The following is a 56,417-nucleotide window of genomic DNA, read 5'->3' as shown; positions in this document are numbered from 1 at the left end:
GGTGGTCGGGAGCGTCGGCGCCCGGGGCGCTGAGCTTCACGGAGTCGCGGAGCGCGCCGAGCGAGATGAACTCGCCCGAGGCGAGGTCGATGGGGGCCTCGGCGCCGGCGGTCGCCGCGCTCCAGGCCGCCTGGAGGAACTCGCGGTTCGTCTCGGCGAGGCTGATCGCCCGCGTCGCCACGCGCTCGGGGGCGAGGACCGCGACGGCCGCCCCCTCGGGGAGGTAGTGCGAGATCGGGACCAGCCGCTCCAGGAGCGCGGGGGCGAGCGACTCCATCCCCTCGACCGGGATGCCCTCGGCGATCTTGGCGAGCATCGCCGACAGGCTCGGGAACTCGTGCAGCATCTCGCGCGCCCGCTGCCGCACCGCGGGCACCAGCAGCAGCTCGCGGCTCGGCGGGAGGACCACCGAGTCGGCCTCGCCCGGGAGCGAGCGCTGATCGGCCACGGAGAAGCCGCGGATGGAGTCGACCTCGTCGCCGAAGAAGTCCACCCGGCTCGGGTGCTCGGCCACCGCGGGGAAGACGTCGAGGATGCCGCCGCGCACGGCGAACTCGCCGCGGCGCGTGACCATGTCGACCCGGGCGTACGCCAGATCGACCAGCTCGGCCGAGATGCGGCCGAGGTCGTAGCCGCGGGCGCCCTTCACGAGTCGGATCGGCTCGATGTCGGCGAGGTTGTCGGCGACCGGCTGCAGTGCCGCACGCACGGAGGCGACCACCACGAGGGGCCGCTCGCCCGACCACTGCTTCATCCGCCGCAGCGCGTCCAGGCGCCGCCCCACGATCTCGGCGCTCGGGCTGAGGCGCTCGTGCGGCAGCGTCTCCCACGCGGGGAACTCGACGACGTCCGCGTCCGGCAGCATGCAGCCGAGAGAGGCGCGCACGTTCTCGGAGTCGCGGCCCGTGGCCGTGACCACCAGCGCCGCCTGCGGACGCCCCGCCTCCGCGCGCCTCTCGATCAGGCCCGCGAGCAGGGGGACCCGGAGGCCGTCGGCCACCGAGAAGTCGGCGTCCCGCACCGCGTACGCGAGAGCATCGTCGAACGTGGAGGCGCGCGACAGCGCCGAGATGATCTCGTTGAGGGGCACCGGTCCAGTTTACGGCCGCCCCGCGCACCGACCGCCGAGGGAACCCTGAACCGTCGAGGGAACCTGGAACTGCGGGCTCCCTCGACGGTTCAGGGTTCCCTCAGTGGAGGGGTCAGGCGCTGGTGTGGAACTTCAGCTGGGCGGCGGAGAGGCCGGAGTCGGCGATGAGCTCGACGGCGTCGGCGGCGTCCGAGACCAGGATCGGGAGCGCCTCGCGCTCCGGGCCGGCGAAGTCCTTCAGCACGAAGTCGGCGGCCTGCTGGCGGCCCGGCGGGCGGCCGATGCCGACCCGCACGCGCAGGAACTCGGCTCCTCCGGTCGCCGCGAGGATGTCGCGGATGCCGTTGTGCCCTCCGTGACCGCCGCCCTGCTTGAGGCGCAGGGTGTCGAACGGGATGTCGAGCTCGTCGTGCACGACGATCAGGTGCGCCGGCTCGATCGAGTAGAAGTCGAGCAGCTGCGCGGTCGGCCCGCCGGAGAGGTTCATGAAGCTGTTGGGCCTGCCCAGCACGAGCTTCGGCCCGCCCGGGCGGAGGAACCCCTCGGCGACCACGGCGTTGGCGCGGTTGTGCCGGCGGAACGAGCCGCCGATGCGCGTCGCGAGCTCGTCGAGCACCATCTGGCCGACGTTGTGCCGGTTGCGCGCGTACTGCGCGCCCGGGTTGCCCAGTCCGACGACCAGCCAGGTGTCACCCATGTCGTTCCTCTTCCTCGGGGGCGGCGGAGGGACTCCCCCGCCGGACGCGGAACGGGCCCGCCGCGGCTGCGAGCGGGCCCGTTCCCGGGGTGGCGCGGACTACTCCGCGGTCTCGGCGACGACGTCGCCCGAGGCCGGGGTCTCGTCGTCCTCGCCCAGGTCCTGCTCGACCTCGGCGGTGACGTTGACGATGAGCACCTCGGCATCGGTGACCAGCGTGGCGCCCTCGGGGAGCGTGACGTCGGCGGCGGTGATCTGCGTGCCGGCCTCGAGGCCCTCGACGGAGACGACGATGTTCTGCGGGATGCGGGTGGCGTCGACCTCGAGCGAGAGGGTGTTCGACTCGATCGAGACGAGGGTGCCGGGAGCGGCGTCGCCCTCGACGTGCACGGGGATGTCCACCTCGACCTTCTCGCCCTTGTTGATGACGACGAGGTCGATGTGCTCGATGATCTGGCGCACCGGGTCGCGCTGGATGTCCTTCACCAGCGTCGTCTGCGCGGCGCCCTCGATGTCGAGCTCGAGGATCGCGTTCGCCTTGCGGGTGAGCAGGAGCACCTGGTGGCCCGGGAGGGTGAGGTGCTGGGGCTCGGTGCCGTGGCCGTAGAGGACCGCGGGGATCTTGTCCTGCGCGCGGATCTTGCGGGCGGCGCCCTTGCCGAACGAGGTGCGGACCTCGACGACGACCTTGTTGGTCAGTTCAGCCATGATGTTCTCCTTGGGCGGCGCGCACGCCACCGGATCGGGTCGTGGCCTGCGGCCACGGACGGTTTGTCGACTCGAACGCATGTCAGCGTGAGGAGAAGTCCGTGGCGCCCCGTGGGGGCCTCGCCTGCTTCCACCGCGTCGATCACGGATGCACGTGCATCCCTCGCCGAAGTTCAGCTGCCGATCCTACCCGGCATCGCGGCCGCCCGCCAGCAGGCGCTCCCGCCGCCGGACGTCCAGGCGGACCGCCTACCGTGCGGGTATGACGAGCGACGACTTCGGCTCCTACGTCGAGAAGAACGGCTTCCACCGCGACACGAACTACATCCCGACGCGGATCACCGCCGACGGCCGCGACGGGTACCCGGTGGAGGCGGGGCGCTACCGCCTCGTGGTGTCCCGCGCCTGCCCGTGGGCGAACCGCGCCGTGATCGTGCGCCGCCTGCTCGGACTCGAGGACGCCCTCTCGATGGGCATCTGCGGGCCGACCCACGACAAGCGCAGCTGGACCTTCGACCTCGACCCGGGCGGCGTCGACCCGGTGCTGGGCATCCCCCGCCTCCAGGACGCGTTCTTCGCCCGGTTCCCCGACTACCCGCGCGGGATCACCGTCCCGGCCCTCGTGGACATCCCGAGCGGCCAGGTCGTCACCAACGACTACCCGGTGATGACGCTCGACTTCTCCACCGAGTGGACCGCGTTCCACCGCGACGGCGCTCCCGACCTCTATCCCGAGGAGCACCGCGAGGAGATCGACGAGATCGCCGAGCTGGTCTTCCACGACGTGAACAACGGCGTCTACAAGTGCGGCTTCGCCGGGTCGCAGCGCTCCTACGACCGGGCCTACGACCGCCTCTGGGCGCGGCTGGACTGGCTGGAGGAGCGGCTGAGCACCCGCCGCTACCTGGTCGGCGACACCATCACCGAGGCGGACGTGCGGCTCTTCACGACGCTCGCCCGCTTCGACGCCGTCTACTACAGCCACTTCAAGGCCAACCGGAACCTGCTGTCGGCGATGCCCGCGCTCTGGGGCTACGCGCGCGACCTGTTCGCCACTCCGGGGTTCGGCGACACGATCGACTTCGCCCACATCAAGTCGCACTACTACGAGGTGCAGCGGGACATCAATCCGACCGGCGTCGTCCCCAAGGGCCCGGACCTCTCCGGCTGGCTCGTCCCCTCGCGCCGCGAGGAGCTCGGCGGCCGCCCGTTCGGCGACGGCACTCCCCCGCCGCCGCCGATCCCCTCGGAGCGCGTCCCCCTCGGGCACGGCGCCTGACCGGCTCCCCGGACGCGCCGTGGCAGCGCGCAAGAGCGTGCGCGCGCCGGGCGACCGATGTGCAGCCGGGAGACGGCTCCGACCCGGGCTCCCGGCGGCGCCCCGGCGATAGCCTGGGCTCGCCCCTGAACGCGAACGTCGAGGAGAACCGTGTCTGACAAGCCCACCGCCACAGCCAACATCGGAGTCGTCGGTCTGGCGGTGATGGGCTCGAACCTCGCCCGCAACCTCGCCAGCCGCGAGGGCAACACGGTCGCGGTGTTCAACCGCTCCTACGGCCGCACCGAGACCCTCATCACGGAGCACCCGGAGGCGGGCTTCGTCGCCTCCGAGACCATCGAGGACTTCGCCGCCTCGCTCGCCACCCCGCGCACCGCGATCATCATGGTCCAGGCCGGCCGCGGCACCGACGCCGTGATCGAGCAGCTGACGAAGGTCTTCGAGCCCGGCGACATCATCGTCGACGGCGGCAACGCGCTCTTCACCGACACCATCCGCCGCGAGAAGGCCGTCCGCGAGACCGGCATCCACTTCGTCGGCACCGGCATCTCCGGCGGCGAGGAGGGCGCGCTCAAGGGCCCGTCGATCATGCCCGGGGGCTCGGTCGAGTCCTACAAGACCCTCGGCCCGATCCTCTCGTCGATCGCCGCGGTCGCCGAGGGCGAGCCCTGCGTCACCCATATCGGCACCGACGGCGCCGGCCACTTCGTCAAGATGATCCACAACGGCATCGAGTACGCCGACATGCAGCTCATCGCCGAGGCGTACGACCTGCTCCGCACCGTCGGCGGACACGAGCCCGCCGCGATCGCCGAGGTCTTCGACGCCTGGAACAAGGGGGACCTCGAGTCGTACCTCATCGAGATCACCGCCGAGGTGCTCCGCCAGGTCGACGCCGACACCGGGAACCCCTTCATCGACGTCGTCCTCGACCAGGCCGGCTCGAAGGGCACCGGCGTCTGGACCGTGCAGAACGCGCTCGACCTCGGCGTCCCCGTCGGCGGCATCGCCGAGGCCGTCTTCGCCCGTGCCGTGTCCTCCCACCCCGAGCAGCGCGAGGCCGTGCAGGCCCGCGTCACCTCGCGCCCGACCCCGGTCGAGAAGTACGAGGGCTTCGAGGACGACGTGCGCGCCGCGCTCTACGCCTCCAAGGTCGTCGCCTATTCGCAGGGCTTCGACGCGATCATCGCCGGAGCCGAGAAGTACGGCTGGGAGATCGACAAGGGAGCGGTCGCCAAGATCTGGCGCGCGGGCTGCATCATCCGCGCCCAGTTCCTCAACCGCATCGTCGACGCCTACGACGAGAACGCCGGCATCACGACCCTCCTCGAGGACCCGTACTTCGCCGAGGCCGTCGCGAACGGCGAGGCCGCCTGGCGCCGCATCGTCTCGACCGCCGCGCTCTCGGGCGTGCCGATCCCCGGCTTCGGCGCCGCGCTGTCGTACTACGACTCGCTCGCCTCGAAGCGCCTCCCGGCCGCTCTCGTGCAGGGCCAGCGCGACTTCTTCGGAGCGCACACCTACAAGCGCGTCGACAAGGAGGGCACCTTCCACACGCTGTGGTCCGGCGACCGCACCGAGGTCGAGCAGGACCCCTCCACGCACTGACCCGCGTCGCACGAGGAAGGCGCCCCCGCCCGCAGGATCCACGGATCCTCGGGCGGGGGCGCCTTCCTCGTTCCAGGCCCCCTGTCGTCAGCGGAGCCAGGCGGTGGCGTCCGGCGGGAGCAGGCGGCCCGCCATCGGGACGCTCGCGAGCAGCAGCTCGCCCTCGGGCAGCTCGACCGGCTCCGCCCCGAGATTGGTCACGGAGCGCCAGCCGTTCGGGCGGCTGAAGTCGACGACGTCGGCCCCGTCCCCCCGCCATTCCAGGTGCTCCTCCGTCTGCAGCTCCTGCCGGAGCGCCAGCGCCCGGCGGTAGAGCGCGAGCGTCGAGCCCTCGGACAGCTCCTCCGCCTCCACGGAGGAGTCGGCGAACCATGCGGGCTGGGGCAGGTGCGCGCCGCCCGGGCCGAAGCCCAGCGAGGTCCCGGTGGACTCCCACGGCAGCGGGACGCGGCAGCCGTCGCGGCCGACGTCGACGCCGCCGCTGCGGAAGAAGGTCGGGTCCTGCCGGTCGGCGTCGGGGACCCGCATCGCGGCGGCCCTCGTCAACCTGCTCGACGTCTCGCTCCTCGTCGTCGGCGGAGCGCTCGCCTCCTCCGCCGGCCCCCTGCTCGCGGAGGTGTCCGACCGCCTCGCGTCCCACGTGCACGCCCCGGTGCCGCGACTGCTGCCCTCGACCCTGGGCGACCGGGCCGTCGCCCTCGGCGCGGTCCGCGCCGGGCTCGACCGGGTGCGCGCCGATCCGCTGGCCCTCCGGCTCCCCGAGCGCGCGCTCGACGCCCGGGCCGGCTGACCCCTCAGCTCCGGAACGCCCGCGCGATCAGGAGTGCCGCCAGGAGCACCGCCGCTGCGGCCGCCGTGGCCGCCGGGAGGGCGAGCAGGAGCAGCAGCGAGACCGCGGCCGAGGCGAGGGCCGGGCCGCTCGCCCCGGCCGCTCCGTGGTCGAGGCGCCGCACGATGGTCGCCACCAGCAGGGCGGCCACGGCGAAGGCGAGCAGCGCGTCCGCGTCGAGGATCACGACCGCGAGCACGGCGACCAGGCAGAGGACGAGCTGAGCCGCCGCGGGCACGCCGGTCCTGCGGTTCCTTGTGGCGAGCACCGCCGGGATCTCCCCTGCGTCGGCGAGACGGACGAGGGCGCGCGCGTCCCTCCTCCCGAGGTCGAGGAGCGCGAGCAGGACCGCGATCACGGCGGCGGCCCCGACGAGCCCTGACGCGGGCGTGCCGCGGGTGACGGCGCTGAGAGGGGTCTCCGAGGCCGCGAGGACCTCGGGACCGGCCGCCAGGAGCAGACCGGTGCCGAGCGCGGCGGCGGCCGCCGTGGCGATCCCGATGCGCAGCAGGGCGGGTCGCAGACCCGTCACCGCGCCGGAGCGGGAGGTCGGCAGGAGGATCAGGAGCAGCGCCGCGGCGGTGCCGGCTCCCAGCAACCCTCCGTCGCGCAGCGGGTCGAACGGCGCGGGGTCCGGAGGGGACACCAGCACGATCACGGCGGCGGCGGCCAGCAGGACCACGACAGCGCCGACGAGGAGCAGGACCGGGCGAGCGGGGAGGCGCCCGCCGCGCAGACCGAAGAGCGCGACGGCCACGAGCAGCAGGACGGCCAGGGGCCGGGCCGCTCCCCCGAGGACCGACTGGGCCGCGGTCAGGGCCAGCGCGGCCGAGGCGAACGCGCGGCCGACGATCCCGAGCCACTCCGAGGAGGGGCCGTCGTGGACGGTGCGCCCGGCGTCGGCGACGGCGCCCAGAGCCGCGGAGGCCGCGGCGACGGCGAGCCCGAGGAGCAGCCACCAGCCCGCCGCGGCGGCGGCCGGCGACCAGACCAGGAAGACCGCCGCCAGGGCGAGGGTCGCATCCGAACGCTGGGGCACGGCCTCACCCTAGGCGGTGGAGCCGGAGCGGGACCCGGGTGCGCCGTGCACGGCGCACCTCGAGGCGCGGGGTCCTACGCGTCGCCGTCGAACATCGACGTCACGGAGCCGTCGTCGAAGACCTCGTGGATGGCGCGGGCCAGCAGCGGAGCGATGGGCAGGATCGTCAGGCGGTCCCACGTCTTCTCCTCCGGCAGCGGCAGAGTGTCGGTGACGACGACCGAGTCGATGAACTCGGAGCTCAGGAGCTCGACCGCCGGGTCCGAGAAGACGGCGTGGGTGGCGGCGACGACCACGCCGATCGCGCCCGCCTTCTTCAGCGCCTCGGCCGCCTTCGCGATGGTACGGCCGGTGTCGATGAGGTCGTCGACGAGGAGGCAGACGCGGCCCTTCACCTCACCGACGATCTCGTGCACGGACACCTGGTTGGCGACCTTCGGGTCGCGGCGCTTGTGGATGATCGCCAGCGGGACGCCGAGCTTGTCGCTCCAGATGTCGGCGACGCGGACGCGGCCCATGTCGGGCGAGACGATGGTGAGGGTCGAGGGGTCGAGCTTCTCGCGGAAGTGCTCGAGCAGCACGGGCATCGCGAAGAGGTGGTCGACGGGGCCGTCGAAGAAGCCCTGGATCTGCGCCGCGTGCAGGTCGACCGACATGATCCGGTCGGCTCCCGCCGCCTTGAAGAGGTCGGCGACGAGCCGGGCCGAGATCGGCTCGCGGCCGCGGCCCTTCTTGTCCTGGCGCGCGTAGGGGTAGAACGGCGCGACCACGGTGATCCGCTTGGCGGAGGCGCGCTTGAGCGCGTCGACCATGATCAGCTGCTCCATCAGCCACTCGTTGATCGGGGACGTGTGCGACTGGAGGACGAACACGTCACCTCCGCGGACCGACTCGCCGTAGCGGACGTAGAGCTCGCCGTTGGCGAAGGTGCGCCCCTCGGTCGTGACGAGCTCGGTCCCGAGCTCGGCGGCGACCGCTTCCGCCAGTGCCGGATGCGCCCTCCCCGAGACGAGGACCAGGCTCTTCTTGTTGCTGGCGGTGATGCCGGTCACTGTGCTCCGCTTCCTCCGGTGGGCGCCTGGTCGGATCCGGTGGGATCCGACGCCAGGGCCGCCTCGGCGGCGTCGGCCGCTGCGGTGCCCGGACGGTGGGTCTGCACCCACCCGGCCATGTTGCGCTGCGGAGCGACGGTGATCCCGAGGGCTCCGGCGGGGATGTCCTTGCGGATGACCGTGCCGGCGCCCGTGTACGCTCCGTCACCGATTCTAACGGGGGCGACGAAGACGTTGTGCGACCCCGCACGCACGTGGGAGCCGACGACGGACGACGCCTTGCTCACCCCGTCGTAGTTGGCGAAGATCGAGCCGGCGCCGATGTTCGACTCCTCGCCGATGACGGCGTCGCCGACGTAGGAGAGGTGCGGGACCTTCGATCCCTCGCCGATGACGGCGTTCTTGGTCTCGACGTAGGTGCCGATCTTGCCGCGGGCGCCGAGCACGGTGCCGGGGCGGAGGAACGAGAACGGGCCGACCTGGGCCTTCGCGCCGATCACGGCGAGCGTCGCGTCGGAGCGCTTCACGACCGCGTCCTCGCCGACCTCGCAGGAGTCGAGCGTGGTGTCCGGGCCGATGACCGCGCCGGTGGCGATCACGGTCGGGCCCTTGATCTGCGTGCCCGGGAGGATCTCGACGTCCGGGGCGAGGACCGCGTCCACGTCGATCCAGGTCGTCGCCGGGTCCTGGATCGTGACGCCCTCGAGCTGCCAGCGGCGCACGATGCGCGCGTTGAGCTCGAGCGCCGCGTCCGCGAGCTGGGCGCGGTCGTTGATCCCGGCCACGAGCCACCGGTCCTGCACGGGGACGGCCTCGATCGCGCGGCCGGCGGCCTTGAGCGCGGCGGCGGCGTCGGTGAGGTACTTCTCCCGCTGGGCGTTCTCGGTGCCGATCGCGCCGATGACCGAGCGGAGCGCGGCGGCGTCGAAGGCGTAGACGCCGGCGTTGATCTCGGTGAGGTCGAGCTCGTCGGGGCTCGCGTCCTTCTGCTCCACGATGGAGGCGAAGGCTCCGTCGCCGCCGCGGACGATCCGGCCGAAGCCGGTCGGGTCCTCGAGCACGCAGGAGAGCATGGTGAGCGCGTTCGCCGCGGCGAGGTGCTCGTCGACCAGGCGGCGGAGGGTCGGTGCGTCCAGCAGCGGGACGTCGGCGCTCAGCACGACGACCGTGCCGGCGAAGGACTGCGGGAGCGCCGCGAGGCCCTGCTCGACCGCGCGGCCGGTGCCGGGGGTCTCGTCCTGGTCCACCACCAGCGCGGAGGGGGTGTGCTCGAGGACGGCCTCGGCGACCCGGTCGCGCTCGTGGCGCACCACGGTGACGACGTGCGCCGCGTCGAGCGAGGCGGCGGTGTCGAGCACGTGCCCGAGCAGCGGCCTCCCGGCGAGGCGGTGCAGGACCTTCGGGGTGCGGGACTTCATGCGGGTGCCCTGGCCTGCCGCCAGGATCACGACGGCGAGCGTGCTGTCTGCCATGTTCTTCGCGTTCTCCTCCGTGAGCGCACCGTCCTGGTGCCGCTCCGCCACCAGGATTCGAACCTGGACCGGACAGCTCCAAAGGCTGCCGTGCTGCCGTTACACCATGGCGGACCGCGCTCTCGCGCGCCGTCCATCCTGCCACCCCCGCGCCCCCGGCCCCGCCTCGGGCGCGGGCGGCCGCCCGGGAGGTCCCCGTCCGCCTCCCGGCGTCCCCCGAGCCGCCCAGCCGCCACAATGGACGGGTGAGTGCGAATGACGAGGTCGACGGGATCGTCGACGCCTGGGTCCGCGAGCGGCCCGATCTCGACTTCACGCCGCTCCAGGTCTTCTCGCGGATGCGCCGGCTGGCCAAGCAGCTCGAGCGCGCGCGCGGGAGCGCCTTCGGCCGGTCGGAGCTCGAGACGTGGGAGTTCGACGTGCTCTCGGCCCTGCGGCGCGCGGGCGCGCCCTACCGGATGAGCCCCAAGCAGCTCCTCCAGGCGACCATGGTCACCAGCGGCACCATGACCAACCGCATCGACCGGCTGGTCGAGCGCGACCTGGTCGAGCGCCTCGACGACCCGAACGACGGGCGCGGCGTGCTGGTCCAGATGACCCCGTCGGGGCTCGCCCGGGTCGACGCGGCGATCACCCGCCTGGTCGACGCGGAGCAGGAGCTGCTCGGCGCGCTCACCCACGCGCAGCAGGAGCGGCTGGCGCAGCTCCTCCGCAAGCTCTCCCTCGACTTCGGCTGAGCCGGGCGCCGCGAGCCCGCCCGCCCGGCGACGACCGGGCGCCCGGGGCAGTGGCGGGAGCGGCGGAGGAGAGCCGCGTCAGCCCTCGAGCTGCTCCGAGAGCTCCAGCCAGCGCAGCTCGAGCTCGGCGGTCTCGTCCTCGTAGGCGCGGAGCGAGGCGTTCAGCGCCAGGATGCCGTCGTAGTCGTCCTGGTCGTGCGTCGCCATCTTCTCGTGGACGGTCTTCGTCAGCTGGGTGAGCTTGTGCAGGCGACGGTCGATCGCCGACACCTCCTTCTCGGCGGTGCGGCGCTCGGCCCCCGCGAGTCCGCTCGACGCAGGCGCGGCGGAGGAGGAGCCCGAGGACGCGGGCGCGGGCGCGCCCTTCTCGAGCGCGCGGCGCAGGTCGAGGTACTGCTCGACGCCGCCGGGCAGGTGGCGGAACGCGCCGTCCATCACGGCGTACTGCTGGTCGGTGACGCGCTCGAGCAGGTACCGGTCGTGCGAGACGACGAGGAGGGTTCCCGGCCAGGAGTCGAGCAGGTCCTCGATCGCGGCGAGCATGTCGGTGTCGAGGTCGTTGGTCGGCTCGTCGAGGATCAGCACGTTGGGCTCGCTGAGCAGGATGAGCAGGAGCTGGAGCCTCCGGCGCTGACCGCCCGAGAGGTCCTTCACCGGCGTCGACAGCTGCGCGCTCGAGAAGCCGAGGCGCTCGAGCAGCTGACCCGGAGTCATCTCCTTGCCGCCGATGGAGTAGCTGGTGCGCTGCTCCGCGATGATCTCGCGGACGGGCTGGTGCTGGACACCGGTCAGCTCGCGCAGCTGCTGGTCGAGGATCGCGACGCGCACGGTGGTGCCGCGCTTCACCCGGCCGCTCGTCGGCTCCACGCTGCCCGCGACCAGGCCGAGGAGGGTCGACTTGCCGGCCCCGTTCACGCCGAGGATGCCGGTGCGCTCGCCCGGCGCGATCCGCCACTCGATGCGGTTGAGGACGGTCCGCTCGCCGTAGCGGACGGTGACGTCGAGCAGGTCGACGACGTCCTTGCCCAGGCGCGAGACGGCGAGCTGCGAGAGCGAGACCGAGTCGCGCACCGGGGGCTCGTCCTCGATCAGCTGGTTCGCGGCGTCGATCCGGAACTTGGGCTTGGCCGTGCGGGCGGGGGCGCCGCGCCGGAGCCACGCCAGCTCCTTCTTCATCAGGTTCTGGCGCTTCGCCTCCATCGTCGAGGCCATCCGGTCGCGCTCCACGCGCTGCAGGATGTACGCCGCGTACCCGCCCTCGAAGGGCTCGACGAGGCGGTCGTGCACCTCCCAGGTGGCGGTGCAGATCTCGTCGAGGAACCACCGGTCGTGGGTGACGACCGCGAGCCCGCCCGACGACGCCGCCCAACGGCGCTTGAGGTGCTCGGCGAGCCAGGCGATGCCCTCGACGTCGAGGTGGTTGGTGGGCTCGTCGAGGAAGACGACGTCCCAGTCTCCGACGAGCAGCTTCGCGAGGGCGACCCGGCGGCGCTGGCCGCCCGAGAGGGAGCCGACCACGCCGTCCCAGGGGACGTCGCGCAGCAGGCCGGCGATCACGTCGCGGGTGCGCGCGTCTCCGGCCCACTCGTGCTCCTGGAGCCCGCCGACGACGGCCTGGGCGACGGTGAGGTCCTCGTCGACCGTGTCGGCCTGGTCGAGCATCCCGAGCGTGACGCCGCGGCGGTGCGTGACGCGGCCGCTGTCGGGCTCGATGCGCTGCGCGAGCAGGCGCAGGAGGGTCGACTTGCCGTCGCCGTTGCGTCCGACGATCCCGATGCGGTCGCCCTCCTCGATCCCCAGGGAGACGTCGTCGAAGATCACGCGTGTGGGGTACTCGAGTCGCAGCGCCTCGGCGCCCAGCAGATGTGCCATAGGGATCCAGCCTAGGCGGTGCCGCCTGAGCGGTCCGCCGCGGGGCTGTCACAGCACTGCCGGGTGGCGGCCCCCGGACCTCAGCCCGCGGGTGCCGGCTCCGAGACGGACACCGAGCGGCGGTGCAGACCCGTCGCGCCGTTGGGGGCGGGCGGTCGCTCGACCGTGGTCTGCACCGTGCCGTCCGCGTCGGTCGCGCGCACGGTCACGACGTGGTCGCCGACCGTCGCGTCCCACTCGAGGACCCACTGGATCCAGGTGTCCGCGGTGACCTGCTCGGCGAGGCGCGCCTCCTGCCAGGCGCCGCCGTCGATCTGCACCTCCACCTTCGCGATGCCGGTGTGCGGCGCCCAGGCGACTCCTGCCACGGCGACCGTCCCCGCCTCGACGGGCTGGCCCTGGCGCGGCACGTCGATCCGCGACTCGATCTTGATCGGCCCGCGCTCGGTCCAGCCGCGCGTCGACCAGTACGCCAGGTCCTCCGCGAAGGTCGTGACCTTCAGCTCGACGACCCACTTCGTCGCCGAGACGTAGCCGTAGAGGCCGGGGACGACCATCCGGACCGGGAAGCCGTGCTCGACCGGGAGCGGCTCGCCGTTCATCCCGACGGCGAGCAGGCTCGCGCGGTCCTCGTCCTGCAGCACGTCGAGCGGGCTGGAGGCGGTGAAGCCGTCGATGCTCCGCGAGAGCACCATGTCGGCGCCGGCGGTCGGGCGGGCCCGGGCCAGCAGCTCGCGGATCGGGTAGCCCAGCCAGAGCGCGGTGCCGATGAGGTCGCCGCCGACCTCGTTCGACACGCAGGAGAGAGTGACCCGGTGCTCCTCGAGCGGCAGCGCGAGCAGCTCGTCCCAGGTGATCTCGATCTCCTCCTCCACCATGCCGGTGATCTTCAGCGACCAGTCGGCGGGCTCGACCGAGGGCACCGAGAGCGCGGTGTCGATCCGGTAGAAGGAGGCGTTGGGGGTGACGTAGGAGCTGATGCCCTCGATGTCGTCGAGCACGGCGCCGGCCGAGACCGGCGCGGCGGCCGAGGCGGGAGCCGGCAGGGACACGGCCTCGCGCACGGCGGTGACGGCGGCGGAGGCGGAGGTGAGGAAGCGGGCGCCGATGCCGGCGGCGACCGCGGCGACACCGGCGATCCCGACCAGGCGGAGGAACGACCGGCGGTCCGGGGAGTCGCTCTCGCGCTCCTCCTGCCAGCCGCGGAGGCGGACGGAGGCCGAGCGGAGCACGGCGGCGCCGGCCACCATGCCCACGACGCTCGGCGCGGCGTCGATCCCGGAGGCGCCCTCGCGGCTGACGGCGGCGAGCGCACCGGCGCCCGCGACGACGGCCAGCAGCAGCACGCCGAACGGCGGACGGCGGTACTCGAGGACTCCTGCGCCGACGGCCAGCAGGGCGATCGCGAGGCCGATCGAGACCAGGAGCACCAGCTTGTCGCCGGTGCCGAAGAGCGCGATCACCGTGTCCTTGACGCCCGGGGGCACGATGTCGATGACGAAGCCGCCGACCGCGACCAGCGGACTTCCGCCGGCTCCGGTGAAGACCGCGACGACCTCGGCGGCCGCGAGGGCGACGACGGCGGCCACGATCCCGGAGAGGATCGCGAAGAGGGTGGCACGGCGGGACATGAGCGGCACTCTAAGCCACGAGGTCGGAACTTCTCTGCGGACCGTCTGTGGAGCGCGCCGAGCGGCCGGGCGCGAGGCTCGCTCGACCCGGTCGGGAGGCACCGCCTCCGCGACTAGGTCGAGAGCAGGCGCGCCCCGTGGACCGGGCCGGACACCCGCACGGCGCTCAGCCGCGCGGAGCTCAGCTCGCGCTGCAGATCGGCCGCCGCATCGGCGTCCGGAGCGAGGAACGCCACGGTCGGACCGGACCCCGAGACGAGGCCGCCGAGCGCCCCGCGGCCCTCGCCGAGCTCGAGGATGCGGGCGAGTCCGGGCTGGAGGTGCAGCGCCGGCGCCTGGAGGTCGTTGTGCATCGCGTCGGCGAGCATCGCGGCGTCGCCGGCGCGGAGGGCCTGCAGAACGTTCGGATCGATGGCGGGGGTCGCCGAGATCGGGCGGAAGTCGTGCAGGTGGCGCTCGCGGTGCCGGTCGAGCTCGCTGTAGACCTCGGGGGTCGACAGGCCCTCCTCCGCGAGGACCAGCACCCACTCGAAGCGGCCCTTGGCGAGCGCCGGGCTCAACTCGTCGCCGCGGCCGACTCCGATCGCGGTGCCGCCGGTGAAGGAGAAGGGGACGTCGGCGCCCAGGCTCGCGGCGATGCCGAGCAGCTGCTCCCTCGTGCAGGCCGTGCCCCAGAGTGCATCGCAGGCGAGGAGGGTCGCGGCCGCGTCGGCCGAGCCGCCGCCCATGCCGCCGGCGATGGGGACGTTCTTCTCGATCTCGAGGTGCACGCCGCCGCGGTAGCCGGTCGCCCGGGCGAGCGCCCGCGCCGCCTTGATCGCGAGGTTCGAGCCGTCGACGGCCAGGCGGGAGGTGTCGATCGAGCCCGAGAAGGAGACAGAGAAGTCGGCCGCCTCCTCCGCGAACACGTCCTCGTAGAGCGAGAGCGACTGGAACGCGGTGGCCAGCTCGTGGTACCCGTCGTCGCGCACGGCGCCGACCTTGAGGAACACGTTGATCTTGCCGGGCGCCCGCGCGTGGACCCGGTTCGACATCGCGCGGTGGGCCATGCTTCCACGCTACAGGGTGGCGGAGGCGCCCTCGTCCGCACCCGGGGCGGGCTCCCCGTCGCCGTCCGCGTCGTCCCCGTCGGTCTCCGCCGGCGACCCGTCGGGTACCGCCGCGCCGCGCACGGGCACCCGCGCCGGATCGAGCTCGCGGCCCAGGCGGACGAAGGCGGCGACGTCCAGCTCCTCGCCGCGCGCGGTCTGCGGGACGCCGGCCCGCTCGAGCGCGACGATCGCCGCGGCGCTGTCGCCGAAGAGGGTCGCGAGCGACTGGCGGAGCATCTTCCTCCGCTGGGCGAACGCCGCGTCGACGACCGCGAAGACGGCGCGGCGCAGGGTCTCGTCGCCGGGCTCCTCGCCGCGGTCGAACGCGACGAGCACGCTGTCGACGTTCGGCACCGGCCAGAAGATCTGACGCGAGACCGCCCCGCCGGTCGTCCAGGAGCCGAACCACGCCGCCTTGACGCTCGGGCCGCCGTAGACCTTGGATCCGGGGCCGGCGGCGAGCCGGTGCCCGACCTCGGACTGCACCATGACCACTCCGGACCGGATGCTGGCGAAGTGCTCGAGGAAGTGCAGGAGAACGGGCACCGAGATGTTGTACGGGAGGTTCGCGACGAGCCGGACCGGCTCCCCCGGCAGGTCGAGCACCTTCATCGCGTCGGCGTGCACGACCGCGAGATCGGAGCCCGGCGCCATCAGCTCGACGGTGCGCGGCAGCTGCTCGGCGAGGCGCCCGTCGATCTCGACCGCCACGACCTGCGCGCCCGCCTCGAGCAGACCGAGGGTCAGCGATCCGAGGCCGGGGCCGATCTCGACGACGGTCTCCCCCGGGCGCACCCGAGCGAGCTTGACGATGCGGCGGACCGTGTTGGCGTCGTGAACGAAGTTCTGGCCGAGCTTCTTGGTCGGCGTGACGTCGAGCAGGCCGGCGAGGTCGCGGATCTCGGCCGGGCCCAGCAGGCGCGGGATCGCGGCGGCCGTCGGCTCTGCGGCGTGGCGGCCGCTCATGCGAGGGGTCCGACCGGCTCCGTCGGCTCGGAGCCGACCTCGCCACCCCACTCGCCGTACACGGCCTCCGTGTTGGAGGCGATCGTCGCGGCCAGGTGGCCGACGTCGGTCTCGAGGGTCGCGGCCATCGAGCGCAGGGTGTGCGGGAGGAGGTAGGGCGCGTTCGGGCGGCCGCGGAAGGGCGACGGAGTGAGGTACGGCGCGTCGGTCTCGACCAGGATGAGGTGCCGCGGGGTCGCGACGAGCGCCTCCCGCAGCGGCTCGGCGTTCTTGAACGTCACGGTGCCGGCGAAGGAGAGGTACCAGCCCTCGTCCGTGCACATCCGCGCCATCTCGGCGTCGCCGGAGAAGCAGTGGAAGACGGTGCGCTCGGGGGCGCCGACGCGGCGCAGGGTGTCGATGACCTCGCGGTGCGCGTCGCGGTCGTGGATCTGCAGCGCGAGGTCGTGCTCCTTCGCGATGCGGATGTGCTCCTCGAAGGAGCGGAACTGCGCGGCGCGGCCGCTCTCGCCGGTGCGGAAGAAGTCGAGCCCGGTCTCGCCGATGGCGCGCACCCGCGGCTGCTCGGCCAGCTCGGCGATGACGGCGAGGGCGGCGTCGAGCTCGCCGCGCTGCTCCAGCTCGGGGGCCTCGTTGGGGTGGATCGCGACGGCGGCCAGCATGCGCGGCTCGCTCGCCGCCTGCTCGGCCGACCAGCGGCTCGTCTCGACGTCGGTGCCGACCTGGACGACGCCGCGGACGCCGACCGTGGAGGCCCGGTCGAGCTGCTCGCGGTGGTCGAGCGGTTCGAGGCCGTCGGCGATCTCGAGGTGCGTGTGGTTGTCGTAGACGGGGACGACGAGCGCCTCGGGCAGCGGCGGGTACGTCAGGTCGCGGCCGGACGAGGCCTCGCGGGAGCGGACGTGCTGGCTGTCGGTCATGGGCTCCAGGCTACCGGGAGGGCTCGCGGGGGCCGGAGTCCCGGGCGGACGAGGACCGAGAGGCGGCCGCTGAGGCGCCCTGAGCGGATCGGGTCAGCACCCGATCGGATCGGGACAGCCCGCCTCCCGCGCCGCCGGAAAGCTGGAGGCATGACAGACACCGAGCTCCTCGCCCACTCCGCACCCGGCTCCCTCGCCGGGCGCCACGCCCTCGTCACCGGATCCTCGAGCGGGATCGGCGCGGCCATCGCCCGCCGGCTCGCCGGAGCCGGCGCTCACGTCCTCGTGCACGGACGCGACCCCGAGCGGACCGGGTCCGTCGTCCGCGGCATCCGCGCCGACGGGGGCACCGCCTCCGCGCTCGTCGCCGACCTCGCGGGCACGCCGGAGGAGACCCGCGCCGTCGCCGCCCGGGCGCTGACCCTCCTCGACGGGCGGATCGACGTCCTCGTCAACAACGCCGGAGTGTTCCCGGTGGGGCCGACCGCCGACCTCAGCGACGCCGACGTCGAGTCCCTCCTCACCACGAACATCCGCGTGCCGCACCAGCTCGTCGCGGCGATCGCCCCGGCCATGGCCGAGCGCGGGAGCGGAGTCGTCGTCAACATCACCTCGTGGATGGGACGGGTGGGCACGCCCGGGACCGCGCTCTACCCCGCGACCAAGGCGGCGCTGGAGCACCTCACGCGGGCGTGGGCGGCCGAGTACGGCCCGAGCGGCGTGCGCGTGGTCGCCGTCGCGCCCGGCGCGACCCTCACGCCCGGCAACGAGCACGCCGCGGCGATCCTGGAGCAGATGACCGCGACCGCCCCCGCAGGCCGGCCCGGACGTCCGGACGAGATCGCCCTGGCTGTGCGCTGGCTCGTCTCGGACGAGGCCTCGTACGTCCACGGCACGACGCTCGACGTCGACGGAGGCATCGTCGGCGCCCGCGTCTGACGCCGCGGCACGCGCCGCTCGGAGTCCCCGCGACAGCGCCCGCCGCTCACTGGATCTGGACGAGCGGCCCGGGGTGGAGCGCAGCGTCGGACGCCGGGGTCGTCTCGTAGGCGCGGCGGTAGTCGCGCCCGAAGTGCGACGCGCTCGCGTAGCCGACCGCGGCCGCGGCCTGCGCGGCGGTGTCGCCCCGGACCAGGAGCAGCCTCCTGGCCTCCCCGAGGCGGAGCCGCCGCAGGTAGCCCAGCGGCGACATCCCGGTCAGCTCGCGGAAGCGACGGGTGAGTGTGGGCACGCTGGTGCCCGCCTCCGCGGCGAGCGCGCCGAGGGTCCATCCGCGCGAGAGCGACACGCTCATCGCTTCGACCGCGCGGGAGACGGCCTCCGAGCGGACGGTGCTGGACGCGGCCAGCAGCCGGGGCGCCTGGTCCGTCTGCAGCAGCCGCAGCACGAGCTCGCGCGTGATCGCGGGGGCCAGCACCGGGATGTCGGCGGGGGCGTCGAGCAGGCGGAAGAGTCGGCGCAGCGAGTCGGCCATCTCCTCCGTGACCGTGCCGATCCGCGGGGCGGGAGCCCGCGGGGCCGTCCGGGGGGCGAGCGCCGCGATCTCGGCCACCACGAGCGGGTCGAGATGCCAGTTGGCCGACAGGAAGTCGCCGCGGTCGCCGGTCTCCACGACGGCCGCGACCACCGGCAGGTCGACGGGGGTGATCAGGAAGCGGCCGGCGCCCCACCGCTCGTCGGAGTCGCCGACCACCGAGCGCTTGCGGCCGGCCAGCACCAGGCTGAGGGTCGGCGGGAACCGGGTGTAGACGAGCTCGGTCGGAGCGGTCACCCGGTGCAGGCGCAGGGCGAGCGCGGCGGCGCGCTCGGGGTGCCCGACGTGGCGCCGGGTGAGCTCGGCCGCCTGCTCGAGAGCGTCGAGGACCTCGCGCGTCATCAGCGCCCCGCCGTCCACGGAGCGGAGGGCCGCTCGCACCCGGCGCCTCGCGTTCGGATCGCGGTCATCGTGCACTCTCCTGCGGGTCCTCCGCCGGCGACTCCGCGCCGCTCGGCTGCTCCGTCCACCGGTCGACGCGCGGCCGTCAGGACGCGGGAGCCTCGATGCGCGGGAAGAGCGCCACGAGGGTGCCGACGGTCGTGCCGACGGGGAGGACTCCCCACCGGCCCGCCTCGCGGATCGGCTGCGCGGTCAGGTCGCCCAGCGACTCCGTCACGCCGAGCGCCTCCCAGAGGGACGCCGTCGCGCGCGGGACGACCGGCGAGAGCAGCACGGCCAGGGCCCGGAGCCCCTCCGTCGCCGTGTAGAGCACCGTGCCGAGGCGCTCCCGCTCCTCGCGCTTGGCCAGTGCCCACGGCTCCTGCTCGGTGATGTAGCCGTTGAGCTCCTCGACGATGCTCCACACGGCGGTGATCGCGTCGTGGATCGCGAGCGCGTCGATCGACCGGTCGGCCGACGCTGCCGCCTCGGCGACGGTGCGCTGCACGCGCTCCTCCGCCTCGGTGAGCTCTCCGGGCGCGGGCACGACGCCGTCGTAGTAGCGGTGCAGCATCGCGACGACCCGCGAGGCGAGGTTGCCGAAGCCGTTCGCCAGCTCGGACTGGTAGCGCGCCGACAGGTCCTCCCACGAGAACGAGCCGTCCTGGCCGAAGGTGATGGCCCGGAGGAAGTAGTAGCGGAAGGCGTCGGAGCCGAAGGTGTCCGTGATCTGCTCGGGCGCGATGCCGGTGAGCTTCGACTTCGACATCTTCTCGCCGCCGACCAGCAGCCAGCCGTGGCCGAACACCTGCTTGGGCACCTCGAGGCCCGCGGCCATGAGCATGGCGGGCCAGATCACCGCGTGGAACCGCAGGATGTCCTTGCCGACGATGTGGGTCGCGGGCCAGCGGCGCTCGAACTCCGCCTCGTCCTGGCCGTAGCCGACCGCGGTGATGTAGTTGAGCAGCGCGTCGAACCAGACGTAGACGACGTGCGAGTCGTCCCACGGGACCTTCACTCCCCAGTCGAAGCTGGAGCGGGAGATCGACAGGTCGGCCAGGCCCTGGCGGACGAAGCTCACGACCTCGTTGCGCGCCGACTCGGGCTGGACGAAGTCGGGACGCTCCTCGTAGAGCGCGAGCAGCCGCTCGGTGTACTCGCTCATCTTGAAGAAGTAGTTCTTCTCCTTCAGCAGCTCGACCGGCTTCGAGTGGATCTTGCAGACGTACTGGCCGGCGTAGTCGCCGGTGCCCTCCTCGAGGTCGGACAGCTGCTTGTACTCCTCGCAGCCCACGCAGTAGTAGCCCTCGTACTCGCCGGTGTAGATCGCGTCCTCGTCGTACAGCTTCTGCAGGAACTTCTGCACGTTGACCTCGTGCCGCGCGTCCGTGGTGCGGATGAAGTCGTCGTTGGCGATGTCGATGGTCTCGAGCAGCGGCTGCCAGGCGGTCCTCACGAGGCGGTCGGCCCACTCCTGGGGGGTGGTGCCGTTGGCGGTGGCGGTGCGGAGGATCTTCTGGCCGTGCTCGTCGGTGCCGGTCAGCAGCCAGGTGTCGTCGCCCGCCTGGCGGTGCCAGCGGGTGAGCACGTCGGCGGCGACCTCGGTGTACGCGTGCCCGATGTGCGGGACGTCGTTCACGTAGAAGATGGGGGTCGTGAGGTAGAAGGAGGCGCCGTCGGACATGGCGACCATCCTATTCACCGCGCGGCACCGCTCCCGGCGCGTGACGGGGGCTGTGGACGACGGGCAAGCCGCCGCCGCTGGGGAGGGAGCTCTCAGCCGCGGCGGGAGGCGAGCGCCGCCTCGTAGAGCGCCCGACGCGAGAGCCCGGTGATCTCGGCGACCTCGGCCGACGCCTCCTTCAGCCGCGATCCGGCCTCGACGCGGGCCAGCACGTCGGCCAGCGCGTCCTCGAGGGACGCCTCCCGCGCGGGGGCACCCTCGACGACCAGGCAGATCTCGCCGCGCAGGCCGTCGGCCGCCCACTCGGCCAGCTCGGCCGCCGTGCCGCGCCGGACCTCCTCGAACATTTTGGTGAGCTCGCGGCAGACGACCGCGCGCCGCTCCGGGCCCATCGCCTCGACCAGGTCGGCGAGCGCGTCGCCGATCCGGTGCGGGGACTCGAAGAAGACCATGGTGCGCCGCTCGTCGACGAGCGCCCGGAAGGTCGAGATCCGCTCTCCGTGCCGGCGGGGCAGGAACCCCTCGAAGCTGAAGCGGTCCGTCGGGAGCCCGGACACGGCGAGCGCCATCAGCACCGCCGAGGGACCGGGCAGCGCGGTGACCGCGACTCCCGCCGCCACCGCGGCCTCGACCAGGTGGTAGCCCGGGTCCGAGACCGTGGGCATGCCCGCGTCGCTCAGCACGAGCAGGTCCTCCTCGCGGGCCAGCTCCACCAGCTCGGCGGCGCGCTCGCGCTCGTTGTGGTCGTGCAGGGCGTAGAGGGCGGGCCGGTTCTCCACGCCCAGGGCGCGCATCAGCTGGATGGTCACGCGCGTGTCCTCGGCGGCGACGTGGCGGGCGGAGCCCAGCGCCTCCACGAGCCGGCGGGAGGCGTCGCCGAGGTTTCCGATGGGAGTGCCGGCGAGGATGATCATGCCGCCAGTCTCCCAGGCCGGGTCCGGGGCCTCCCGCCGCGGATCGCCGCCGTCCCGGGAGGAGGCGCCCCGTTAGCATGGCCGGGTGACGGACCGACCGCAGCGCGACTTCGACGACCTGCTCCTGGACGCGGCCGGATCGGCGCGCTCGGTCCCGGTGGAGCCCGCCGAGGCGTCCGCCCCGCGCGAGCGCACCCCCCTCCCGGACGTGCCGCGCGGCTCCTGGTTCGACGACCTGCACACCCGGCTCGTCGCCTCCTCCGCGCGCCGTCGGCTGTACGAGCTCGGACTGCCGCTGCTGGTGGTCGCCCTGGCCGCGGTCCTGCGGCTGTGGAATCTCGGCCACCCGCGCTCGCTGGTGTTCGACGAGACCTTCTACGTCAAGGACGCCTGGACCCTCTGGAACCTCGGCTTCGAGGGCGCCTGGCCGGAGAACCCGGACCCGGGCTTCGCGGCGGGCGACGTGGACACGTTCACGGGGGCGCCGTCCTTCGTGGTCCATCCGCCGCTGGGCAAGTGGATCATCGGGCTGGGCATGGGCGTGTTCGGCGCCGACGACAGCGTCGGCTGGCGCGTCTCGACCGCCGTCGTGGGGATCCTCGCCGTCGCGCTGGTGATCGTGATCGGCCGCCTCCTGTTCCGCTCGACCCTCCTCTCGTCCTTCGCGGGCCTGATGCTCGCGCTCGACGGCCACGCGATCGTGATGTCGCGGGTGTCGCTCCTGGACGGGATCCTGATGTTCGTCGCACTGTGCGGCGTCGCGGCGGTGCTGCTCGACCGGCGCTGGGCCGAGCTGCAGCTGGCGCGGAAGGTGGCGGCGGGGGCGCTGCCGAGCTGGGGTCCGGTCCTGTGGTGGCGGCCGTGGCTGCTGGCGGCCGGCGTGCTCTTCGGACTCGCCGCGGGCGTGAAGTGGACGGGCGTCTACTTCCTCGCGGCCTACGGCGTGTACGCGGTCGTCGTCGACGCTCTGATGCGGCGCCGCGCCGGCGTGCCGTTCTGGGGCAGCGGCGCGATCCTCAAGCAGGGACCGGTCACCTTCCTCCTGGTCGTGCCGATCGCGCTGGTCGCCTACCTCGTCACCTGGACGGGCTGGCTGCGCACCTCCGGCGGATGGGCCCGGCAGTGGGCCACCGAGGCTCCCGGCAACGCCTGGACCGGTGCTCTGGCCTGGGTGCCGGACTGGGCTCAGAGCCTCTGGCACTACCACGTGCAGATGTACGACTACTCGATCAACCTGCGGGCCTCGCACCCCTACGAGGCGAACCCGCTGACGTGGCTGCTGATGCTCCGGCCGACGAGCATGTACTTCGTCGACCAGGCGACCGGAGTCGACGGCTGCACCGCCGCGCGCTGCGACGAGGCGATCACCTCCGTCGCCAATCCGCTCATCTGGTACGCCGGGGTCCTGGCGCTGGTCTACCTCCTCTACCGGCTCGCTCGGTACCGGGAGTGGCGCGCCGGCTTCGTGCTGATGGGGATCGTCGCGGGCTACCTGCCGTGGCTGCTCTACCTGGACCGCACGGTGTTCCAGTTCTACTGCGTCGTCTTCGAGCCCTACATGATGCTGGCGCTGGCGCTGACGGCGGGGATCGTGATCGGGAGTCCGGGCGACGAGCGGAGGCGGCGCACCCGCGGCGTCCTCGTGGTGCTCGTCTTCGCGGTGGCCGCGGCGGCGCTGACGGCCTACTTCCTGCCGCTCTGGATCGGCGCGCAGACCTCCTTCAGCTTCTGGCAGGCTCACATGTGGCTGCCCTCATGGGTCTGATCCGGCGGCTGGGCCCGGGAGTCGCGGCCTGCGCGGTCGCGGCGGTGCTCGCGGCCCTCCTTCACGCGGCGGTTCCGGCGGTGCCGATGCTGACCGCGGCGGTCGCGCTCGGGATCCTCGTGGCGCAGCTGCCGACGGCGCGTACCCTGCTCAGCGGGGCGCTCGCGCCGGGCCTGAAGTTCTCGTCCCGCTCGCTGATGCGGACCGGGATCGTCCTGCTCGGGCTGAAGCTCTCGCTGATCGACATCGCGGCGCTGGGCTGGGGCTCGATCCTGGTCGTCGTCGGGATCGTCCTGGCCACCTTCGGCCTGACCTGGGCGCTGGGCCGGGCGCTCCGGCTGCCCGGACAGGAGCCGCTGCTGCTCGCGGCGGGATTCTCGATCTGCGGCGCCTCGGCGATCGGCGCGATGGCGGGAGCGACCCGGGCGAAGGAGCAGGAGCAGGCGACGCCGGTCGCACTGGTGACGCTCTGCGGCACGCTCGCGATCGCGGTGCTCCCCGCCCTGCAGCAGCCGCTCGGGCTCACCGACCTGCAGTTCGGGCACTGGGTCGGCGCCTCGGTCCACGACGTGGGCCAGGTCGTGGCGACGGCCCAGGTGGCGGGAGCGTCGGCGCTGGCCGTCGCTGTCGTGGTGAAGCTGACCCGCGTGGTGATGCTGGCGCCGATGGTGGCGGTGGCGGCCGCGGTCACCAGGCGCAGCGGCGAGCAGGGCGGGACGCGGCCCGAGATCGTGCCGCTGTTCGTGATCGGGTTCCTCGCCGCGGTGCTGCTGCGCACCCTCCTCCCCCTTCCGGAGGGTCTGCTCGCCGCCGCGGACACCGCGCAGACCTGGGTCCTCGCCGCGGCGCTCTTCGCTCTCGGGAGCGCCGTCCGGGTGCGCGCGCTCGTGACGACGGGGTGGCGTGCCCTGCTCGTCGCCCTGGTGTCCTGGGCGGCGATCGCGGCGATGGGGCTGGCCGCGGTCCACCTGGCGCTCTGAGCGGCCCCACTGTTACGCGATGCGTCGCTCCGGTGCGGCGGTGTCGGCGGCTCCCGCTAGCGTCGATCGCATGGCAGATCGTGAGTACGGCTTCAAGACGCGTGCGATCCACGCGGGCAACATCCCCGACGCGGTGACGGGCGCCCGCGCTCTGCCGATCTACCAGACCAGCGCCTTCGTCTTCGACGACACCTCCGACGCCGCCGCCCGCTTCGCGCTGCAGAAGTACGGCAACGTCTACTCGCGCCTGTCGAACCCCACGGTCGCCTCCTTCGAGGAGCGCGTCGCGAGCCTCGAGGGCGGCCTCGGCGCCGTCGCCACGGCCTCCGGGCTCTCGGCGCAGTTCATCACCTTCGCGGCGCTCGTCGGCGCGGGCGACCACGTGGTGTCCTCCGCCAACCTCTACGGCGGATCGATCACCCAGCTCGACGTCACGCTCCGCCGCTTCGGAGTGGACACCACCTTCGTCCGCTCGAGCGACCCGGCCGACTACGCCGCGGCGATCACCGAGAAGACCAGGGTGCTCTACGCCGAGACGATCGCGAACCCCTCCGGCGAGATCGCCGACATCGAGGGCCTCGCGGCTGTCGCGCACGCCGCCGGCATCCCGCTGATCATCGACTCCACCGTCGCCACGCCCTACCTCGTCCGCCCGATCGAGTGGGGGGCCGACATCGTCATCCACTCGGCCACCAAGTTTCTCGGCGGGCACGGCACCACGCTCGGCGGCGTCGTCGTCGAGTCGGGGCGCTTCCACTACTCGCGCGAGAAGTTCCCGCTGCTGCACGACCCGGTCGCCTCCTACGGGGACCTGTCGTGGGACGGCAACTTCGGCGAGTACGGCTTCCTCACGCGCCTGCGCGCGGAGCAGCTGCGCGACATCGGGCCGGTCCTCGCTCCGCACTCCGCGTTCCTGCTCGCCCAGGGCGTCGAGACGCTGCCGTACCGGATCCAGGCGCACGTCGACAACGCGCGCCGCGTGGCCGAGTGGCTCGACGCCGACCCCCGGATCGAGGCGGTCTACTGGGCCGGGCTCCCTGCGCACCCGCACCACGACCGCGCGCAGAAGTACCTGCCAGAGGGACCGGGCTCGGTCTTCAGCTTCGTGGTGAAGGGCGGCCGCGCCGTCGGCCAGACCTTCATCGAGTCGGTCGACCTCGCCAGCCACCTCGCCAACATCGGCGACGCGAAGACACTGGTGATCCACCCCGCGTCGACCACCCACGCCCAGCTCACCGAGGAGCAGCTCCTGCACGCGGGCGTCCTCCCCGGCCTCGTCCGGCTCTCCGTCGGCATCGAGGACGCGGACGACATCATCTACGACCTCGACCAGGCGCTCGCCCGCGCGGTCGAGGCGCACGGCACCCCCGATGCCCCGACCGAGCTCCCCGAGGACACGACCACCACCCTGCACACCCCGGCCGTGGAGGTCTGAGCATGAGCACCACCGACACCGACGACACGGTCGTCCAGCTGTCCAACGGGCTCAGCTGCTCCGTCCCGGCGAACTCGCCGCTGGCGAAGATGCTGCGCTCGCAGCGCACCTGGGTCGGGCCCGACGCCCGCAGGCGACTCGACATCCTCCGCCGCGCGAAGACCGTGGCGATCGTCGGCGCCTCGCCGAATCCGGCCCGCTCCTCCTACTTCGTCGCCACCTACCTGCAGCAGTCGAGCGACTACGAGCTCTACTTCGTGAACCCGAACGCCACCGAGATCCTCGGGCAGCCGGTGTACCGCAGCCTCGCCGAGCTCCCGGTCGTGCCCGACATCGTCGACGTGTTCCGCAAGGCGAGCGACATCCCCGCCGTGATCGACGACGTCCTCGCCGTCGGCGCGCCCACGGTCTGGGTGCAGCTGGGGATCTGGAACCAGGAGGCGGCCGAGTACGGCGAGTCGAAGGGCCTGACCGTCGTGATGGACCGCTGCATCAAGGTCGAGCACGCCCGCTTCCACGGCGGCCTGCACCTGCTCGGCTTCGACACCGGCCAGATCTCGGCGCGCAAGACACTGCGCTGACTCGCTCCGCTCCTCTCCTCTCCTCTCCGCGAGATGCCACTTGTGCGCGCCTCCCGCGGCGTGTCGCGTACCGAAGTGGCATCTCGCGGTGGGGGTCGGCGCGACGCTCACGCTCGGCCCGGGTGGGCCCGGCCACGGCGATGTCGTGGACGGCGGACAGTGACCCGCACGGCACCCGGAGAAGGGCGGGTATCCGGGAGGGCGCCCGCCCTGCCACCGTCCGCGGACGGGCGTACGCTCGTCGGATGAGCGCCTACGTCTCCGTCCTCGACCTGTTCAGCGTGGGGATCGGGCCGTCCAGCTCGCACACCGTCGGACCCATGCGCGCCGCCCTCGCCCTCGCCGAGCGGATCCGCGACGCCGGTCTCCTCGGCCGCGTGAGCCGGGTGGGCTGCACCCTCTACGGCTCGCTCGGCTCCACCGGGATCGGCCACGGCACCCCCGACGCGGTGGTCGCCGGTCTCGCCGGCCTGGACCCCGAGACGTGCGACCCGGCGCTGGTGCGCGGGGCCTGGCAGCGCCTCGACGCCGAGGGGACGATCCTGCTGGCCGGCGAGCAGCGACTCGCGATGACGCGCGACGACGTCGCCTTCGAGCCGCGCACGAGGCTGCCGGAGCACCCGAACGCCCTCACCTTCAGCGTCTGGGTCGGCGACGACGCGCTGCCGGTGTGGGAGGAGACGTACTACTCGATCGGCGGAGGCTTCATCCGTCGAGCGGGCGAGCGCGCCGAGCTGGCTGCGCTGGCCCCGCACCCCTATCCCTTCGTCTCGGGCCTCGACCTGCTGGCGACCTGCGATCGGACCCGCTCCGGCATCGCCGAGATCGCCGCCGCGAACGAGCGCGCTCTGCACCCCGGGGTCGACATCGACGCTCGCCTCGACGCGATCTGGGACGCCATGGCCGCCTGCGTCGAGCACGGCCTGGCGACCGACGGCGTGCTGCCGGGGGGCCTGGGCGTCCGCCGCCGCGCGTCGGTGCTGCGCGAGCGGCTCGAGGCCTTCGAGGAGGATCCGCTCGACCGCGCCCGCGCCACGTCGGTCGAGTGGCTGCACGCCTTCGCCCTCGCGGTGAACGAGGAGAACGCCGCGGGCGGGCGGGTCGTGACGGCTCCGACGAACGGAGCGGCGGGCATCATCCCCGCCGTCGCGCACTACTACCTCCGCTTCGTCCCGGGCGCCGATCGCGCGGGGCTGCGCCGCTTCCTCCTCACCGCCACTGCGATCGGCTCGCTCTGCAAGACGAACGCGTCGATCTCCGGCGCGGAGGCGGGCTGCCAGGGCGAGGTCGGCTCGGCCTGCGCGATGGCCGCCGGGGCGCTCTGCGCGGTGCTCGGCGGCACTCCGCGCCAGGTCGAGAACGCGGCGGAGATCGCGATGGAGCACCATCTCGGGCTGACCTGCGACCCGGTCGGCGGCCTCGTGCAGATCCCCTGCATCGAGCGGAACGCGATCGCCTCCTCGACCGCCGTGAGCGCGGCCCGCCTCGCGCTGCACGGCGACGGCGACCACCGCGTCTCTCTCGACGCGGTCATCGAGACGATGCGCCAGACGGGCATCGACATGTCCTCGAAGTACAAGGAGACGAGCGAGGGCGGGCTCGCGGTCAACGTCATCGAGTGCTGAGCGCACGGCGGCCCGACCGTGACCGTGCGTGACGCGCGGGTGCGCGCGTGTCGGCGGTCGCGCCTAGCGTGGGGAAGGTGAGCATCTCCTCCGCCCCGTACCTCGCCCGGCCGATCGTCTCGACCCAGTGGCTCGCCGACCAGCTCGGCCGCGAGCACCTCGTCGTCGTCGACGCCAGCGTGCTGCTCGTGCCCGGCTCCGACGGGCGGCCCGGCTACCTCAGCGGGGACGAGCAGTACCTCCTCGAGGGGCACGTTCCCGGCGCCGTGTTCGGCGACCTGCTCGAGCAGCTGTCCGATTCGGAGGCTCCCCTGCCCTTCACCCGGCTCGACCCGGAGCGCTTCGCCGCCGCGACCGCCGCGCTCGGCATCGACGACGACTCGGTGGTCGTCGTGTACGACTCCGCGGTCGGCCAGTGGGCCTCGCGCCTGTGGTGGCTGCTGCGCGCGGCCGGGCACGACGCGGTCGCGGTGCTCGACGGCGGGCTCCAGGCCTGGCGGCGGGAGGACCGCCCGATCGAGACGGGGCACGTCGAGTCCGCGGCGAGCGGAGGCATCACCGTGCGCGAGGAGCGGCCGCTCTGGATCGACAAGGCCGGCGTCGAGAGCGTCGTGCGCGGCGAGGCTCCCGGAGCGCTGGTGTGCGCGGTCCCGCCGAAGGAGTTCACCGGGGAGGAGGGGCGCCGCCCCCGCCTCGGACACCTGCCGGGCTCGCGGAGCGTCCCCGCCGGGCGGCTCGTCGACCGGACCGACAACACGCTCCTGCCGCCGGAGCGGCTGCGGTCGCTGTTCGGCGACGCTCTCCAGGCCGAGCGGATCGTCCTCTACTGCGGCGGAGGGATCGCCGCGACGGCCGACGCGCTCGCGCTCGCGGTGCTCGGAGTCGACACGGCGGTCGTCTACGACGGCTCGCTCAACGAGTGGGCCGCCGACCCCGAGGCGCCGCTGGTGGTCACGGCCGCGTGAGCAGCTCCTCCGGCAGTCGGGTCGTCGGCAGGGCGCAGACGAAGGCCTCGCAGGAGTAGGCGGTCGGCAGCCCCTCCCGCGAGGTCCGCCCCTCGAACAGCTCGAAACCCGCGTCCGCCCACTCCCGGGCGCCCTCGTCGGACACGCCGACCAGCACACCGATCCCGGCGGACCGAGCGCCCTGCACCGCCTCCGCCGCTCCGGGGCCGACGACGACCAGCTGCCGCACCGGGCGCGCCAGCCGCGAGGCCAGCCCCAGCACGGCGCCGAAGCCCATCGGCTGCCGGACCGCGCCCGGCGCGATCGACGCGACGACCGCCTCGGCCGCCTCCCGGTAGCGCTGCGATCCGGTGAGCAGGTACAGCTCGTGCGCCGCGTCCGCCGTCGCCGAGAGGCCGGAGGGGTAGGCGCCCTCGGAGGGATCGGCCGCGAGCAGCAGGCCGCGCGCGGTCAGCGCCGGATCCCCTCCGCCGGGCAGCGCGAACGGCAGCGGGCCGTCGGCCGCGTCGAGCGCGCCGTCGATGAGGGTGCGCGCCGCCACCGCGCAGCGCGGACGCCCCTCCGCCAGGGCGAGCTCGAGGAGCCCGCCGGCCAGCATCCCGAGGTCCTCCAGGGCCGGGCGGGCCGCGGAGACGGCACCGCCGAGGGAGGCGCGCACCGCGACGCGGCCGTCGACGAGGTGCCGCTGCAGCACCGCGTCCGCCGCACGCCGGGCGGCGTCGATCCACTCCTCGCGTCCGAGCACGCGTCCGGCGCGGGCGAGAGCGCGGATCGCCAGGCCGTTCCAGCCGGTGACGACCTTCCCGTCGAGAGCGGGGGGCGCGAGGCGGGAGCGGTCCTCGGCGAGGTAGTAGCCGCCCTCCGAGCGCTGACCGTCGACGATGCTCTCCGAGTCCTGCGCCGACGCGAACCCGCCGCCCGGCCGCTCGAGAGTGGTCAGGAGGAACGCGGCGACGCCCTCCGCGATCCCGGTCAGCTCCTCCACCCGGGCGCCGTCGTGCCCGAGCAGGACGGCCGCGACGTCGAGCAGCTGCGCGTTGTCGTAGAGCATCCGCTCGTAGTGCGGATCGCTCCAGTCGGCCTGAGTCGCGTAGCGGAAGAAGCCTCCGTCGCGGTCGCGGAGCGGGGACGCGGCCAGCGCGAGCAGCGTGCGCTCGGCGAGCGCCGCTCCCGAGGGCCGCGAGGCCAGGAACCCGAGCACGGGGGCGACCGGGAACTTCGGGGCGCCACCGAAGCCGCCGTGCACTCGGTCCTCCTCGCCCGCAAGTGCGCGGACGGCGCCGTCGAGCTCGGCGTCGCCGGGGAGCGCGGTGTCGGCGGGCAGCGCCGCGGTCGCCTCGCGCAGAGCCGCGGCCAGCCCGCCCGCCGTCGCCTGCACCTCGTCGCGCCGCAGCCGCCACGCCTCCGAGACCGCGTCGAGGACGTCGGAGAAGGCGGGCACACCGCCGACGGCGCGCGGCGGGAAGTAGGTTCCGGCGAAGAAGGTCTCGCCGGCGGGGGTGGCGAAGGCCGTCAGCGGCCAGCCGAGCTGCCGCGTGAACGCGCTCGCGGCGGTCAGGTAGGCCGTGTCGACGTCCGGGTGCTCCTCGCGGTCGACCTTGACCGCGACGAAGCCCGCGTTCAGCCGCGCGGCGAGCACCGGGTCCGAGAACGACTCCCGCGCCATCACGTGGCACCAGTGGCAGGTGGAGTAGCCGATGGACACCATCACCGGGACGTCGCGGCGCACCGCCTCGGCGAACGCCTCCTCGCCCCAGGGGAACCAGTCGACCGGATTGTCCGCGTGCGAGCGGAGGTAGGGGCTGACACTGGAGCGCAGACGATCGGCCATGCGCTCCACGCTAGACGCGGGCGGAGCCGCCGGTCAGGGGTTGCCGCGGAGCGGAGGGCCCGCGCACCCGGAGGTCTCCCCTGCCGCCGGACCTCCCCGTGCGCTCAGCGCTCGAAGAACCAGCCCGTCGGCCGCTCCGTGCCTCGCACGACCGTGCCGCCTCCGCCGCTCCCGCCGCGACGGCCCACCGCCAGGTAGGCGAGGCTGCCGAGGAACGGCGCGATCACGATGAACGCCACCCACGAGACCTTCGCGACCTTCGACAGCCGCGGGTTCGACAGCACGCCCCGGATCGCGAAGAGCAGCAGCACGATGTTCAGCACGACCAGCAGGGACTGCGGATTCATCGGGGTGCTCCACGGGATCGTGCGCCGCGGTCGACCGGCGCCGGAGCGCCCGACCGGGCAGGGTGGCCCGCGACGTTTCACGAGACAGGGCATTGTCGCACGCGGCGTAGGATGGAGGGCTCATGTCAGACGTGCTCAGCATCCGCTACCCGCCCGAACTCCCCGTGTCGGCGCGGCGGGAGGACATCGCCGCCGCGATCCGCGACCACCAGGTCGTCATCGTCGCGGGCGCGACCGGATCGGGCAAGACGACCCAGCTGCCGAAGATCTGCCTGGAGCTCGGCCGCGAGAGCATCGCGCACACGCAGCCCCGGCGCATCGCCGCGCGCACCATCGCCGAGCGCATCGCGGAGGAGCTCGACGACGAGGTCGGCGGGCTGGTCGGCTACCAGGTCCGGTTCACCGACAAGGCGTCCGCCTCGACGCGGATCAAGCTGATGACCGACGGCATCCTGCTCAACGAGATGAACCACGACCGGATGCTCAGCCGGTACGACACGATCATCATCGACGAGGCGCACGAGCGCAGCCTCAACATCGACTTCCTCCTGGGCTACCTGCACCGCCTGCTGCCGCAGCGCCCCGACCTGAAGGTGATCATCACCTCGGCGACGATCGACCCGCAGAGCTTCGCGGCCCACTTCGCCGACGCCGCCGGCGAGCCCGCGCCGATCATCGAGGTCTCCGGCCGCACCTACCCGGTCGAGATCCGCTACCGCCCGCTGGTCGCCGAGGAGCCGGAGGAGGACGACGACACCGACGTCCCCGACGCGACGAGCGGCAGCCGCGATCTGATGACCGGCATCGCCGACGCTCTGGCCGAGCTGGCGCGGGAGGATCCGGGCGACGTCCTGGTGTTCCTGTCGGGCGAGAACGAGATCCGCGACGCCGAGGACGCCATCCGGGGCCGGAACCTGCCGGGCACCGAGGTGCTCCCCCTCTACGGGCGCCTGTCGGCGGCCGATCAGCACCGCGTCTTCGAGAAGGGGCGCACCCCCGGCGTCCGCCGTCGCGTCGTGCTCGCGACCAACGTGGCGGAGACGAGCCTCACCGTCCCCGGGATCCGCTACGTGATCGACGGCGGCACGGCCCGCATCTCGCGCTACAGCGCGCGCTCGAAGGTGCAGCGCCTGCCGATCGAGGCCGTCTCGCAGGCCTCGGCGAACCAGCGCTCCGGCCGCTCGGGCCGCACCAGCGCGGGCATCGCGATCCGCCTCTACTCCGAGGAGGACTACCTCCGCCGACCGGAGTACACCGACCCCGAGATCCTGCGCACGGGCCTGGCCGCGGTCATCCTGCAGATGATCTCTCTCGGCCTGGGCGACATCGCCTCGTTCCCGTTCCTCACTCCGCCCGACTCCCGCGGCATCAAGGACGGCCTCGACCTGCTCACGGAGCTCGGCGCCCTCCGCGTCCCCGGCTCCTCCTCCGCCGCTCCCTCCGCTTCTGCCGCTCCGGCCGCTTCGGCCGCTCCGCGAGATGCCGCGGTACGCGACACGCCGCCGGACGCGCACTCGAGCGGCGTCTCGCGGAGGGCCGCCGAGGCCGCGCCGCAGCTCACGCGCATCGGGCGCGACCTGGCGCGGCTGCCCATCGATCCGCGCTTCGGGCGCATGGTGATCGAGTCGCGCCGCCACGGCGTCAGCCGCGAGGTGATGGCGATCGTCGCGGGCCTCACGATCCAGGACGTCCGCGAGCGCCCGCTCGAGCGCCGCGCGCAGGCCGACCAGCAGCACGCGCGCTTCGTCGATCCCACCAGCGATTTCCTCACCCTGCTGAACCTCTGGAACTACGTGGAGGAGAAGCAGGAGGAGCTCTCCTCCAGCGCCTTCCGGCGCCTCTGCAAGGCCGAGTACCTCAACTACCTCCGCGTGCGCGAGTGGCAGGACGTGTTCCGCCAGCTGCGCCAGCTCGCCCGCCCCCTCAAGCTCGAGCTGGGCGAGCCGAAGGTCGACCCCGACGGGATCCACCGGAGTCTCCTGGCCGGCCTGCTCTCGCACCTGGGCATCAAGGACACCACCTCGCAGCAGGCGCAGCGCGCGGCGAAGAGCCGCGAGCGCCAGAACGTGCAGTACGTCGGCGCCCGCAACGCGAAGTTCTCGATCTTCCCCGGCAGCGCCCTGGCGAAGAAGCTCCCCGACGCGGTGATGAGCGCCGAGCTGGTCGAGACCAGCCGCCTCTTCGCCCGCTCGAACGCGGCGATCGATCCGGCCTGGGCCGAGGCGATCGCGGGCGACCTCGTGAAGCGGCAGTTCAGCGAGCCGCACTGGGAGAAGTCGCAGGGCGCGGCCGTCGCCTACGAGAAGGTCACGCTCTACGGCGTGCCGATCATCGCCCGCCGCCGCGTCCAGTTCTCGCGGATCGACGCCTCGTACGCCCGCGAGCTGTTCATCCGCCATGCCCTCGTCGAGGGCGAGTGGGAGTCGCGCCACGCCTTCGACCGCAAGAACCGGGCCCTGCGGGCCGAGCTCGAGCGACTGGAGGAGCGCACGCGCCGCCGCGACCTGCTCGTCGACGACGAGGCCGTCTTCGACTTCTACGACCGCCGACTCCCCCGCGACATCACCTCGGTGCGCTCGTTCGACTCCTGGTGGCGGACGACCCAGCACGACGAGCCCGACCTGCTGACGATGACGCAGGAGACCCTCCTCCCCGAGGACGCGGAGCAGATCGACGAGACCGCGTTCCCCACCCAGTGGCGCCAGGCCGACCAGCGCTTCCGCCTCTCGTACCGGTTCGAGCCGGGGACGGAGGAGGACGGCGTGACGGTGCACGTGCCGCTCGCGCTCCTGCCGCGCGTGACGCCCCTCGGCTTCGACTGGCTGGTGCCGGGACTGCGCGCCGAGCTGGTCACCGCGATGATCAAGGCGCTGCCCAAGCACCTGCGCCGCAACGTGGTGCCCGCGAACGACTGGGCGCGCAAGCTGACCGCCTCCCTGCCGCACGACGTGCCGAATCCGCCGACGGAGTCGTTCGCCGCGACCCTGGCCGGGGCGATCCGCCGCGAGGCCGGCGTGGTCGTGCAGCCCGAGGACTTCGACCTCGAGCGGATCCCCTCGCACCTGCGGGTCACCTTCGCCGTCGCCGACGAGCGGGGCCGCACGGTCGCCGCCGGCAAAGAGCTCGCCCCGCTGGCCGAGCGCCTGCGCGGCCGGGTCCGCGACGAGGTCGCCCGCGTGGTCGAGGCCCGGGTCCCCGACGCGCTCGAGCGCCGGGGCCTGAAGACCTGGGACATGCCGGAGCTGCCGCGCGTCACCGACACCCGGCAGGGCGGGAACACCATCCGCGCCTACCCGGCCCTGATCGACGACGGCGACTCGGTCTCGATCCGCCTGCTCGCCACGGCCGAGGACCAGGCGCGCGAGCACCCGCGCGGCGTGCGCCGCCTCCTCCTGCTCGCGACGCCGAGCCCCGTCGCCTACGTGCAGCAGCACCTCACCTCCCACGAGAAGCTCGTGCTCGCGCAGAGCCCGTACCAGAACACGACCGCGCTCTTCACCGACTGCCTGCTCGCCTGCGTCGACGCGGTCCTCTGGCGGATGAAGCCCGACGGGATGCTCTTCCTCCGCGCCGAGTTCGACGCCGTGCGCGACCGGGTCTCGGCGAGCGTCATGGATGCGATGTTCGAGACCGTGAAGACGGTCACGACGATCCTCACCACCGCCCGGGGCGTCGAGAAGGCGCTCAAGGCCTCGACGAGCATGGCGCTGCTGCCCGCCCTCACGGATGCGCGGGAGCAGCTCTCGGGCCTGGTCTACCCGGGCTTCGTCTCGGCGACCGGAGTGGAGCGGCTCCGGCACCTCCCGCGCTACCTCGGCGCGATCACCGAGCGCTTCGGCAAGATCGCCGAGAACGTCGGGCGCGACCGCGTCTGGCTGAACGAGGTGCAGGCGGCCCAGGAGCTCTACCGCTCGGCCGGCGGCGCGGTGCCGCTGCCCGCGCACGCCCCGGAGCGGATCGCGCGCGCCCGCTGGATGATCGAGGAGCTGCGGGTGAGCTTCTTCGCGCAGTCGCTCGGCACCGCCGAGAGCGTGTCCCTGCAGCGGATCCGCAAGGTGCTGGCCGGCTGACGCGTCCCTCCGCCGAGGGAACCCCGACCCGTCGAGGGAGCCTCGTGCAGCGGGCTCCCTCGACGGCCCGGGGTTCCCTCGGGAGCGCTAGTGTCGTCCGGTGGGCAGCTACACCGATCTCCTGAAGACCCCCGGGGTGGGGCGCATCATCCTCGCGCAGCTGACCGCGCGCTTCCCTTTCGGGATGCTCTCGCTGGCGTTCCTCCTGCACGTGGAGCGGGTGCACCACTCCTACGCCGCCGCCGGCCTGGTGCTCGGCTCGATGTCGATCGGGCAGGCCATCGCCGGTCCGCTGACCAGCCGCCTGATGGGGCGGCTCGGGATGCGCCGCGTGCTGACGATCACCCTCGTGGTCTGCGCGGGGGCGATCATCGCGATGGCCGTGCTCCCGCTCGAGGTGTGGCAGTTCGTCGTGATCGGGTTCGTCGCCGGCCTGAGCATGCCGCCGGTGCAGCCGGCCGTGCGCACCATCTACCCCAAGATGGTCACCAGCTCGCAGCTGACCCCGCTCTTCTCGCTCGACGCCTCCGCCCAGGAGATCATCTGGGTGCTCGGCCCGGTGCTGGCGACGCTCGTGTCGATCCAGGTGTCGACGGTCGCAGGCATCCTCACCGCCGCGGTGTTCCTGATCGGCGGCGGGATCTGGTTCATCGCCTCGCCCGAGGTGGGCCGCGTCCGCATCCCGCGCTCCACGCGCCGCCTCGGCGTGGTGCTCACGAAGCCTCCGGTGCTGCTGGCCACGGTCGTCGGCTTCCTCCTGATCGGCGCCTGCTCGGCGGTCGAGGCGGGCGTCGTCGCGGTCTTCGGCGAGGGCGGAGTCGAGTCGGGCGTCGTGCTCGCCGTCTTCGCGGCGGGCTCCCTGGTCGGCGGCCTCGCCCTCGGCCACATCCCGATCAGCCGGTGGGCGACCGCGCGGCGGATGCTGATCGTCACGCTCGGCATGGGCCTGGCGGCGGTCTCGACCGACTTCTGGTGGCTGTGCGTCACGCTGTTCCTCGCCGGCATCGGCATCGCTCCCGCTCTCGCGGCGCTGTTCGCGATCACCGCCTCGAGCGTGCGCTTCTCGGACACGGCGGAGGCCTACGGCTGGGTAGGCACCGGTCAGCTGATCGGCGCGGCGCTGGGCTCCGCGATCGCCGGCGTGCAGATCGACCAGGCCGGGCCGACCGCCGCGATCGTCGTCGCCGCCGCCTTCGCCCTGGTCGGGTTCCTGGTGCCCCTGCTCGGCCGCCGATACCACCCGGATCTCCGTGGGCGCGACGCCAGCCCGCTCCCCGACACCGAGCCGGTCACCCTGCCCTCCTAGGCCGCCCCCCGGTTGTCCGGCGCCTGTCGGGCACCCTAGGGTGAAGGCCCACGGCGGGCAGGGGGGGGGCGGCATGGGGCTGCGGGAGGACGCGGAGGAGCTGGTGCGCGAGCACCGGCGCGCCGCCGCCCGGACCGATCTCCTCGACCCCTGGTCCGATCCGGAGACCCCGGAGTGGTGCAGCGAGCTCGCCACCGCGCTCTGGCAGGGGTCCTTCCGCCCGAGCCCCGTCTACTTCCGCCGCGAGGAGTCCTCCCACGCCTGGCGCGGCCCGCACTCGACCCGCCTGCACCACCTCGGCTACGGGTGGCAGCTCACCGCGCATCGCGAGCAGCACGGGGTCGTCTCCTCCGAGACGGCCGTCGTCCTCGAGACGGGCTCCCTCTGGCGCGGTCTCGGCATCGGCCGGCGCCCCGCGCGCGCGCTCCGAGGCCGGCTCGGCGTCGAGGGCCTGCAGGCGGGCCACGACGTGCACTTCGCCGTGCGCGGCATCGACGAGCGCAGCGACGCGGAGCGCGCCGAGCGGCGCCTCCTCTTCGGCGTGGCCGGTCTCGCGGCGCTGATCGAGGACGACGTGCACGTGGGACCGCACGGCGAGCTCGACTGGAGCGTCTGAGCGCACGTGCCAGCATGGGACGCATGAGCGTCCCCCTGATCCCCCTCAACGACGGCCGCGCGATCCCCCAGCTCGGGCTCGGCGTCTACAAGATCGGCGACGAGGAGGCGGCCCGCACGGTCGCCGTCGCCCTGGAGGCCGGCTACCGGCACGTCGACACCGCCACCCTCTACGGCAACGAGCGCGCAGTCGGCGAGGGGATCCGCGCGAGCGGCCTCCCCCGCGAGCAGGTCTTCGTGACGACCAAGGTCTGGAACGACGACCACGGCTTCGACGAGACGCTCGCCGCCTTCGACCGGAGCCTCGAGCTGCTCGGCACCGACTACGTCGACCTGTACCTCGTGCACTGGCCGATCCCCTCGCGCGACCGCTACGTCGACACCTACCGCGCCCTCGAGCGCCTGCAGAGCGAGGGGCGGGCGCGCTCGATCGGCGTCTCGAACTTCGCCGAGGAGCACGTGCAGCGCCTGCTCGACGAGACGGGAGTGGTGCCGGCGATCAACCAGGTCGAGCTGCACCCGCGGCTGCCCCAGGAGGAGCTGCGCGCGTTCGACGCCGCTCACGGGATCGTCACCGAGGCCTGGTCGCCGCTGGCCCGCGGGCGCCTCCTCGACGAGCCGGCCCTGGCCCGCGTCGCCGCGAAGCACGGCGTCTCGCCGGCGCAGGCGGTGCTGCGCTGGCACGTGCAGCTCGGTGTCGTCGTGATCCCGAAGTCGGTGACGCCGGAGCGGATCCGCGAGAACCTGGATGTCTTCGGCTTCGCCCTCGACGACGAGGACCTCGCCGCGATCGCCGCGCTCGCGACCGGCGAGCGCACCGGCCGCGATCCGCGCTTCGACTGAGGCTCCGGCGATGACGGCGGGGACGGCACTGCTCCTGCACGGCCTGGGCGGCTCGGGCCGGACCTGGTGGCGCCTGGCACGCGAGCTGACCGCGGCGGGCTGGAGCGTCTCCGCGCCCGACCTGCGCGGACACGGCGACGGGCCGCGCGGCGGCTCCTCCCGCCACGACGACTACGCCGACGACGCCCTGGCACAGGGGTCGTTCGACCTCGTCGTCGGGCACTCGCTCGGCGGAGCGGTCGCGGTGCGCGCCGCCGCCCGCGACGCCGGCTGGGCGGGACGCCTGGCGCTGCTGGACCCGGTGCTCCGGCTCGCTCCGGAGCAGCGGGCCGCCGTCCGCGCGGGCGAGCTCGCCGGTCTCGCGGTCTCGGCCGAGGAGCTGGCTGTCGCGCAGCCGCTCTGGGACGAGCGGGACCGAGCCGAGAAGCTCGCCGCGGTGCGGGCCGCCGATCCGTCCGCGGTCGCCGCGACGATCGACGACAACGACCCGTGGGACCTGCTGGCGGATCTGCCGGGCCTCCGCCCGCCGGTCCTCGTGCTGGCCGGCGATCCGCAGGTCGAGACGCTGCTCCCTCCCTCCCTCGCCGCCCTGGTGCTCCGCGCGAATCCGCGCATCCGCTACGCGGTCGTGGCGGGCGCGGGCCACAGTCCCCATCGCGACCACCCGGAGGAGACCCTCGCGATGCTCCGCGAGTGGGCCGAGAGCCCGGCGACGGCCTGATCCGCCCGCCGGCCCGGTCCGTGTTTCGTGCGGATGAAATCTGGCAGGGGGGACTGGGCCGCACCGTTTCCTGTGAATACCCTCGCAGAGGACGCGATCCCCTCCCAGTCTTCGGGAGGCCCGCGTCGGGGCCGCCGACGCGGCGGCCCGTTCTCGAGGAGAGGGAGCCCCAGTGGCGCGAACCACCACGAACACCCCGAGCGGCCGCCGACGCCGCTCACTGATCGGCTCGAGCGCCATGATCGGAGCGGGCGCCCTCGTCGCCGGCTTCGCCTTCGCGCCGACGGCGAGCGCCGTCGAGCCGGTCGACTTCGCCGACACCGTCACGGTCGACGGCATCATGACCCACCTGGAGGCGCTGCAGGCGATCGCGGACGCCAACGGCGGCACCCGCGCGATCGGCACCCCGGGCTACGAGCTGAGCGGCGAGTACGTCGAGAAGGTCCTCGCGGACGCCGGCTACACGACGGAGCGCCAGGAGTTCACCACCGCGACGCAGACGATCGACGCGTTCACGCTGACCACCGGTACCGGGGCCGTCGGCACCCCGATGGAGTTCACTCCGTCGACGCCCGAGGGCGGCGTGACCGGCGAGCTCATCGCCCCCGTCGATCCGCTCGGCTGCACCACGGACGCCTGGGCCGGCCTCGACGCCACCGGGAAGGTCGCACTCGTCAGCCGCGGCTCCTGCAGCTTCCTCGAGAAGTCGGTCGCCGCCGGTGCCGCCGGCGCCGCCGCGATCGTCATCTACGACAACGCGCCGAGCGACGCCCTCAACGGCACCTACGGCGGACAGGACGAGGACGCCGTCCCCGGCGTCGGCGTCACGCAGGCCGAGGGGCAGGCGCTGCTGGCGTCGCTCCCCGCGAGCGCGTCGCTCCTGATCGACCAGACGACCACCGAGGTGGAGACCTTCAACATCGTCACGGAGACCCCCGGCGGCGACCACGACAACGTGGTCATGCTCGGCGCGCACCTCGACAGCGTGCCCGCCGGCCCCGGCATCAACGACAACGGCTCCGGATCCGCGACGCTGCTCGAGACGGCGGTGCAGCTGGCCGCCGCGGGCGACACGACCAACGCGGTCCGCTTCGCCTGGTGGGGGGCCGAGGAGGTCGGCCTGGTCGGCTCCTACACCTACGTCGACTCCCTGACGGAGGAGGACGCCTCGAAGATCGCGACCTACATGAACTTCGACATGGTCGCCTCGCCGAACTACGTGATCTCGGTCTACGACGCGGACCAGTCCACCTACGAGGCCCCCGTGGAGGTGCCCGCCGGCTCGATCGCGACCGAGAAGGCGTTCACCGACTACTTCGACTCGATCGACCAGCCCTGGATCGACACCGCGTTCGACGGCCGCAGCGACTACGACGGCTTCATCTCGGTCGGCATCCCGTCCTCGGGTGTCTTCACCGGCGCCGACGACGTCAAGACGGAGGAGGAGGTCGCGCTGTTCGGCGGCACCGCCGGCATCACGCACGACCCGAACTACCACTCCGCCGCCGACGACATCGACAACATCAATCAGGAGGCGCTCGGCATCACGTCGAAGGCCATCGCCTTCGTCACCGCCTCGTTCGCCGCGGACACCTCCGCGATCGACGCCGAGAAGGACCCGACCACGCCGACTCCGACGCCGGAGCCCACCGTGGCACCGACCGCCGAGCCGACCGTCGCCCCGACCGCGCAGCCGACCGTCGCCCCGACGACCGCTCCCACCACTGCTCCGACCACTGCTCCGACCACTGCTCCGACGGCCGCTCCGACCCCGAGCAGCACGCCGACCGCCGTGGCGCCGCACCCCGGCGGCCGTCCGCCCCTGGCCTCGACGGGAGCCGACATCGGCCTGCCGCTGGGCCTCGGCGGACTGCTGATCGCCGGCGGCGTCGGCGGGCTCCTGCTCGCCGCGCTGCGCCGCCGGCGCGCCTAGCCGCCACCACCCCGGAGCCGTCCGGCCGTCGCCCCGTGCGACGCCCGGGCGGCTCCGTCGTTCCTCCCCTCCTCCCACCCCTCCCGCCCCTCCCGCCCATTGAGGGAACCCCGAACCGTCGAGACCGCCCGGTATAGCGGGCTCCCTGAGCGGTCCGGGGTTCCCTCGCGGCCGCCAGGGCTTCCGGCGGCCGGGGGACACGGTGTTCACTGGGCGCATGCGAGCCATCTGGAAGGGCGCGATCACCTTCGGCCTGGTCAACGTGCCGGTGAAGATCTACAGCGCGACCGAGGACCACGACATCCCGCTGCACCAGGTCCACGACAAGGACGGCGGGCGGATCCGGTACCAGCGCAAGTGCGAGATCTGCGGCGAGGTCGTCACCTTCGACCACATCGACAAGGCCTACGACGACGGCGAGCGCACCGTGGTCCTGTCCAAGGACGAGCTGAAGGCGCTGCCGGAGGAGCGCGACCGCGAGATCGACGTCGTGCAGTTCGTGCCCAGCGAGCAGGTCGACCCGATCATGTTCGACCGCGCCTACATCCTGGAGCCGGACTCCTCCTCCCCCAAGGCCTACGTCCTGCTGCGCCGCACCCTCGAGCAGACCGACCGCACCGCGATCGTCGAGTTCGCGCTGCGGCAGAAGACCCGCCTCGCGGCGCTGCGCGTGCGCGGCAAGCTCCTGATGCTGCAGACCCTCCTCTGGGCGGACGAGGTGCGGGAGGTCGAGTTCCCGTCGCTGGAGGGCAGCACCCGGATCGCGGCGCGCGAGCTCGAGATGTCGGCGCACCTGGTCGACTCCTACTCCGAGGACTTCGACGCCGCGAAGTTCCACGACGCGTACCAGGAGGAGCTGCGCACGCTGATCGACGCCAAGATCGAGCAGGGCGACGCCCTCGACACCGCCGCGACCTTCGGAGAGGCGCCGGAGGAGGAGGGCGGCGGCGGCGAGGTGCTCGACTTGATGGAGGCGCTCAAGCGCTCGGTCGAGCGCAGTCGCGGGGCGAAGGGCGCGCCGGCGGAGGAGGCGCCCGCCGAGAAGAAGGCCGCGACGAAGACGGCTCCGAAGAAGGCGGCGGCGAAGGCTCCTGCGAAGACCGCCGCGAAGAAGAAGCCCGCGGTGACGACGTCCGAGACGGAGAAGAGCGCCGACGCGCCTGCGAGGAAGCGGACCCCGAAGAAGACCGCGGCGGCGGAGAAGGCGGCGTCCTAGGCCCGCCTGACGCGGCCGCTCCGGGACGGACGGAGCCTCAGGCCCGCTCGGCCGCCCGGTCGGGCCCGTCGGCCGCGTCCAGCTCGTCCACGTCGTCGAGGTCGACCGCGACCGAGCTGACCAGCGCGAGCAGCGCCTCCGCGTAGGCGTTCTCGGCCGCCGCGTCCTCGAAGGTCCGCGCCCGCCCGCCGAGCTCGACCTCGACAGCGAACCGCGCCTCCGGCTCCGCGAGGCGCCGGAGGGAGCGGAAGGTCCCGCGGAGGAGCTCGCGCAGCTGGTCCTCCCGCGGCAGCCAGAGCGAGTCCTCCAGAGAGACGGAGTCGAGCGCCCACTCCGTGGTGCCGTTGAAGCCGAGGACGGTCCCGCTCGGATACTCGTGCGCCTCGATGGTCATGTCGCTGACGGTGAAGACGTCGCCGTCGAAGCCCTCCCGCTCGATCCGGAAGCGGTCACCGGTGCGGGGCGTCCAGCGCACGCCCGCCGTGCGCAGGGCACGGGCCAGCTCGAAGGAGATCATCCGACGAGTGTGGCCCGCGAAGCCGCGAACGCGCCGCGAGCGGCACCCGCGTGCCCCGATGTCGGTGGATGAGTTTACGTTCATGAAACGTCCGGTTCACAGGCCGGGCACCCGCACTGCATAGCGTGACCATGCGTGCCCCTTCCGGGGGTGCACCGGCCGCGCCGCGCGGCGACGACGCTGCGACCGCTCTTCCGAGCGGCGATCGAGAGGACCACCATGCCCGACTCTCCGACCCCGCCCGACCGCCGCCGGAGGCGCGGGCTCGGCCTGGCGGCCCTGACCGGCCTGGCCCTCGCGGCCGCTCCGCTGGTCGCGACCTCCGCCACAGCCGCACCCTCGGGCGACGAGCTCGTCATCAGCGAGGTCTTCGCCCGCGGAGGCTCCGCCGGCGCCGCGTTCAGCAACCGCTACGTGGAGCTCTACAACCCCACCGCCGCCGAGATCGCCCTCGGCGGCCTCTCGATCCAGTACCGCTCCGCGACCGGCACGGCGAACCCCACCACGACCGTGCCGCTCACCGGCTCGGTCCCCGCGGGCGGCCACTTCCTGCTCGCCGGCGCCAGCAACGGCACCAACGGCGCGGCCCTGCCGACGCCCGACCAGAGCGCGAACGGCCTCAACATGGCCGCCGCGGGCGGCACCCTCTTCCTCGTCAAGGGGACCTCGGCGCTCGTGGCGCCGCCCACCGGCGCCTCCGCACAGCCGGACGCGGTGATCGACCTCGTCGGCTACGGCACCTCGAACACCTTCGAGTCGTCCGTCGCGACGGTCCCCTCGCTCACCCAGACCATCGCCCGCGCGGACACCGCCACCGGCGACACCGACGTCAACTCGGCCGACTTCGCGCTCGGCGCACCGACCCCGCAGGCCGCGGGCGGAGGATCCGAGCCCGAGCCCACCACGCCGCCGTCGACGACTCCGCCGACCACTCCGCCGACGACCCCGCCGGCCGAGATCCCGGCCGTCTCGATCGCGGAGATCCAGGGGACCGGCGACTCGTCGCCGCTCGTCGGCAGCACCGTCACCACCTCCGGCGTCGTCACCGCCCGCTACCCGTCCGGCGGCTACAACGGCTACGTCATCCAGACCCCCGGCACCGGCGGCGAGAGCTCGCGCACGGCCTCCGACGCCGTCTTCGTCTTCTCCTCCGCCTCCGTCGGGTCGGTCGCGATCGGCGACCACCTGCGCATCACCGGCGAGGTGAGCGAGTACAACGGCCTGACCGAGCTCACCCCGACCTCGGCCGCGACCGTCGTGAAGCTCGACGCCGCCGCCGCGCCGGTCCCGGCCGCTGTCGCGCTCCCCCGCACCCCCGCCGAGCGCGAGGTGCTCGAGAGCATGCTGATCGCCCCGCAGGGCGCCTACACCGTCACCGACACCTTCGATCTGAACAGCTTCGGCTCGATCGGCCTCGCCGCCGGCACGTCCCCGCTGCTCACGCCGACCGAGGTCGCCCGCCCCGGCTCGCCGGAGCTCGCCGCCGTCGTCGCGGACAACGCCGCCCGCGCGATCACCCTCGACGACGGCGCCTCGATCAACTTCCTCGGCGCTGCCGCGAACAAGGCGATCCCGCTGCCCTACCTCACCCCGGCCGCGCCGATCCGCGTCGGTGCTCCGGCGACCTTCGCCCGCCCCGTCGTCCTCGACTACCGCAACGGCGGCTGGGCCTTCCAGCCCACCACGCAGCTGACCGTCGAGAACGCCGGCGACGTGCAGCCCGCGACCTTCGCGAACACCCGGACCGCGAAGCCCGAGGCCGTCGGCGGCGACCTGTCGATCGCGTCCTTCAACGTGCTCAACTACTTCTCCACCACCGGCGACTCGATCACCGGCTGCACCTTCTACACCGACCGTGACGGCGACCCCGTCACCGTCAACAGCGGCTGCGACGCCCGCGGAGCGGCGAACGCCGACGACCTCGAGCGCCAGCAGGCCAAGATCGTGACCGCGATCAACACCCTCGGCGCGGGCGTCGTCTCGCTCGAGGAGATCGAGAACTCGGCCAAGTTCGGCAAGCCGCGCGACGAGGCCCTCGCCACCCTGACCGCCGCGCTCAACACGGCGGCCGGCTCCGAGGTCTGGGCCTACGTCCCCTCCCCCGCAGCGCTCCCCGCGCTCGCGGACGAGGACGTCATCCGCACCGCCTTCATCTACAAGAAGGCCGTCATCGAGCCGGTCGGCGAGTCCGTCGTGCTCAACGACACGGTGAACTTCTCGAACGCCCGCAAGCCCCTCGCCCAGGAGTTCCGCCTCCTCGGCGACAGCGCCAGCGAGTTCGTCGCGATCGTGAACCACTTCAAGTCGAAGGGCTCCGGATCCGGCGCGGACGCCGACCAGGGCGACGGCCAGGGCGCCTCGAACGCCTCGCGGGTGAAGCAGGCGACCGCCCTCGTCGCCTTCGCCGACCGCCTCCGCACCGAGAAGGCCACCGAGCTCGTCTACCTGCTGGGCGACTTCAACGCCTACTCGAAGGAGGACCCGGTGAAGGTGATCACCGACGCCGGCTACATCGACCAGGGCGCGAAGGACGGCAAGTACTCGTACTCGTTCGACGGCGCGGTCGGCTCGCTCGACCACGTGTTCGCCTCGCCCGCCGCCGACAGGACGGTCACCGGGGTCGACACCTGGAACATCAACAGCGGCGAGTCCGTGGCACTGGAGTACAGCCGCTACGACTACAACGCGACGATCTTCTACGACACCTCGGCGTTCCGCTCCAGCGACCACGACCCGGTCGTCGTCGGTCTCGACCTGCCCGAGACCCAGACGGACCCGGAGCCCGAGCCCGTCACGGTCATCGACGTCGCGACCACCGCCTCCACCAAGCGCCTCGCCGTCGTGCGGACGCTGACCGTGTCGGCGGTGAACAACGGACCGGAGACGGTCTCGATCGAGATCACGACCGCCTACGGCAGCAAGACGAAGAAGACGGTCAAGCCCGGCCAGTCGTTCACGGTGAAGACCGTGACCGTCTTCACGCCGATCAAGGCCGGAACGGCGACCATCGAGGTCACCGCGCCCGACGGCACCGAGCGCGTCTACAAGCAGGCGTACCGCGGCGCCTGATCCCGCGCGACCCCTGATCCCGACGAGCTCCGGCTCCTAGAGTTCGGGGATGCCCGAGGGAGACAGTGTGCACCGTCTCGCCGCCCGCCTCAGGCGGGCGGCGGACGGTCGCACCGTCCTCGAGGGCGAGCTGCGCTCCGGGGACGCGGCAGGCACCTCCCTCGCCGGGCTGCGGATCCTCGAGCACGACACCCACGGCAAGCACCTCCTCACCCGCTTCTCCGGCGGATCGACCCTGCACACCCACCTGCGGATGCAGGGCTCCTGGACCGTGACCGCTCCGCACCGAGCGGTCCCCCGCTCGGTGCAGAAGGACGTCCGCGTCCGCCTCCGCCTCGACGACGGCTCGACCGTCTGGGGCATCGACCTCCCGGTCGTCGAACTCCTCGCCACCCGCGACGAGCCGCGCGCCGTCGGGCACCTCGGTCCCGACCCGCTCCGCGCGGACTGGGACGCCGACGAGGCCGTCGCTCGCCTCTCCCGCCTCCCGGACCGGCCGGTCGTCGCCGCACTCCTCGACCAGCGCTGCCTCGCGGGCCTCGGCAACCTCTGGGCCAACGAGGTCTGCTTCCTCCGCGGCGCCTGGCCCTGGCGGCCGATCGGCTCCCTCGACGTCCGCGCCCTCGTAGCGACCGCGGCGAGAGGCCTCCGCGCCTCCGTCACGATCCCGGGGATGTTCCAGACCACCACCGGCGGCACCCGCCGCGGCGAGCGGCACTGGGTCGCCGGGCGGGCCGGGCGCCCGTGCCTGCGCTGCGGCACGACGGTGCTCGTCCGCGAGGAGGTCCGCGACGACCCCGAGCAGCGCCGCACCTGGTGGTGCCCGCACTGCCAGTCGGAGCGGGCGACCTCCGGCTGAAGCCCGCGTATCGCGGCGAACGGCCCCTGCGTAGGCTGGCCGCATGACGAACGAGTGGGGAACTCCGGATCCGTCCGCCCGGCGAGACCGGTCCGCGGAGGCCGTCCCGGCCGCCGCCTCCGGCGAGGTGGTGGAGCCCGCCCGCGTCGAGGACGCCGAGCGCGCTCTCGCCGTGCGGGAGGTCAAGCGGCGCCGCGACCTCCTGGGCTCGGTCGGCGGTTGGGCGAGCGTCTCGGCGATCACGACCGCCGTCTGGGTCGGCACGGGTGCCGACGGCTACTTCTGGCCGATCTGGCCGATGATCGGGATCGGGATCGGCGTCGTCGGCCAGGCCGTGTCGATCTGGGGTCCCGCCCGCAAGGAGATCACCGAGGCGGACATCGCCGCCGAGATGCAGCGCCGGGAGAAGCGCGGCCGCTGATCAGTCCAGGCGGCCGACCGAGGTGACGCGGACCACGGCAGCGCCCTGCTCGTCCGACTCGGCGAGGTCGACGGTCGCCGAGATCCCCCAGTCGTGGTCGCCGGCCGGATCGTCGAGGATCTGCCGCACGAGCCACTGCGTCGGCTCCTCCGTGACGAGCAGCATCTTCGGCCCCCGGGCGTCGGGCCCGATGCCGATGCTGTCGTGCTCGTCGTAGTAGTCGTCCAGAGCGGCGCCCCACGCGTCGGCGTCGAAGCCGGCGGCGGCGTCGAGCTCGCCGAGCGCCTCGTGGTCGTCGAGGGCGGCGAGGGTCACCCGGCGGAACATCTCGTTGCGCACCAGCACGCGGAAGGCTCGGTGGTTGGCGGTGAGGCGGCGCGGAGCGGGCGGCACGATCGCCTGGTCCGCCGCGTGGAGCGCCGGATTGACCAGCTCCTCCCACTCGTCGACCAGCGAGGAGTCGACCTGGCGCACGAGCTCGCCCAGCCACTCGATCAGATCGTGCAGCTCCTCGTTCTTGAGTTCGTCCGGGATGGTCTGGCGAGCCGCGCGGAACGCGTCCGACAGGTAGCGCAGCACCAGTCCCTCCGAGCGGGAGAGCTTGTAGAAGGCGGTGTACTCGCCGAAGGACATCGCCCGCTCGTACATGTCGCGCACGACCGACTTCGGCGAGAGCTCGAAGTCCTTCACCCACGGCTGCGCGGCGGTGTAGGTCTCGAACGTCGCCTCGAGGAGCTCCTCGAGCGGCTTGGGGTGCGTGACGGACTCGAGCAGCTCCATCCGCTCCTCGTACTCGATCCCCTCGGCCTTCATCGCGGCGACGGCCTCGCCGCGGGCCTGGAACTGCTGGGCCCCGAGGATCGGGCGCGGGTCGTCGAGGGTCGCCTCGAGCACCGAGATCACGTCGAGCGCGAAGCTCGGCGACTCCGGGTCGAGGACGTCGAACACGGCCAGCGCGAACGGCGAGAGCGGCTGGTTGAGCGCGAAGTTCGGCTGCAGGTCGACGGTCAGGCGGATGCGGGTCACGCCGTCGGCGCCGACGCTCTGCTCGACCACGCCCGCCTCCCGCAGCGTCCGGTAGATGCCCAGCGCCCGCCGGGCGATCTGCAGCTGCCGCTTCCACGGCTCGTGGTTGTCGAAGATCAGGGCGTGCACGTTCGCGTAGGCGTCGCCGCCGCGGGCGATCACGTTCAGCAGCATCGCCGAGGTGATCGTCATGTGCGAGGTCAGCGTCTCGGGCTCCGCGTCGACGAGCTTGCGGAAGCTCGGCTCCCCCCAGCTGACGAAGCCCTGCGGCGCGCGCTTGGCGACCCACTTCCTCCGCTTCTTCGGGTCGTCGCCCATCTTGTCGAGAGCCTTCCGGTTCTCGGACTCGTGCTCGGGAGCCTGCACGACCACGGTCCCGGCGGTGTCGTAGCCGGCGCGACCGGCGCGGCCGGCGATCTGGTGGAACTCGCGGGCCGAGAGCTGGCGCGTCCGGGTGCCGTCGTACTTGGTCAGCGCCGTGAGCAGAACGGTGCGGATGGGGACGTTGATGCCGACGCCGAGGGTGTCCGTGCCGCAGATCACGCGCAGCATGCCCTGCTGGGCGAGCTGCTCGACCAGCCGGCGGTACTTCGGCAGCATGCCGGCGTGGTGCACGCCGATCCCCAGGCGGAGCAGGCGGGAGAGGGTCTTGCCGAACGCGGTGGTGAACCGGAAGCCGCCGATCACCTCGGCGATGCGGTCGCGGTGCTCCCGGGTGGCGATGTTCGCGCTGGTGAGCGCCTGTGCGCGCTCGAGAGCGGCCGCCTGGGAGAAGTGCACGACGTAGACCGGCGACTGGTTCGTCGAGAGCAGCTCCTCGATGGAGTCGTGGATCGGCGCGATCTCGTAGAAGTAGTGCAGCGGCACCGGGCGCTCGACGCCGGTGACCCGGGCGGTCTCCCGCCCCGTGCGGCGGCTGAGGTCGGCGGCGAGCGCCGTCACGTCGCCGAGGGTGGCCGACATCAGCACGAACTGCACGTGCGGGAGGGTGAGCAGCGGCACCTGCCAGGCCCAGCCGCGCGCCGGGTCCGCGTAGAAGTGGAACTCGTCCATCACGACCTGGTCGACCGGGGTGTCCTCGCCGTGCCGGAGCGCCAGGTTCGCGAGGATCTCGGCCGTGCAGCAGATGATCGGCGCGTCGGCGTTCACCGAGGAGTCGCCGGTGACCATCCCGACGTTGGAGGCGCCGAAGACGTCGACCAGCGCGAAGAACTTCTCGGAGACGAGCGCCTTGATCGGCGCGGTGTAGAAGCTGCGGCGCCCGGAGGCGAGCGCCGCGGCGTGCGCGCCGATCGCGACGAGCGACTTGCCGGTGCCGGTGGGCGTCGAGAGGATCAGGTTCGCCCCGGAGGCGATCTCGAGCATGGACTCGTCCTGCGCCGGGTAGAGCGGGAGGCCGCGCGACTCCGCCCACTCGGTGAAGGCCAGGTAGACCGCGTCGTCGTCGACGCGCCCGTCCGCGTCGGGCGTCGGCATCCGGTCGAGCAGCGTCGAGGTCATCCCCCCATCCTCCCAGCCCGAGGCCCGCGAGTCGGTGACCGGGCCGCTACACCGCCGGAGCGAGAGCCCCGTCGACGAGTCCGACGACGCGGTCGGCGTCGGCCAGCACGGCGGGGTCGTGCGAGACGCAGACCACGGTCGCGCCGCGGTCCGCCTCCGCGCGCAGGACCGACCGGATCCGCTCCGCACTCGCCGAGTCGAGGCCGGTGGTGGGCTCGTCCAGGAGCAGCAGGTCAGCCCCGCGGGCGAGCCCCTGGGCGAGGAGCGCCCGCTGCCGCTGACCGCCGGAGAGCACCGCGAAGGGCTCCCGGGCGAGCGCGGCGATCTCCATCCGGTCGAGCGCGGTGGCGATCGCGTCCGCTGCGCGCGCGTCGCTGCGGCGGAGGCGGCCGAGCCGGCCCCAGGTCCCCACCGCCACCACGTCGCGCACCGTCACCGGGAGCCGGTCCGGGATCGACGCCCGCTGCGGCACGAAGGCGATCGCTCCGGTGACGTCCCGCGTGCCGGACGTCAGAGGACGCACTCCGGCGATCACCTCCAGCAGCGTCGACTTGCCGGCGCCGTTCGGCCCGGCGATCGCGGTGAGCGAGCCCGCGGCGACGTCGAGATCGACGCCCGCGAGAGCGCGGTGGGAGCCGAAGTCGACGTGCGCGCCTCGGAGGCGGACAGGGGGCGCGGGCAGGGGTGGGACGTCCATCCCGACGAGCGTACACGGATGATAACCGTTCTCATTATCGTGTACGGTCGGACACCATGCTCAGCCTCCTCGCCGGAATCCTCGAGCCGTTCGCTCTCGACTTCCTCCAGCGCGCCCTCCTCGGCGGCGTCCTCGTCGCGGTCCTCTGCGGCGTCGTCGGCACCTGGGTGGTCCTCCGCGGGATGGCCTTCCTCGGCGAGGCGCTCGCCCACGGGATGCTCCCCGGCGTCGCCCTCGCGACGGTGCTCGGCGCTCCCGTCCTCGTGGGCGGCGCGGCCAGTGCGGTGCTGATGAGCCTCGGCATCGCGGCCCTGCAGCGGCGCGGACGCCTGTCCTACGACACCAGCATCGGCCTGCTCTTCGTCGCCATGCTGGCGCTGGGCGTCATCGTCGTCTCGCACTCGGGCAGCTTCGCCACGGACGCGACCTCGATCCTCTTCGGCGACATCCTCGCGATCACCCCCGTCGACATCGGGCTGCTCGCCGCCGCCGCCGGAGCCGGCCTCCTCGTCGCAGCGGCCTTCCACCGCCCGCTCGTCGCCCTGGCACTGGATCCGCGCATCGCCGCGGTGCTCGGCCTCGGTCCGCGCTCGGCTCAGGCCGCGCTGGTCGGCCTGGTGACCCTCGCCGTCGTCGCCTCCTACCAGGCGGTCGGCTCGCTCCTCGTCGTCGGACTGCTGCTGGCCCCCGCGGTCGCCGCCGGGCACTGGACCACCCGCATCCCGACCCGGATGCTGCTCGCGTCAGTCCTCGGCGCGGCCTCCGTGCTCGTCGGCCTGCTCGTCTCCTGGCACGCGGCGACGGCCGCGGGCGCCTCGGTCGCCGGCTCGGCCGTCGCGGTCGCCGCCGTGTCCTGGGCGGTCCGCTCGGCCGCGTCGGCTCTCGCGTCCCGGTCGGACCCTCGGCCGGTCGCCGCATGAGACCTCCCCGGCACCGCCCCTCCCCCGCTCCCTCTCGAAAGGACTCCGTGCACTCCCGAACCACCGCCACCGCCCTCCTGGGCGCTCTCGCGCTCGGCCTGGCCGCCTGCTCGACCGACGCCTCCGCGCCGGCCGCTGACGACACGGGCTCCGGGCACGGCGCCGTCGCGAACGCCGCCGAGCTCGCCGAGCCGAGACTCGGGCTGACCACGATCGATCCCACCGGCGCCGTGTCGCACCTCGACCTCCTCGACGAGACGGTCACCGGCCTCGGCACCATCGGCGCCCCGAGCGCGATGACGACCGACGGCCGCTACCTCTTCGCGCAGACCGACGCGGGCGTCGAGATCGTCGACAGCGGCGTGTGGACCTGGGACCACGTCGACCACTTCCACTACTACCGCGCGGACCCCCGCCTGATCGGCACGGTCGAGGGCTCCGGGACGGCCGTCGTCGCCACGACGAACCTCTCGACCACCGGCGGCACCGGACTCTTCTTCCCCGACTCCGGCGAGGCGGTCCTACTCGACACCGAGGCGCTGTCGACGGGCGCGATCGTCGAGCGGTTCCGGAAGGACCTCGAGCCCGGACCGGGGATGGTCGTGCCCGTCGGCTCCTCCGCGCTGGTGACCGAGGGCTCCGGCCCCGCGGCGGCCGTCGCCGGCTACGACTCGGACGGCGAGTTCACGGGCCTCCGCGAAGGCTGCCCCGACCCCGCCGGGACGATCACGACCCGCGTCGGCGCCGTCGTCGGCTGCTCCGACGGCGCGCTCCTGGCGTCGATCGAGGGCGAGGAGCTCGTCGTCGAGCGGATCCCCTACCCCGCCGGCACCACCGCACCACCCGCCACGTCGTTCGACAACCGCGAGGGCCGCCCCACGGTCGCCGGTCTCGCCGGCGACGCGGGCATCTGGCTCCTCGACACCCGGGAGCGCTCGTGGACCCTCCTCCCCTCTCCCGCACCGCTCGCGCAGGTCACCGCGGTCGACGACGCGGACGAGACCGTCCTCGCCCTCGCCGCCGACGGACGCGTCCTGGTGCTCGACGGCTCCGACGGCGCGGTCCTCGCCGAGACCGCGCCCCTCGTCGCGGACACGACCGCGGACGGCTCGCGGCCCGTCCTGATCGCCGATCAGCAGCGGGCCTACGTCAGCGCGCCCGCCGAGCGGAGGCTGCACGAGATCGACTACGCGGACGGCGCCCGCCTCGCCCGCACCTTCGAGACCGCCTCCGAGCCGGCCTTCACGGCGGAGACGGGCCGATGAGGCGCCGCTGGGCGCTCGCGTCCGCCGCGGCGGTCCTGCTCCTGTCGGGCTGCACCGCCGCGGAGGAGGACGACCGGCCGCTCGTCATCGTCTCCACCAACATCCTCGGCGACGTCGTGGGCGAGCTCGTCGGCGACGAGGCGCAGGTCGTCACGTTGATGAAGCCGGACGCCGACCCGCACTCCTTCGAGATCTCGGCGCAGGAGGCGGCGCGCCTGCGCTCCGCCGACCTCGTCGTCTCGAACGGGCTCGGACTCGAGGAGGGCCTGCAGCAGCACCTCGACGAGGCCTCGGGAGAGGACGTTCCCGCGTTCGTCGCCGGCGACGCCGTCGACGTCCTCGACTACGGCGAGGGCGACGCGGAGGGGAGCCCGGACTCGCACTTCTGGACGGACCCCGGCCGGATGATCGACGTCGTCGACTCCCTCGGGCCCGTGCTCGCCGCGCTCGACGGCGTCGATCCGGCCGCCGTCCGGGACCGGACGGACGGCTACCGCGCCGAGCTCGAGCGGCTCGACTCCGAAATGGCCGCCGCGTTCGCCGCGATCCCCGCCGAGCGCCGCGCCCTCGTCACCAACCACCACGTCTTCGGGTACCTCGCCGAGCGCTTCGACTTCGACGTCGTCGGCGCCGTCATCCCCGGAGGCACGACCCTCGCGGCGCCGTCCGCCTCCGACCTCGCCGACCTCGTCGACGCGGTCGAGCGGACCGGCGTCCCCACGATCTTCGCGGAGTCCTCGTCTCCCGACCGCCTGGTCCAGGCGCTCGCGAGCGAGGCCGACATCCGCGTCGAGGTGGTCGAGCTGTTCACGGAGTCCCTGACGGGGCCCGAGGGCGGCGCTCCCGACTACCTCGCCATGATGCGCGTCAACACGCAGCGCATCGCCACCGGGCTCTCCCCGTGAGCCCTCCGATCCACCACCAGGAAGAAGAAGCACCCATGCAGAACACCCACGTCCGGCAGGCGGGCCTCGGCCTGATCGCCGCCTGCTCGATCACGGTCCTCGCGGCCTGCTCGTCGAGCTCGACCCCCGCCGCCGAGTCGTCGGCGTCCACCGCACCGGCCACCGAGGCCGCGGCGTCCACCGGAGCCCGCGTCGCCGTCGCCTACGAGGGCGGCGTCCTCGTCCTCGACGGCGAGACCCTCGAGACCGTCGCGGACCTGGACTCCGAGGAGTTCACCCGCCTCAACCCCGCCGGCGACGGCCGCCACGTCCTGGTCACCGTGAGCGACGGGTTCCAGCTCCTCGACACCGCCGCCGGCACCGGCGGTGAGCCGGAGCTGACGGACATCGTCTTCCCCGCGGACACCCCGGGCCACGTCGTCCGGCACGCCGGGAGGACCGTCCTCTACGCCGACGGCACGAGCGACACGACCGTCCTCGAGACCGCCGACCTGGCGGCCTCGGACGGGATGCCCGCGACCGAGACCATCCCGGGAGTCGAGGCGCACCACGGCGTCTCGATCGTCCTCGAGGACGGCACCCTCCTCACCACGGTCGGCGACGCCGACGGGCGCACCGGCATCGAGGTGCGCGACGCCTCCGGCGCCGTGACGGCCACGAACGACCAGTGCCCCGGAGTCCACGGAGAGGGCACGGCCGAGAACGAGGTCGTCGTCTTCGGCTGCGAGAACGGCGCCCTGGTCTACGACGACGGCGAGATCACCAAGCTCGAGGCGCCGGACCAGCCGTACGGCCGCACGGGCAACGCCTGGGTCAGCGAGACCAGCCCGATCATCGTCGGCGATTACAAGGACGACCGCGACGCCGAGGGCTACCTCCTGCACCGCGTCGCCCTGATCGACACCGAGGCGAAGACCCTGGACGTCGTCGACCTGCCCGAGGGCGTCGAGTACACCTTCCGCGGCGTCGCCCGCGGCCCCGACGACCTGGCGTACATGATCGCCTCCGACGGCGCGATCCACGTCCTCGACCCGGAGACCGGCGAGCCGACCGCCTCCTACCCCGTCGTCGACGCCTGGGAGAGCCCGGTCGAGTGGCAGGACCCTCACCCCGCGATCGCCGTCGCCGGAGACGTCGCCTACGTGACCGACCCGGCCGCCGACAGCATCCACGCCGTCGACCTCACCACCGGAGAGGTCGTCGCCACGGGCGAGCTCGACGTCACGCCGAACGAGATCGCCGTCGCCGCGAGCTGACGACCGGCGCGGAGGAGGGGCGAGGGGCCGTGGGCTCCGCGCCCCTCCTGTTCACCTGCGGGGTGCAGGATCTCGGCATGACGACCGACTTCGATCTCGACCAGGTGGTGCGCGACGTGACCGCGAACGTGCGCAAGAAGTTCCCCGACCACTCCGAGGAGCAGGTCGCGCCGCTCGTGCGCGAGGAGCTCGCGGGGCTGCAGGACCGGCCCGTGCAGGACTACCTGACGGTCCTCACGGAGCGGGCGGTCAAGCGCCGCCTCAAGCGCGAGGCGCGCGGAGAGTAGCCCGGATCAGGCGAGCGCCCGCTCGATCGACGCCCGCAGCACCGGAGCCGGCCGGAGAGCGCCCGCCTCCTCCGCCTCGAGGAGCGCCTGCGCGTCCGCCGGGCTGTGCTCGCGGTACCAGCGGTCGACCGGGACGCCGTGCGCCGGCCGGCTCAGCACCTCGACGGCATCGCCCGCCTCCACCGATCCGCGGTGCAGCACCCGCAGGTACGCGCCCGTACGCCCCTCGTCCGCGAAGCGCTTGACCCACTGAGGCTCTCCGAGGGCCCGTTGGAACGTCGCGCACGGCGTCCGCGGCATCGTCACCTCGACCTCGACCGCCGCGCCGATCCGCCAGCGCTCGCCGATCACGGCGCCGCTCACGTCGAGGCCCTCGATCCGCAGGTTCTCGCCGAACATCCCCGCCGCCACCGGCCGACCCAGTCGCTCCGCCCACCAGAGCGCGTCCTCGTCGGAGTAGGCGTAGAGCGCCTTGTCGAGGCCGCCGTGGTGCGCGCGATCGGCCTGCACATCGCCGTAGAGGCCCAGATCGCGCACGCCGACAGGACCCTCGACCGGCCGCTTGTCGATCGCGGTCACGCCGACCGTGCCGGAGTCGGGCAGGAGGCGGGCGACGCGGCACACGGCGAGCAGGCGGGGCATGCCGCCATGGTGCCAGCACTAGGCTCGCCGCGTGCGCGACGCGACCGCTTCTCCCCGGCTCGACCCCCTCCTCCTCGACGGCCTCGCCGAGGGGTACGCCGGGGACACGGGCGCCCGGGAGCACGCCGAAGGACTGCGCTTCGCCGGCACCGACCTCACCGGCGCCGATCTCACCGCGGCCTCCTTCAGCGAGTGCGTGCTGGAGGGAGTGGTCCTGGGCGGCGCCCAGCTGCGGGCCGCGTCGATCGCGGAGTCGCGGCTGGAGCGGCTGGACGTCCCCGGGCTCTCGGCGCCGCGGAGCCGGCTCCGATCCGTCGAGCTGCTCGCCTCGCGGCTGGGCTCGGCCGAGCTCTACGAGAGCACCTGGGAGCAGGTGCGCGTGGCCGACTGCAAGCTCGGCTACCTGAACCTCCGCGGCGCCGCGGTGCGCGACGTGCTGCTCGAGCGCTGCACGATCGACGAGCTCGACCTGGCGGGTGCGACCGGCACGCGGCTGCGCCTGGTCGACTGCGACGTCCGCTCGCTCGATCTCTCCCGGGCACGGATCGAGCACCTCGATCTGCGCGGTGCCGGGCTGCACGTGCTCACCGGGCTCGACGGCCTCCGCGGAGCCACCCTCTCGGAGCTGCAGCTCAGCCTCCTGCTGCCGCTGTTCGCGGAGCACTTCGGGGTGCGGGTGGGCTGAGCCGCCGGTCCGCCTAGCCCCGGTCCGGCCGGCGCCGGCGCGCGATCAGCCGCGTCAGAGCGCGGCGGCCGAGGAGGAACACGGCCAGCACGACGGCCGTCACGATCACGAAGCTCCACTGCACGCCCTGCCCGGAGGCGATCCTCAGGAGCATCCCGCCGGCGACGGTCACCGCCCAGACGACGAGCCCGGCGGGCACGATCCGGTCCGGCGCGCGCCACGAGCGCGTGACGACCCAGCCGAGCAGCAGCGCCGCCAGGAACGGCCAGAGCGTGGTGAGCAGGCCGATCAGCGCCGACCCCTCGTCGTGGCTCCCGCGGCCGATCAGCACGAAGACCAGGACGAGCGCGGCGTCGAGGGCGAGGCCGAGCCCCGCGTGCCGGGTCATGCGGGCTCCGTCACGAAGTCGATGAGCTGCTCGACCCGGCCCAGGAGCGCCGGCTCCAGGTCCTGGAAGGTGCGGACCCGGCCGAGGATGCGCTGCCAGGCGCGCGCGATGTCGGCCTGCTCCTCGTGCGGCCAGCCGAGCGCCTCGCAGATCCCGTGCTTCCACTCGGTTCCGCGAGGGATCTCGGGCCAGCGCTCCAGGCCGATCCGGCCGGGCTTCACGGCCTGCCAGACGTCGATGTAG

At 73.3% G+C, this 56,417-nt stretch carries 49 protein-coding genes, 1 tRNA gene and 1 pseudogene (2 of these 51 cut by a window edge); 27 read left to right on the top strand and 24 right to left on the bottom strand.

The window, feature by feature from the left end; all coding sequences use genetic code 11:
- From mfd to C5D08_RS06850, 3 genes are all read right to left on the bottom strand, one after another.
- A protein-coding gene (mfd, locus tag C5D08_RS06860; protein WP_104276394.1) for a transcription-repair coupling factor crosses the window boundary here: on the bottom strand, positions 1–1,090 show its start. 2,522 nt of this gene lie to the left of the window's left edge; only the first 1,090 of its 3,612 coding nucleotides appear in the window; its start codon is at positions 1,088–1,090; the stop codon falls past the left edge of the window.
- A 112-nt stretch (positions 1,091–1,202) separates the two neighbouring features.
- A complete protein-coding gene (pth, locus tag C5D08_RS06855; protein ID WP_104276393.1) occupies positions 1,203–1,787 on the bottom strand; it encodes an aminoacyl-tRNA hydrolase in 585 nt (194 codons plus the stop codon).
- Positions 1,788–1,886: 99 nt separating this feature from the next.
- Positions 1,887–2,495 carry a 50S ribosomal protein L25/general stress protein Ctc gene (locus C5D08_RS06850; protein ID WP_104238997.1) on the bottom strand — a complete coding sequence of 203 codons (609 nt, stop codon included), beginning with the start codon at positions 2,493–2,495 and terminating at the stop codon, positions 1,887–1,889.
- A 262-nt stretch (positions 2,496–2,757) separates the two neighbouring features.
- Between C5D08_RS06850 and C5D08_RS06845 the strand changes: the two genes are divergently transcribed.
- On the top strand, positions 2,758–3,774 hold the full coding sequence (locus tag C5D08_RS06845) for a glutathione S-transferase family protein (protein ID WP_104276392.1): 1,017 nt from the start codon (positions 2,758–2,760) through the stop codon (positions 3,772–3,774).
- Positions 3,775–3,924: 150 nt separating this feature from the next.
- A complete protein-coding gene (gene gndA / locus C5D08_RS06840) occupies positions 3,925–5,382 on the top strand; it encodes an NADP-dependent phosphogluconate dehydrogenase (RefSeq protein WP_104276391.1) in 1,458 nt (485 codons plus the stop codon).
- A gap of 87 nt (positions 5,383–5,469) precedes the next feature.
- Here the strand turns inward: gndA and C5D08_RS06835 are convergent.
- A pseudogene (locus C5D08_RS06835) lies at positions 5,470–5,904 on the bottom strand (alpha-amylase); the annotation flags it as partial.
- 94 nt (positions 5,905–5,998) lie between these two features.
- On the opposite strand from C5D08_RS06835, the gene C5D08_RS16950 reads away from it, so the two are divergent.
- The gene (locus C5D08_RS16950; protein WP_181110318.1) at positions 5,999–6,172 is read left to right on the top strand and encodes a hypothetical protein; all 174 of its coding nucleotides are present in this window, start codon (positions 5,999–6,001) and stop codon (positions 6,170–6,172) included.
- Positions 6,173–6,176: 4 nt separating this feature from the next.
- Here C5D08_RS16950 and C5D08_RS06825 read toward each other — a convergent pair whose 3' ends face one another.
- From C5D08_RS06825 to C5D08_RS06810, 4 genes are all read right to left on the bottom strand, one after another.
- Positions 6,177–7,250: a hypothetical protein gene (locus C5D08_RS06825; RefSeq protein WP_104276389.1), complete on the bottom strand. Its 1,074-nt coding sequence runs from the start codon at positions 7,248–7,250 to the stop codon at positions 6,177–6,179.
- A 74-nt stretch (positions 7,251–7,324) separates the two neighbouring features.
- A complete protein-coding gene (locus C5D08_RS06820; protein WP_104276388.1) occupies positions 7,325–8,302 on the bottom strand; it encodes a ribose-phosphate diphosphokinase in 978 nt (325 codons plus the stop codon).
- On the bottom strand, positions 8,299–9,774 hold the full coding sequence (gene glmU / locus C5D08_RS06815) for a bifunctional UDP-N-acetylglucosamine diphosphorylase/glucosamine-1-phosphate N-acetyltransferase GlmU (RefSeq protein ID WP_104276408.1): 1,476 nt from the start codon (positions 9,772–9,774) through the stop codon (positions 8,299–8,301). Before glmU ends, C5D08_RS06820 begins: the two co-directional genes overlap by 4 nt.
- Before the next feature lie 42 nt (positions 9,775–9,816).
- A tRNA-Gln gene (locus tag C5D08_RS06810) sits at positions 9,817–9,888 on the bottom strand.
- A gap of 131 nt (positions 9,889–10,019) precedes the next feature.
- On the opposite strand from C5D08_RS06810, the gene C5D08_RS06800 reads away from it, so the two are divergent.
- The gene (locus tag C5D08_RS06800) at positions 10,020–10,511 is read left to right on the top strand and encodes a MarR family winged helix-turn-helix transcriptional regulator (protein WP_104222340.1); all 492 of its coding nucleotides are present in this window, start codon (positions 10,020–10,022) and stop codon (positions 10,509–10,511) included.
- A 78-nt stretch (positions 10,512–10,589) separates the two neighbouring features.
- Here C5D08_RS06800 and C5D08_RS06795 read toward each other — a convergent pair whose 3' ends face one another.
- From C5D08_RS06795 to C5D08_RS06775, 5 genes are all read right to left on the bottom strand, one after another.
- The gene (locus C5D08_RS06795) at positions 10,590–12,383 is read right to left on the bottom strand and encodes an ABC-F family ATP-binding cassette domain-containing protein (RefSeq protein ID WP_104276387.1); all 1,794 of its coding nucleotides are present in this window, start codon (positions 12,381–12,383) and stop codon (positions 10,590–10,592) included.
- A gap of 80 nt (positions 12,384–12,463) precedes the next feature.
- Positions 12,464–14,014, bottom strand: a complete 1,551-nt coding sequence (locus C5D08_RS06790; protein ID WP_104276386.1) for a molybdopterin-dependent oxidoreductase — start codon at positions 14,012–14,014, stop codon at positions 12,464–12,466.
- Positions 14,015–14,127: 113 nt separating this feature from the next.
- Positions 14,128–15,063: a 4-(cytidine 5'-diphospho)-2-C-methyl-D-erythritol kinase gene (locus tag C5D08_RS06785; RefSeq protein WP_104276385.1), complete on the bottom strand. Its 936-nt coding sequence runs from the start codon at positions 15,061–15,063 to the stop codon at positions 14,128–14,130.
- 9 nt (positions 15,064–15,072) lie between these two features.
- A complete protein-coding gene (rsmA, locus tag C5D08_RS06780; RefSeq protein ID WP_104276384.1) occupies positions 15,073–16,071 on the bottom strand; it encodes a 16S rRNA (adenine(1518)-N(6)/adenine(1519)-N(6))-dimethyltransferase RsmA in 999 nt (332 codons plus the stop codon).
- A complete protein-coding gene (locus tag C5D08_RS06775) occupies positions 16,068–16,991 on the bottom strand; it encodes a TatD family hydrolase (protein WP_104276383.1) in 924 nt (307 codons plus the stop codon). The genes rsmA and C5D08_RS06775 overlap by 4 nt, the downstream gene beginning before the upstream one ends.
- Before the next feature lie 150 nt (positions 16,992–17,141).
- Here C5D08_RS06775 and C5D08_RS06770 point away from each other — a divergent pair, with 150 nt between their 5' ends.
- Positions 17,142–17,930, top strand: coding sequence for an SDR family NAD(P)-dependent oxidoreductase (locus C5D08_RS06770; protein ID WP_104276382.1), 789 nt, complete (start codon positions 17,142–17,144; stop codon positions 17,928–17,930).
- 46 nt (positions 17,931–17,976) lie between these two features.
- Here the strand turns inward: C5D08_RS06770 and C5D08_RS06765 are convergent, their stop codons facing one another.
- The 3 genes from C5D08_RS06765 to rsmI all read right to left on the bottom strand — a co-directional run bounded on the left by C5D08_RS06765 (position 17,977) and on the right by rsmI (position 21,504).
- On the bottom strand, positions 17,977–18,906 hold the full coding sequence (locus C5D08_RS06765; protein WP_258067342.1) for an AraC family transcriptional regulator: 930 nt from the start codon (positions 18,904–18,906) through the stop codon (positions 17,977–17,979).
- Positions 18,907–19,012: 106 nt separating this feature from the next.
- Entirely contained in the window at positions 19,013–20,590 is a 1,578-nt protein-coding gene (metG, locus tag C5D08_RS06760) for a methionine--tRNA ligase (RefSeq protein ID WP_104276381.1), read from the bottom strand.
- A 92-nt stretch (positions 20,591–20,682) separates the two neighbouring features.
- Positions 20,683–21,504: a 16S rRNA (cytidine(1402)-2'-O)-methyltransferase gene (gene rsmI / locus C5D08_RS06755; RefSeq protein ID WP_104276380.1), complete on the bottom strand. Its 822-nt coding sequence runs from the start codon at positions 21,502–21,504 to the stop codon at positions 20,683–20,685.
- 85 nt (positions 21,505–21,589) lie between these two features.
- Here rsmI and C5D08_RS06750 point away from each other — a divergent pair, with 85 nt between their 5' ends.
- The 6 genes from C5D08_RS06750 to C5D08_RS06725 all read left to right on the top strand — a co-directional run bounded on the left by C5D08_RS06750 (position 21,590) and on the right by C5D08_RS06725 (position 28,855).
- The gene (locus C5D08_RS06750; protein WP_258067341.1) at positions 21,590–23,269 is read left to right on the top strand and encodes a dolichyl-phosphate-mannose--protein mannosyltransferase; all 1,680 of its coding nucleotides are present in this window, start codon (positions 21,590–21,592) and stop codon (positions 23,267–23,269) included.
- On the top strand, positions 23,260–24,249 hold the full coding sequence (locus tag C5D08_RS06745) for a YeiH family protein (protein ID WP_104276379.1): 990 nt from the start codon (positions 23,260–23,262) through the stop codon (positions 24,247–24,249). Before C5D08_RS06750 ends, C5D08_RS06745 begins: the two co-directional genes overlap by 10 nt.
- 70 nt (positions 24,250–24,319) lie before the next feature.
- Complete coding sequence (locus tag C5D08_RS06740) at positions 24,320–25,684, top strand: O-acetylhomoserine aminocarboxypropyltransferase/cysteine synthase family protein (protein ID WP_104276378.1); 1,365 nt, start codon at positions 24,320–24,322, stop codon at positions 25,682–25,684.
- 2 nt (positions 25,685–25,686) lie between these two features.
- A complete protein-coding gene (locus tag C5D08_RS06735) occupies positions 25,687–26,265 on the top strand; it encodes a CoA-binding protein (protein WP_104276377.1) in 579 nt (192 codons plus the stop codon).
- Positions 26,266–26,510: 245 nt separating this feature from the next.
- Positions 26,511–27,890: an L-serine ammonia-lyase gene (locus C5D08_RS06730; RefSeq protein ID WP_104276376.1), complete on the top strand. Its 1,380-nt coding sequence runs from the start codon at positions 26,511–26,513 to the stop codon at positions 27,888–27,890.
- 77 nt (positions 27,891–27,967) lie between these two features.
- Positions 27,968–28,855 carry a sulfurtransferase gene (locus tag C5D08_RS06725; RefSeq protein ID WP_181110280.1) on the top strand — a complete coding sequence of 296 codons (888 nt, stop codon included), beginning with the start codon at positions 27,968–27,970 and terminating at the stop codon, positions 28,853–28,855.
- Here C5D08_RS06725 and C5D08_RS06720 read toward each other — a convergent pair.
- Together C5D08_RS06720 and C5D08_RS06715 are read right to left on the bottom strand one after the other, a co-directional pair.
- Complete coding sequence (locus C5D08_RS06720; protein ID WP_104276374.1) at positions 28,842–30,686, bottom strand: thioredoxin domain-containing protein; 1,845 nt, start codon at positions 30,684–30,686, stop codon at positions 28,842–28,844. The two genes, C5D08_RS06725 and C5D08_RS06720, sit on opposite strands and share 14 nt — an antisense overlap.
- A 104-nt stretch (positions 30,687–30,790) precedes the next feature.
- Positions 30,791–31,033 (bottom strand): PLDc N-terminal domain-containing protein, encoded by a 243-nt coding sequence (locus C5D08_RS06715; protein ID WP_181110282.1) that lies wholly within the window; start codon positions 31,031–31,033, stop codon positions 30,791–30,793.
- 122 nt (positions 31,034–31,155) lie between these two features.
- Between C5D08_RS06715 and hrpA the strand changes: the two genes are divergently transcribed.
- The 7 genes from hrpA (at position 31,156) to C5D08_RS06680 (ending at position 41,737) form a co-directional block, all read left to right on the top strand.
- A complete protein-coding gene (hrpA, locus tag C5D08_RS06710) occupies positions 31,156–35,103 on the top strand; it encodes an ATP-dependent RNA helicase HrpA (RefSeq protein WP_104276372.1) in 3,948 nt (1,315 codons plus the stop codon).
- A 100-nt stretch (positions 35,104–35,203) separates the two neighbouring features.
- Positions 35,204–36,409: an MFS transporter gene (locus tag C5D08_RS06705; RefSeq protein WP_104276371.1), complete on the top strand. Its 1,206-nt coding sequence runs from the start codon at positions 35,204–35,206 to the stop codon at positions 36,407–36,409.
- A 73-nt stretch (positions 36,410–36,482) separates the two neighbouring features.
- Complete coding sequence (locus tag C5D08_RS06700; protein ID WP_104276370.1) at positions 36,483–37,025, top strand: hypothetical protein; 543 nt, start codon at positions 36,483–36,485, stop codon at positions 37,023–37,025.
- Between the two features lie 14 nt (positions 37,026–37,039).
- Positions 37,040–37,867 (top strand): aldo/keto reductase, encoded by an 828-nt coding sequence (locus tag C5D08_RS06695; protein ID WP_258067340.1) that lies wholly within the window; start codon positions 37,040–37,042, stop codon positions 37,865–37,867.
- 10 nt (positions 37,868–37,877) lie between these two features.
- Entirely contained in the window at positions 37,878–38,588 is a 711-nt protein-coding gene (locus tag C5D08_RS06690) for an alpha/beta fold hydrolase (RefSeq protein ID WP_104276369.1), read from the top strand.
- Between the two features lie 172 nt (positions 38,589–38,760).
- A complete protein-coding gene (locus tag C5D08_RS06685) occupies positions 38,761–40,521 on the top strand; it encodes a M28 family peptidase (RefSeq protein ID WP_104276368.1) in 1,761 nt (586 codons plus the stop codon).
- Positions 40,522–40,738: 217 nt separating this feature from the next.
- On the top strand, positions 40,739–41,737 hold the full coding sequence (locus C5D08_RS06680; RefSeq protein ID WP_104276367.1) for a Ku protein: 999 nt from the start codon (positions 40,739–40,741) through the stop codon (positions 41,735–41,737).
- Positions 41,738–41,774: 37 nt separating this feature from the next.
- On the opposite strand, the gene C5D08_RS06675 is transcribed toward C5D08_RS06680, so the two are convergent.
- On the bottom strand, positions 41,775–42,254 hold the full coding sequence (locus C5D08_RS06675) for a pilus assembly protein CpaE (RefSeq protein WP_258067339.1): 480 nt from the start codon (positions 42,252–42,254) through the stop codon (positions 41,775–41,777).
- A gap of 219 nt (positions 42,255–42,473) precedes the next feature.
- Between C5D08_RS06675 and C5D08_RS06670 the strand changes: the two genes are divergently transcribed.
- From C5D08_RS06670 to C5D08_RS06660, 3 genes are read left to right on the top strand one after another with little or no spacing between them, the layout of a single operon-like run.
- Complete coding sequence (locus C5D08_RS06670) at positions 42,474–45,323, top strand: ExeM/NucH family extracellular endonuclease (protein WP_104276366.1); 2,850 nt, start codon at positions 42,474–42,476, stop codon at positions 45,321–45,323.
- 49 nt (positions 45,324–45,372) lie between these two features.
- Complete coding sequence (locus C5D08_RS06665) at positions 45,373–46,182, top strand: DNA-formamidopyrimidine glycosylase family protein (protein ID WP_104276365.1); 810 nt, start codon at positions 45,373–45,375, stop codon at positions 46,180–46,182.
- A gap of 43 nt (positions 46,183–46,225) precedes the next feature.
- On the top strand, positions 46,226–46,603 hold the full coding sequence (locus tag C5D08_RS06660) for a 2TM domain-containing protein (protein WP_104276364.1): 378 nt from the start codon (positions 46,226–46,228) through the stop codon (positions 46,601–46,603).
- Here the strand turns inward: C5D08_RS06660 and C5D08_RS06655 are convergent, their stop codons facing one another.
- Both C5D08_RS06655 and aztA read right to left on the bottom strand, forming a co-directional pair.
- Positions 46,604–49,129, bottom strand: a complete 2,526-nt coding sequence (locus tag C5D08_RS06655; RefSeq protein WP_104276363.1) for an RNA helicase — start codon at positions 49,127–49,129, stop codon at positions 46,604–46,606.
- Positions 49,130–49,175: 46 nt separating this feature from the next.
- Positions 49,176–49,826: a zinc ABC transporter ATP-binding protein AztA gene (aztA, locus tag C5D08_RS06650; RefSeq protein WP_104276362.1), complete on the bottom strand. Its 651-nt coding sequence runs from the start codon at positions 49,824–49,826 to the stop codon at positions 49,176–49,178.
- Between the two features lie 56 nt (positions 49,827–49,882).
- Here aztA and aztB point away from each other — a divergent pair, with 56 nt between their 5' ends.
- From aztB to C5D08_RS06625, 5 genes are all read left to right on the top strand, one after another.
- A complete protein-coding gene (gene aztB, locus C5D08_RS06645; RefSeq protein ID WP_104276361.1) occupies positions 49,883–50,746 on the top strand; it encodes a zinc ABC transporter permease AztB in 864 nt (287 codons plus the stop codon).
- A gap of 47 nt (positions 50,747–50,793) precedes the next feature.
- Entirely contained in the window at positions 50,794–52,011 is a 1,218-nt protein-coding gene (locus C5D08_RS06640; RefSeq protein WP_104276360.1) for an ABC transporter, read from the top strand.
- A complete protein-coding gene (aztC, locus tag C5D08_RS06635) occupies positions 52,008–52,916 on the top strand; it encodes a zinc ABC transporter substrate-binding protein AztC (RefSeq protein ID WP_104276359.1) in 909 nt (302 codons plus the stop codon). Before C5D08_RS06640 ends, aztC begins: the two co-directional genes overlap by 4 nt.
- Positions 52,917–52,951: 35 nt before the next feature.
- On the top strand, positions 52,952–54,172 hold the full coding sequence (gene aztD / locus C5D08_RS06630; RefSeq protein WP_104276358.1) for a zinc metallochaperone AztD: 1,221 nt from the start codon (positions 52,952–52,954) through the stop codon (positions 54,170–54,172).
- A 77-nt stretch (positions 54,173–54,249) separates the two neighbouring features.
- The gene (locus C5D08_RS06625) at positions 54,250–54,459 is read left to right on the top strand and encodes a three-helix bundle dimerization domain-containing protein (RefSeq protein WP_068254857.1); all 210 of its coding nucleotides are present in this window, start codon (positions 54,250–54,252) and stop codon (positions 54,457–54,459) included.
- Positions 54,460–54,465: 6 nt separating this feature from the next.
- Here C5D08_RS06625 and C5D08_RS06620 read toward each other — a convergent pair whose 3' ends face one another.
- Positions 54,466–55,101, bottom strand: coding sequence for an MOSC domain-containing protein (locus C5D08_RS06620; protein ID WP_104276356.1), 636 nt, complete (start codon positions 55,099–55,101; stop codon positions 54,466–54,468).
- A gap of 31 nt (positions 55,102–55,132) precedes the next feature.
- Between C5D08_RS06620 and C5D08_RS06615 the strand changes: the two genes are divergently transcribed.
- Positions 55,133–55,786, top strand: coding sequence for a pentapeptide repeat-containing protein (locus tag C5D08_RS06615; protein ID WP_104276355.1), 654 nt, complete (start codon positions 55,133–55,135; stop codon positions 55,784–55,786).
- Between the two features lie 13 nt (positions 55,787–55,799).
- Here C5D08_RS06615 and C5D08_RS06610 read toward each other — a convergent pair whose 3' ends face one another.
- A complete protein-coding gene (locus C5D08_RS06610; protein ID WP_104276354.1) occupies positions 55,800–56,174 on the bottom strand; it encodes a DUF3054 domain-containing protein in 375 nt (124 codons plus the stop codon).
- Positions 56,171–56,417, bottom strand: partial view of a DUF3097 domain-containing protein gene (locus C5D08_RS06605; protein WP_104226898.1) — the final stretch only. It continues 602 nt past the right edge of the window; the window shows 247 of its 849 coding nt (coding positions 603–849); its start codon lies off the right edge, out of view; the stop codon is at positions 56,171–56,173. Before C5D08_RS06605 ends, C5D08_RS06610 begins: the two co-directional genes overlap by 4 nt.

The sequence above is a fragment of the Rathayibacter sp. AY1B6 genome, assembly GCF_002932755.1.
Classification (GTDB): Bacteria; Actinomycetota; Actinomycetes; order Actinomycetales; family Microbacteriaceae; genus Rathayibacter.
This window is presented reverse-complemented; position numbering and strand designations above follow the sequence as displayed.

What these genes read in the sequence shown, in the direction of transcription:
- pth (WP_104276393.1), bottom strand. Translation starts at nt 1,787, where the DNA reads ATGGGTGACACCTGGCTGGTCGTCGGACTGGGCAACCCGGGCGCGCAG.
- C5D08_RS06850 (WP_104238997.1), bottom strand. Translation starts at nt 2,495, where the DNA reads ATGGCTGAACTGACCAACAAGGTCGTCGTCGAGGTCCGCACCTCGTTC.
- C5D08_RS06845 (WP_104276392.1), top strand. Translation starts at nt 2,758, where the DNA reads ATGACGAGCGACGACTTCGGCTCCTACGTCGAGAAGAACGGCTTCCAC.
- glmU (WP_104276408.1), bottom strand. Translation starts at nt 9,774, where the DNA reads ATGGCAGACAGCACGCTCGCCGTCGTGATCCTGGCGGCAGGCCAGGGC.
- C5D08_RS06795 (WP_104276387.1), bottom strand. Translation starts at nt 12,383, where the DNA reads ATGGCACATCTGCTGGGCGCCGAGGCGCTGCGACTCGAGTACCCCACA.
- C5D08_RS06790 (WP_104276386.1), bottom strand. Translation starts at nt 14,014, where the DNA reads ATGTCCCGCCGTGCCACCCTCTTCGCGATCCTCTCCGGGATCGTGGCC.
- C5D08_RS06785 (WP_104276385.1), bottom strand. Translation starts at nt 15,063, where the DNA reads ATGGCCCACCGCGCGATGTCGAACCGGGTCCACGCGCGGGCGCCCGGC.
- rsmA (WP_104276384.1), bottom strand. Translation starts at nt 16,071, where the DNA reads ATGAGCGGCCGCCACGCCGCAGAGCCGACGGCCGCCGCGATCCCGCGC.
- C5D08_RS06775 (WP_104276383.1), bottom strand. Translation starts at nt 16,991, where the DNA reads ATGACCGACAGCCAGCACGTCCGCTCCCGCGAGGCCTCGTCCGGCCGC.
- C5D08_RS06770 (WP_104276382.1), top strand. Translation starts at nt 17,142, where the DNA reads ATGACAGACACCGAGCTCCTCGCCCACTCCGCACCCGGCTCCCTCGCC.
- metG (WP_104276381.1), bottom strand. Translation starts at nt 20,590, where the DNA reads ATGTCCGACGGCGCCTCCTTCTACCTCACGACCCCCATCTTCTACGTG.
- rsmI (WP_104276380.1), bottom strand. Translation starts at nt 21,504, where the DNA reads ATGATCATCCTCGCCGGCACTCCCATCGGAAACCTCGGCGACGCCTCC.
- C5D08_RS06745 (WP_104276379.1), top strand. Translation starts at nt 23,260, where the DNA reads ATGGGTCTGATCCGGCGGCTGGGCCCGGGAGTCGCGGCCTGCGCGGTC.
- C5D08_RS06740 (WP_104276378.1), top strand. Translation starts at nt 24,320, where the DNA reads ATGGCAGATCGTGAGTACGGCTTCAAGACGCGTGCGATCCACGCGGGC.
- C5D08_RS06735 (WP_104276377.1), top strand. Translation starts at nt 25,687, where the DNA reads ATGAGCACCACCGACACCGACGACACGGTCGTCCAGCTGTCCAACGGG.
- C5D08_RS06730 (WP_104276376.1), top strand. Translation starts at nt 26,511, where the DNA reads ATGAGCGCCTACGTCTCCGTCCTCGACCTGTTCAGCGTGGGGATCGGG.
- C5D08_RS06720 (WP_104276374.1), bottom strand. Translation starts at nt 30,686, where the DNA reads ATGGCCGATCGTCTGCGCTCCAGTGTCAGCCCCTACCTCCGCTCGCAC.
- C5D08_RS06715 (WP_181110282.1), bottom strand. Translation starts at nt 31,033, where the DNA reads ATGAATCCGCAGTCCCTGCTGGTCGTGCTGAACATCGTGCTGCTGCTC.
- hrpA (WP_104276372.1), top strand. Translation starts at nt 31,156, where the DNA reads ATGTCAGACGTGCTCAGCATCCGCTACCCGCCCGAACTCCCCGTGTCG.
- C5D08_RS06700 (WP_104276370.1), top strand. Translation starts at nt 36,483, where the DNA reads ATGGGGCTGCGGGAGGACGCGGAGGAGCTGGTGCGCGAGCACCGGCGC.
- C5D08_RS06695 (WP_258067340.1), top strand. Translation starts at nt 37,040, where the DNA reads ATGGGACGCATGAGCGTCCCCCTGATCCCCCTCAACGACGGCCGCGCG.
- C5D08_RS06690 (WP_104276369.1), top strand. Translation starts at nt 37,878, where the DNA reads ATGACGGCGGGGACGGCACTGCTCCTGCACGGCCTGGGCGGCTCGGGC.
- C5D08_RS06680 (WP_104276367.1), top strand. Translation starts at nt 40,739, where the DNA reads ATGCGAGCCATCTGGAAGGGCGCGATCACCTTCGGCCTGGTCAACGTG.
- C5D08_RS06675 (WP_258067339.1), bottom strand. Translation starts at nt 42,254, where the DNA reads ATGATCTCCTTCGAGCTGGCCCGTGCCCTGCGCACGGCGGGCGTGCGC.
- C5D08_RS06670 (WP_104276366.1), top strand. Translation starts at nt 42,474, where the DNA reads ATGCCCGACTCTCCGACCCCGCCCGACCGCCGCCGGAGGCGCGGGCTC.
- C5D08_RS06665 (WP_104276365.1), top strand. Translation starts at nt 45,373, where the DNA reads ATGCCCGAGGGAGACAGTGTGCACCGTCTCGCCGCCCGCCTCAGGCGG.
- C5D08_RS06660 (WP_104276364.1), top strand. Translation starts at nt 46,226, where the DNA reads ATGACGAACGAGTGGGGAACTCCGGATCCGTCCGCCCGGCGAGACCGG.
- C5D08_RS06655 (WP_104276363.1), bottom strand. Translation starts at nt 49,129, where the DNA reads ATGACCTCGACGCTGCTCGACCGGATGCCGACGCCCGACGCGGACGGG.
- aztA (WP_104276362.1), bottom strand. Translation starts at nt 49,826, where the DNA reads ATGGACGTCCCACCCCTGCCCGCGCCCCCTGTCCGCCTCCGAGGCGCG.
- aztB (WP_104276361.1), top strand. Translation starts at nt 49,883, where the DNA reads ATGCTCAGCCTCCTCGCCGGAATCCTCGAGCCGTTCGCTCTCGACTTC.
- aztC (WP_104276359.1), top strand. Translation starts at nt 52,008, where the DNA reads ATGAGGCGCCGCTGGGCGCTCGCGTCCGCCGCGGCGGTCCTGCTCCTG.
- aztD (WP_104276358.1), top strand. Translation starts at nt 52,952, where the DNA reads ATGCAGAACACCCACGTCCGGCAGGCGGGCCTCGGCCTGATCGCCGCC.
- C5D08_RS06625 (WP_068254857.1), top strand. Translation starts at nt 54,250, where the DNA reads ATGACGACCGACTTCGATCTCGACCAGGTGGTGCGCGACGTGACCGCG.
- C5D08_RS06620 (WP_104276356.1), bottom strand. Translation starts at nt 55,101, where the DNA reads ATGCCCCGCCTGCTCGCCGTGTGCCGCGTCGCCCGCCTCCTGCCCGAC.
- C5D08_RS06610 (WP_104276354.1), bottom strand. Translation starts at nt 56,174, where the DNA reads ATGACCCGGCACGCGGGGCTCGGCCTCGCCCTCGACGCCGCGCTCGTC.